The organism is Segniliparus sp. (assembly GCF_051660745.1).
In the GTDB taxonomy this organism is placed as follows: Bacteria; Actinomycetota; Actinomycetes; order Mycobacteriales; family Mycobacteriaceae; genus Segniliparus.
In genome coordinates, this window is the sequence record NZ_JBOFQF010000031.1 from 1 (window position 1) to 55,863 (window position 55,863).

The 55,863-nt window shown below is 67.6% G+C and carries 54 protein-coding genes and 1 pseudogene (1 of these 55 only partly in view); 29 read left to right on the plus strand and 26 right to left on the minus strand.

The window, feature by feature from the left end; translation table 11 throughout:
* Positions 1–32 precede the first annotated feature (32 nt).
* Positions 33–1,352: a tat pathway signal sequence gene (locus tag ACRC20_RS10235; RefSeq protein ID WP_438686273.1), complete on the minus strand. Its 1,320-nt coding sequence runs from the start codon at positions 1,350–1,352 to the stop codon at positions 33–35.
* Between the two features lie 74 nt (positions 1,353–1,426).
* Here ACRC20_RS10235 and ACRC20_RS10240 point away from each other — a divergent pair, with 74 nt between their 5' ends.
* From ACRC20_RS10240 to ACRC20_RS10250, 3 genes are all read left to right on the plus strand, one after another.
* Complete coding sequence (locus ACRC20_RS10240) at positions 1,427–2,692, plus strand: aspartate kinase (RefSeq protein WP_438686274.1); 1,266 nt, start codon at positions 1,427–1,429, stop codon at positions 2,690–2,692.
* A 177-nt stretch (positions 2,693–2,869) separates the two neighbouring features.
* Positions 2,870–3,904: a hypothetical protein gene (locus ACRC20_RS10245; RefSeq protein WP_438686275.1), complete on the plus strand. Its 1,035-nt coding sequence runs from the start codon at positions 2,870–2,872 to the stop codon at positions 3,902–3,904.
* A gap of 60 nt (positions 3,905–3,964) precedes the next feature.
* Positions 3,965–5,314 (plus strand): WXG100 family type VII secretion target, encoded by a 1,350-nt coding sequence (locus ACRC20_RS10250; protein WP_438686276.1) that lies wholly within the window; start codon positions 3,965–3,967, stop codon positions 5,312–5,314.
* A 35-nt stretch (positions 5,315–5,349) separates the two neighbouring features.
* Here the strand turns inward: ACRC20_RS10250 and ACRC20_RS10255 are convergent, their stop codons facing one another.
* Positions 5,350–5,814 (minus strand): limonene-1,2-epoxide hydrolase family protein, encoded by a 465-nt coding sequence (locus tag ACRC20_RS10255; protein WP_438686277.1) that lies wholly within the window; start codon positions 5,812–5,814, stop codon positions 5,350–5,352.
* An 843-nt stretch (positions 5,815–6,657) separates the two neighbouring features.
* Between ACRC20_RS10255 and ACRC20_RS10260 the strand changes: the two genes are divergently transcribed.
* The 4 genes from ACRC20_RS10260 to ACRC20_RS10275 all read left to right on the plus strand — a co-directional run bounded on the left by ACRC20_RS10260 (position 6,658) and on the right by ACRC20_RS10275 (position 10,470).
* Positions 6,658–7,620, plus strand: coding sequence for a LysR family transcriptional regulator (locus ACRC20_RS10260; RefSeq protein ID WP_438686278.1), 963 nt, complete (start codon positions 6,658–6,660; stop codon positions 7,618–7,620).
* 236 nt (positions 7,621–7,856) lie between these two features.
* Positions 7,857–8,228: a hypothetical protein gene (locus ACRC20_RS10265; protein ID WP_438686279.1), complete on the plus strand. Its 372-nt coding sequence runs from the start codon at positions 7,857–7,859 to the stop codon at positions 8,226–8,228.
* Positions 8,176–9,585 carry a hypothetical protein gene (locus tag ACRC20_RS10270; protein ID WP_438686280.1) on the plus strand — a complete coding sequence of 470 codons (1,410 nt, stop codon included), beginning with the start codon at positions 8,176–8,178 and terminating at the stop codon, positions 9,583–9,585. The genes ACRC20_RS10265 and ACRC20_RS10270 overlap by 53 nt, the downstream gene beginning before the upstream one ends.
* Before the next feature lie 213 nt (positions 9,586–9,798).
* Positions 9,799–10,470, plus strand: a complete 672-nt coding sequence (locus ACRC20_RS10275; RefSeq protein WP_438686281.1) for a peptidoglycan recognition protein family protein — start codon at positions 9,799–9,801, stop codon at positions 10,468–10,470.
* Positions 10,471–10,975: 505 nt separating this feature from the next.
* On the opposite strand, the pseudogene ACRC20_RS10280 reads toward ACRC20_RS10275, so the two are convergent.
* A pseudogene (locus ACRC20_RS10280) lies at positions 10,976–11,095 on the minus strand (IS3 family transposase); the annotation flags it as partial.
* A gap of 210 nt (positions 11,096–11,305) precedes the next feature.
* Between ACRC20_RS10280 and ACRC20_RS10285 the strand changes: the two are divergent.
* The 3 genes from ACRC20_RS10285 (at position 11,306) to ACRC20_RS10295 (ending at position 13,345) form a co-directional block, all read left to right on the plus strand.
* Positions 11,306–11,971: a hypothetical protein gene (locus ACRC20_RS10285; RefSeq protein ID WP_438686282.1), complete on the plus strand. Its 666-nt coding sequence runs from the start codon at positions 11,306–11,308 to the stop codon at positions 11,969–11,971.
* The gene (locus tag ACRC20_RS10290; protein WP_438686283.1) at positions 11,968–12,486 is read left to right on the plus strand and encodes a hypothetical protein; all 519 of its coding nucleotides are present in this window, start codon (positions 11,968–11,970) and stop codon (positions 12,484–12,486) included. The genes ACRC20_RS10285 and ACRC20_RS10290 overlap by 4 nt, the downstream gene beginning before the upstream one ends.
* 547 nt (positions 12,487–13,033) lie before the next feature.
* Positions 13,034–13,345 (plus strand): hypothetical protein, encoded by a 312-nt coding sequence (locus tag ACRC20_RS10295; RefSeq protein WP_438686284.1) that lies wholly within the window; start codon positions 13,034–13,036, stop codon positions 13,343–13,345.
* A gap of 233 nt (positions 13,346–13,578) precedes the next feature.
* Here ACRC20_RS10295 and ACRC20_RS10300 read toward each other — a convergent pair whose 3' ends face one another.
* On the minus strand, positions 13,579–13,842 hold the full coding sequence (locus ACRC20_RS10300; protein WP_438686285.1) for a hypothetical protein: 264 nt from the start codon (positions 13,840–13,842) through the stop codon (positions 13,579–13,581).
* Positions 13,843–14,272: 430 nt separating this feature from the next.
* Here ACRC20_RS10300 and ACRC20_RS10305 point away from each other — a divergent pair, with 430 nt between their 5' ends.
* Complete coding sequence (locus ACRC20_RS10305; protein ID WP_438686286.1) at positions 14,273–15,307, plus strand: aspartate-semialdehyde dehydrogenase; 1,035 nt, start codon at positions 14,273–14,275, stop codon at positions 15,305–15,307.
* A gap of 38 nt (positions 15,308–15,345) precedes the next feature.
* A complete protein-coding gene (locus tag ACRC20_RS10310; RefSeq protein WP_438686287.1) occupies positions 15,346–16,242 on the plus strand; it encodes a DUF4349 domain-containing protein in 897 nt (298 codons plus the stop codon).
* Between the two features lie 31 nt (positions 16,243–16,273).
* Here the strand turns inward: ACRC20_RS10310 and ACRC20_RS10315 are convergent, their stop codons facing one another.
* Together ACRC20_RS10315 and ACRC20_RS10320 are read right to left on the minus strand one after the other, a co-directional pair.
* Entirely contained in the window at positions 16,274–16,612 is a 339-nt protein-coding gene (locus ACRC20_RS10315) for a DUF5313 family protein (protein ID WP_438686288.1), read from the minus strand.
* Between the two features lie 24 nt (positions 16,613–16,636).
* Positions 16,637–17,416 carry a DUF2127 domain-containing protein gene (locus ACRC20_RS10320; RefSeq protein WP_438686289.1) on the minus strand — a complete coding sequence of 260 codons (780 nt, stop codon included), beginning with the start codon at positions 17,414–17,416 and terminating at the stop codon, positions 16,637–16,639.
* 110 nt (positions 17,417–17,526) lie between these two features.
* On the opposite strand from ACRC20_RS10320, the gene ACRC20_RS10325 reads away from it, so the two are divergent.
* Together ACRC20_RS10325 and ACRC20_RS10330 are read left to right on the plus strand one after the other, a co-directional pair.
* Positions 17,527–17,976, plus strand: coding sequence for a Fur family transcriptional regulator (locus ACRC20_RS10325; protein WP_438686290.1), 450 nt, complete (start codon positions 17,527–17,529; stop codon positions 17,974–17,976).
* Positions 17,977–18,010: 34 nt separating this feature from the next.
* A complete protein-coding gene (locus ACRC20_RS10330; protein WP_438686291.1) occupies positions 18,011–19,486 on the plus strand; it encodes a catalase in 1,476 nt (491 codons plus the stop codon).
* A gap of 49 nt (positions 19,487–19,535) precedes the next feature.
* Here ACRC20_RS10330 and ACRC20_RS10335 read toward each other — a convergent pair whose 3' ends face one another.
* The 4 genes from ACRC20_RS10335 to ACRC20_RS10350 form a co-directional block, all read right to left on the minus strand.
* Complete coding sequence (locus tag ACRC20_RS10335) at positions 19,536–19,874, minus strand: hypothetical protein (RefSeq protein ID WP_438686292.1); 339 nt, start codon at positions 19,872–19,874, stop codon at positions 19,536–19,538.
* 34 nt (positions 19,875–19,908) lie between these two features.
* Positions 19,909–20,886 (minus strand): hypothetical protein, encoded by a 978-nt coding sequence (locus ACRC20_RS10340; RefSeq protein WP_438686293.1) that lies wholly within the window; start codon positions 20,884–20,886, stop codon positions 19,909–19,911.
* A gap of 40 nt (positions 20,887–20,926) precedes the next feature.
* Positions 20,927–21,769 (minus strand): transglycosylase SLT domain-containing protein, encoded by an 843-nt coding sequence (locus tag ACRC20_RS10345; protein WP_438686294.1) that lies wholly within the window; start codon positions 21,767–21,769, stop codon positions 20,927–20,929.
* A 118-nt stretch (positions 21,770–21,887) separates the two neighbouring features.
* On the minus strand, positions 21,888–22,898 hold the full coding sequence (locus tag ACRC20_RS10350; RefSeq protein ID WP_438686295.1) for a hypothetical protein: 1,011 nt from the start codon (positions 22,896–22,898) through the stop codon (positions 21,888–21,890).
* A 228-nt stretch (positions 22,899–23,126) separates the two neighbouring features.
* On the opposite strand from ACRC20_RS10350, the gene ACRC20_RS10355 reads away from it, so the two are divergent.
* Together ACRC20_RS10355 and ACRC20_RS10360 are read left to right on the plus strand one after the other, a co-directional pair.
* Positions 23,127–23,555: an organic hydroperoxide resistance protein gene (locus ACRC20_RS10355; protein WP_438686384.1), complete on the plus strand. Its 429-nt coding sequence runs from the start codon at positions 23,127–23,129 to the stop codon at positions 23,553–23,555.
* A gap of 20 nt (positions 23,556–23,575) precedes the next feature.
* The gene (locus ACRC20_RS10360) at positions 23,576–24,052 is read left to right on the plus strand and encodes an SRPBCC family protein (RefSeq protein WP_438686296.1); all 477 of its coding nucleotides are present in this window, start codon (positions 23,576–23,578) and stop codon (positions 24,050–24,052) included.
* A gap of 6 nt (positions 24,053–24,058) precedes the next feature.
* On the opposite strand, the gene ACRC20_RS10365 is transcribed toward ACRC20_RS10360, so the two are convergent.
* Positions 24,059–24,919, minus strand: a complete 861-nt coding sequence (locus ACRC20_RS10365; RefSeq protein ID WP_438686297.1) for an SDR family NAD(P)-dependent oxidoreductase — start codon at positions 24,917–24,919, stop codon at positions 24,059–24,061.
* Positions 24,920–25,054: 135 nt separating this feature from the next.
* On the opposite strand from ACRC20_RS10365, the gene ACRC20_RS10370 reads away from it, so the two are divergent.
* Together ACRC20_RS10370 and ACRC20_RS10375 are read left to right on the plus strand one after the other, a co-directional pair.
* Positions 25,055–25,795 (plus strand): SDR family oxidoreductase, encoded by a 741-nt coding sequence (locus ACRC20_RS10370; RefSeq protein ID WP_438686298.1) that lies wholly within the window; start codon positions 25,055–25,057, stop codon positions 25,793–25,795.
* A gap of 150 nt (positions 25,796–25,945) precedes the next feature.
* On the plus strand, positions 25,946–26,455 hold the full coding sequence (locus ACRC20_RS10375; protein ID WP_438686299.1) for an Hsp20/alpha crystallin family protein: 510 nt from the start codon (positions 25,946–25,948) through the stop codon (positions 26,453–26,455).
* A 70-nt stretch (positions 26,456–26,525) separates the two neighbouring features.
* Here the strand turns inward: ACRC20_RS10375 and ACRC20_RS10380 are convergent, their stop codons facing one another.
* From ACRC20_RS10380 to ACRC20_RS10400, 5 genes are all read right to left on the minus strand, one after another.
* Positions 26,526–27,413: an SGNH/GDSL hydrolase family protein gene (locus tag ACRC20_RS10380; protein WP_438686300.1), complete on the minus strand. Its 888-nt coding sequence runs from the start codon at positions 27,411–27,413 to the stop codon at positions 26,526–26,528.
* 204 nt (positions 27,414–27,617) lie between these two features.
* On the minus strand, positions 27,618–29,333 hold the full coding sequence (locus tag ACRC20_RS10385) for a purine-cytosine permease family protein (RefSeq protein WP_438686301.1): 1,716 nt from the start codon (positions 29,331–29,333) through the stop codon (positions 27,618–27,620).
* Between the two features lie 118 nt (positions 29,334–29,451).
* Complete coding sequence (locus ACRC20_RS10390) at positions 29,452–30,207, minus strand: dioxygenase family protein (protein ID WP_438686385.1); 756 nt, start codon at positions 30,205–30,207, stop codon at positions 29,452–29,454.
* 40 nt (positions 30,208–30,247) lie between these two features.
* Positions 30,248–31,738 carry an MFS transporter gene (locus ACRC20_RS10395; RefSeq protein WP_438686302.1) on the minus strand — a complete coding sequence of 497 codons (1,491 nt, stop codon included), beginning with the start codon at positions 31,736–31,738 and terminating at the stop codon, positions 30,248–30,250.
* Positions 31,735–32,688 carry a 2-hydroxyacid dehydrogenase gene (locus ACRC20_RS10400; RefSeq protein ID WP_438686303.1) on the minus strand — a complete coding sequence of 318 codons (954 nt, stop codon included), beginning with the start codon at positions 32,686–32,688 and terminating at the stop codon, positions 31,735–31,737. The genes ACRC20_RS10395 and ACRC20_RS10400 overlap by 4 nt, the downstream gene beginning before the upstream one ends.
* 26 nt (positions 32,689–32,714) lie before the next feature.
* Between ACRC20_RS10400 and ACRC20_RS10405 the strand changes: the two genes are divergently transcribed.
* Positions 32,715–33,485, plus strand: coding sequence for a hypothetical protein (locus ACRC20_RS10405; RefSeq protein WP_438686304.1), 771 nt, complete (start codon positions 32,715–32,717; stop codon positions 33,483–33,485).
* A 12-nt stretch (positions 33,486–33,497) separates the two neighbouring features.
* Here the strand turns inward: ACRC20_RS10405 and ACRC20_RS10410 are convergent, their stop codons facing one another.
* Positions 33,498–35,339, minus strand: a complete 1,842-nt coding sequence (locus tag ACRC20_RS10410) for an ABC transporter ATP-binding protein/permease (protein ID WP_438686305.1) — start codon at positions 35,337–35,339, stop codon at positions 33,498–33,500.
* A gap of 74 nt (positions 35,340–35,413) precedes the next feature.
* On the opposite strand from ACRC20_RS10410, the gene ACRC20_RS10415 reads away from it, so the two are divergent.
* The 3 genes from ACRC20_RS10415 to ACRC20_RS10425 are packed head-to-tail and all read left to right on the plus strand — an operon-like array spanning position 35,414 to position 38,872.
* Positions 35,414–35,695 (plus strand): chorismate mutase, encoded by a 282-nt coding sequence (locus tag ACRC20_RS10415; RefSeq protein ID WP_438686306.1) that lies wholly within the window; start codon positions 35,414–35,416, stop codon positions 35,693–35,695.
* A gap of 16 nt (positions 35,696–35,711) precedes the next feature.
* Positions 35,712–37,364: a glucose-6-phosphate isomerase gene (pgi, locus tag ACRC20_RS10420; protein WP_438686307.1), complete on the plus strand. Its 1,653-nt coding sequence runs from the start codon at positions 35,712–35,714 to the stop codon at positions 37,362–37,364.
* The gene (locus tag ACRC20_RS10425) at positions 37,361–38,872 is read left to right on the plus strand and encodes a carboxylesterase/lipase family protein (protein ID WP_438686308.1); all 1,512 of its coding nucleotides are present in this window, start codon (positions 37,361–37,363) and stop codon (positions 38,870–38,872) included. Before pgi ends, ACRC20_RS10425 begins: the two co-directional genes overlap by 4 nt.
* Before the next feature lie 112 nt (positions 38,873–38,984).
* Here ACRC20_RS10425 and ACRC20_RS10430 read toward each other — a convergent pair whose 3' ends face one another.
* Entirely contained in the window at positions 38,985–39,833 is an 849-nt protein-coding gene (locus ACRC20_RS10430) for an Fpg/Nei family DNA glycosylase (RefSeq protein ID WP_438686309.1), read from the minus strand.
* A gap of 38 nt (positions 39,834–39,871) precedes the next feature.
* Here ACRC20_RS10430 and ACRC20_RS10435 point away from each other — a divergent pair, with 38 nt between their 5' ends.
* Entirely contained in the window at positions 39,872–40,603 is a 732-nt protein-coding gene (locus ACRC20_RS10435) for a 3'(2'),5'-bisphosphate nucleotidase CysQ (RefSeq protein ID WP_438686310.1), read from the plus strand.
* A 52-nt stretch (positions 40,604–40,655) separates the two neighbouring features.
* Positions 40,656–41,624, plus strand: a complete 969-nt coding sequence (locus ACRC20_RS10440; protein WP_438686311.1) for a cytochrome c oxidase assembly protein — start codon at positions 40,656–40,658, stop codon at positions 41,622–41,624.
* A 28-nt stretch (positions 41,625–41,652) separates the two neighbouring features.
* Here ACRC20_RS10440 and ACRC20_RS10445 read toward each other — a convergent pair whose 3' ends face one another.
* The gene (locus ACRC20_RS10445; RefSeq protein WP_438686312.1) at positions 41,653–42,555 is read right to left on the minus strand and encodes a universal stress protein; all 903 of its coding nucleotides are present in this window, start codon (positions 42,553–42,555) and stop codon (positions 41,653–41,655) included.
* A 170-nt stretch (positions 42,556–42,725) separates the two neighbouring features.
* Here ACRC20_RS10445 and ACRC20_RS10450 point away from each other — a divergent pair, with 170 nt between their 5' ends.
* Together ACRC20_RS10450 and ACRC20_RS10455 are read left to right on the plus strand one after the other, a co-directional pair.
* Entirely contained in the window at positions 42,726–43,322 is a 597-nt protein-coding gene (locus tag ACRC20_RS10450) for a DUF937 domain-containing protein (RefSeq protein WP_438686313.1), read from the plus strand.
* Positions 43,323–43,395: 73 nt separating this feature from the next.
* Positions 43,396–44,367 (plus strand): hypothetical protein, encoded by a 972-nt coding sequence (locus tag ACRC20_RS10455; protein ID WP_438686314.1) that lies wholly within the window; start codon positions 43,396–43,398, stop codon positions 44,365–44,367.
* Positions 44,368–44,510: 143 nt separating this feature from the next.
* Here ACRC20_RS10455 and ACRC20_RS10460 read toward each other — a convergent pair whose 3' ends face one another.
* From ACRC20_RS10460 to leuA, 7 genes are all read right to left on the minus strand, one after another.
* Positions 44,511–45,251, minus strand: coding sequence for a type 1 glutamine amidotransferase (locus ACRC20_RS10460; protein WP_438686315.1), 741 nt, complete (start codon positions 45,249–45,251; stop codon positions 44,511–44,513).
* Positions 45,244–46,527 (minus strand): MurT ligase domain-containing protein, encoded by a 1,284-nt coding sequence (locus ACRC20_RS10465; RefSeq protein WP_438686316.1) that lies wholly within the window; start codon positions 46,525–46,527, stop codon positions 45,244–45,246. The genes ACRC20_RS10460 and ACRC20_RS10465 overlap by 8 nt, the downstream gene beginning before the upstream one ends.
* Before the next feature lie 78 nt (positions 46,528–46,605).
* Entirely contained in the window at positions 46,606–46,992 is a 387-nt protein-coding gene (locus tag ACRC20_RS10470) for a PLD nuclease N-terminal domain-containing protein (RefSeq protein ID WP_438686317.1), read from the minus strand.
* Between the two features lie 64 nt (positions 46,993–47,056).
* Entirely contained in the window at positions 47,057–47,986 is a 930-nt protein-coding gene (locus ACRC20_RS10475) for a TauD/TfdA dioxygenase family protein (RefSeq protein WP_438686318.1), read from the minus strand.
* Positions 47,987–48,004: 18 nt separating this feature from the next.
* Positions 48,005–48,625, minus strand: coding sequence for a TetR/AcrR family transcriptional regulator (locus tag ACRC20_RS10480; protein ID WP_438686319.1), 621 nt, complete (start codon positions 48,623–48,625; stop codon positions 48,005–48,007).
* A 45-nt stretch (positions 48,626–48,670) separates the two neighbouring features.
* A complete protein-coding gene (locus tag ACRC20_RS10485; RefSeq protein WP_438686320.1) occupies positions 48,671–51,199 on the minus strand; it encodes a molybdopterin-dependent oxidoreductase in 2,529 nt (842 codons plus the stop codon).
* A 91-nt stretch (positions 51,200–51,290) separates the two neighbouring features.
* Positions 51,291–53,099, minus strand: coding sequence for a 2-isopropylmalate synthase (gene leuA / locus ACRC20_RS10490; protein WP_438686321.1), 1,809 nt, complete (start codon positions 53,097–53,099; stop codon positions 51,291–51,293).
* A 407-nt stretch (positions 53,100–53,506) separates the two neighbouring features.
* On the opposite strand from leuA, the gene ACRC20_RS10495 reads away from it, so the two are divergent.
* The 3 genes in view from ACRC20_RS10495 to ACRC20_RS10505 are tightly spaced (at most 50 nt apart) and all read left to right on the plus strand, a layout consistent with a single transcriptional unit that may run on beyond the window.
* The gene (locus ACRC20_RS10495) at positions 53,507–54,616 is read left to right on the plus strand and encodes an alpha/beta hydrolase fold domain-containing protein (RefSeq protein WP_438686322.1); all 1,110 of its coding nucleotides are present in this window, start codon (positions 53,507–53,509) and stop codon (positions 54,614–54,616) included.
* Positions 54,617–54,666: 50 nt separating this feature from the next.
* Positions 54,667–55,689 carry an alpha/beta hydrolase gene (locus ACRC20_RS10500; RefSeq protein WP_438686323.1) on the plus strand — a complete coding sequence of 341 codons (1,023 nt, stop codon included), beginning with the start codon at positions 54,667–54,669 and terminating at the stop codon, positions 55,687–55,689.
* Positions 55,682–55,863, plus strand: partial view of an alpha/beta hydrolase gene (locus tag ACRC20_RS10505; RefSeq protein ID WP_438686324.1) — the start only. It continues 832 nt past the right edge of the window; 182 of the gene's 1,014 nt are visible here — the first part of the coding sequence; its start codon is at positions 55,682–55,684; the stop codon falls past the right edge of the window. The genes ACRC20_RS10500 and ACRC20_RS10505 overlap by 8 nt, the downstream gene beginning before the upstream one ends.

The following is a 55,863-nucleotide window of genomic DNA, read 5'->3' on the forward strand; positions in this document are numbered from 1 at the left end:
GGGCTGCGCGCACCGCAGCCCGACGAGGCTGGCTAGATCGAATGCGGGAAGATCGCCACCATATAGGAGCCGAACCACGCGGAGAGCAGGACCGCTCCCGCCCCGACGAGCCATTGCGTCCGAGGACGGGCCTGCGCCAGGGCTTTCGCGAGGGGCAGCGCCAGCACGAAGATCGGCAGCAGCAGCCTCGGCCTGCAGTGCATGAGGCCCGCCGAGGTGGCCGCCGAGGCGAACATGAGCGCGCCGTAGAGCTTGAGCTCCCACGGCCAGCGCTGCGCCAAGAGCACGACCAGCAGCACGAGCGCCGCGACGATGATCAATGCCGTCCCCGCGTCCACGATCTCCCTGCCTTCGACGAGCACCGCGTTGAGATAGACCAACGTGGCTTTTCCGAAGTCCGTCGCAGTCCCCCATCCCCGGCGCTGCACATCGAACCACCCGGCCACGTCGTGCGTCCGCACGCTCACCCATGCGATGTAGCCGATCATGCCGGTCGGGGCCGCCGCCGCCGCGAGCCAGGCCCGCGCTCCGTCGCGCCTTCCTTTGACGAGCACGGCGACGATCAGCACGACGATCACGGCCAACGCGGTCGGACGCACGAGCCCTGCCGCGAACGCGCAGAGTCCCGCGAGCAGCCAGCGCCGCTCCATGATCCCCGCCAACGCCCACACGGCCAGCGCGCAGAACAACGCCTCGGAATACGCCATCCAGAGCACGATGCCCATCGGGGCTGCGGCGAAGAGGACGACGAGCAGCAGGCCGAAGCGCCTTCCCCCGGCCGAGCCGGACAGCGACTGGGGCACGGCCAGCTCGCCGAGGCGCGCGACGCCCGCGGCGGCGAACAGGCTCGCGACTACGCTGATCCCGACGGCCGCTTTCGCCGGAGTTGCCATCGGGAGCTCGGAGAGCAGGCTGATCAGCGCGGGGTAGCCGGGGAAGAACGCGTACCCCGTGAACGCGTCCAGGTGGTAGTGCGCGTCGTACAGGCCTGCGGGCAGGCTCTCGTAGCCGTATTGGGCGAGCGAGACGAACCAATGCCCGTCCCATTCAGTCAGCCTGCTCACAAGCGACCATCCCCGGAGCGAGGCGACCCGGGCCATCAGGAGCATCCCCACCGCTCTGGCCACGAAGAACAGCAGCACCGGCGCCGCCCAGCGCGGGAGCCTGCGCCGGGACTTCGCCCCTTCGCCCGACACAGCGACGACCTCGTCCTCGCTCCGGTGAGCTTCCAGTGTTAGTGTCACGCACTGCATGGTAAAGGAGGTACGGACGTGGCCCTCGTGGTCCAGAAGCGCGGCGGCTCCCCCGCTGCCGCCGCCGAGCACATCCGACCCGTCTCCCGACTGCGCCATGCGGCCACCGAACGAGCGGGCAACGCTAGCCTATGCGCAGCGATAGGGCACGCCCGAGCAAGCAGAAACGGAACATGGCACTCATAGTCCAGAAGTACGGCGGTTCCTCCGTGGCGACCGCCGAGCACATCCGCCGCGTCGCCGAGCGCATCGTCGCGACGAAACGAGCGGGCAACGACGTCGTTGTCGTCGTCTCCGCCATGGGCGACACGACCGACGAGCTCCTCGACCTCGCCAAGCAGGTCTGCCCCGTGCCGCCGCCGCGCGAGCTCGACATGCTCCTGACGGCGGGCGAGCGGATCTCCAACGCGCTCGTCGCGATGGCGATCCACTCCCTCGGCGCGGACGCGCGGTCCTTCTCCGGCTCGCAAGCAGGCGTGATCACGACCAGCTCCCACGGCAACGCGAAGATCATCGACGTCACCCCGAGCCGGGTGCAGGCCGCGCTCGCCGAGGGCAGCATCGTCATCGTCGCCGGGTTCCAGGGCGTGAGCCAGGACAGCAAAGACGTCACCACCCTCGGCAGGGGCGGCTCGGACACCACCGCCGTGGCGCTCGCCGCCGCGCTGGACGCCGATGTCTGCGAGATCTACACCGACGTGGAAGGCGTGTTCACCGCCGACCCGCGCATCGTGCGCAACGCGCGCCGCCTCGAGTCGCTCTCGTTCGAGGAAATGCTCGAGCTCGCCGCGTGCGGGGCGAAAGTGCTCATGTTGCGGTGCGTGGAGTACGCCCGCCGATACAACGTGCCCATCCGGGTCCGTTCCTCGTTCTCGCATCACGAGGGCACCATCATTCAAGGATCGATGGAGGACATTCCTGTGGAAGAAGCCCTGCTCAGCGGCGTGGCCCATGACCGAAGCGAAGCGAAGGTGACCGTGGTGGGCTTGCCCGACGAGCCCGGTTACGCCGCTCGGGTCTTCCGGGCCGTCGCGGACGCCGAGATCAATATCGACATGGTGCTGCAAAACGTCTCGAAGGTGGAGACCGGCAAGACCGACATCACCTTCACGCTGCCGCGCGAGCTCGGCCCGACCGCCGTGGAGAAGCTCTCCAGCCTGCAACAGGAAATCGGCTTCAGCCAGCTGCTCTACGACGACCACATCGGCAAGGTCTCGCTCGTCGGCGCGGGTATGCGCAGCCATCCCGGTGTGACCGCGACGTTCTGCGAAGCGCTCGCCCAAGCCGGGGTGAACATCGAGCTGATCTCGACCTCTGAGATCAGGATCTCCGTGCTCTGCCGGGATTGGGAGCTCGACACCGCCGTCGGCGCGCTGCACGAGGCGTTCGGCCTCGGCGGGGACGAAGAGGCGGTCGTCTACGGCGGCACCGGGCGTTAAAGCCTGTCGGGCGTCCGGCGTGCCGAACCACGTCGGATGTGCGGCGCGCGCTGAGCGCAATGGCCCGCTCCGGCGCTGCCCCCAGGTCTGGGGCCTGCCGCCGCGAGCTCGGTAACGAAAAATTTACGTCGTTCGGCGCGCGCGGCGACAAAATTCCGTTTAAGCTCAGTTCCCAACATGATTGGGTTCAGAAAATCGACACTTGCCTGTGTCGTCGCCGCGAGCGCGGCCGCCGCTTGCGTCGTCGCCGCCGACAAACTGCCCGCAGACGCGGCAGCGCGGACCGTGGCAACGCCACTCGCCTCCTCGGCGGAGCCGAACGAACCCGCCACCCCCGGCCAGGACCGGTTCGTCCGCGCCAACCTCTGGGCCGCCGACGGCCCGAACGCCGAGGACGTCCGCCAAAGCAAGATCGGCGACTGCTACTTCGACGCGGCGATGGCCGCGGTCGCGCACACCCAGCCCGCGCGGATCATGCGGGCCATCGAATTCGACCCGAGCACCGGCAACTTCCTCGTGCACATCCATAACTACGCCGAGGGCCGCGATTATATTCCCGGCACGCACGGCGACGGGCGCCCTTGGCCTTCCGGCGTCGCGGTGGTCCCCGCATCCGTCGTCGTCACCCAGCAGGACGTCAAGAACGACATCCTGGCAGGCGGCGCGAGCGGCCTCGACGACGGGGCTCCGGGCTACATCTGGCCCGCCGTCATGGAGGCCGCCTACGCGAAAATGATCTTCGGGGAGTACCCGAGCCATCCCGAGGCGGACGGCGCGGCGAACGCGGTCGAAGCCGGGCTGTGGATCGCCGAGGCGAGAAACCCGGCGAACCCGCTCTGGTCGGGCGGCGACCTCGACCAGGGCATGGCCTCCGTCACCGGGGAGACCGGCACGTACACCCCCGCCGAGGCGGCGAGCTACGACACGATCTCCGCCGCGCTCGCGGAGGGGCGGCCGGTCACCATGGGGACGACCCCGTCGAGCCTGCGGTTCCGAGACCGGCTCGTGCTCAACCACCAGTACACCGTCATCGCCATCGAGAAAGACGCGGGCGGGGCGGCCAAGCTCACCGTGCGCAATCCTTGGGGGTCGAACGACGGAGTGCCCGACGTGCAGGACTCGACGACCGGGGCAGTCGTCATCGACCTGCAGCAGGCGCTCGCCCACAAGGTCATCGGCAGCTTCGACATCGGCCCCGCGCCAAAGCTATAGCCCACACGCCGAGGCGGCGGAGCAGCCGGCCCGGCCACGACTCGTTCAGGAGGAGGAACGATGAGCGCTACCCCCTTGCGGGTGAACCCCGAGCAACTCGCCTCGGCCGCGAAGGCACTGGAGCACGCCCATTCGGAAGCGCAGGCCCTGCTCGCGAGCACGCTCAACGCGGCGGCGGCGGCCTCCCCCGCGATCCGGGGCGTCGCCGCGAGCGCATGGGCGGACTTGCTCCAGGACTGGCAGCACCAAGCGGCGGCGCATCGGGAGCAGGGCGACCACCTCACAGACGGCCTCGGCGAGGCGGCCCAAACCTACACCGCCGCCGACAGCATGCAGGCCCAAGCGCTCGCCGACACGGCGATCCCGCCCGTCTTGCCCCAGCCGAGCCTCCCGAACGCCGACGACATCCTCGCCACCCAGACCTCGCGAAACCCCGACATCAAAGTCGGGACCGCCGCCGCCACCGGCTCGGGCATCGCGGGCGGCGTGCCCGCCACCAAGGGCCAAGGCTCCTTCACCGGCGACAACCTCTGGGCCGCCGCAGGCCCGAACGCCAACGACGTGCACCAGTCCGGCATCGGGGACTGCTACTTCGACGCCTCCATGGCGGCGGTCGCCTACGCGCAGCCCGACCTCATCAAGAAAAACATCAGCTACGACCCGAAGACCGGGAACTTCACCGTCCAGGTCTACGACTACCCCGACGGGCGGAACTGGACCGGCGCCCAGCACGGCGACGCCAACCCGTGGCCGACCACCAACCAGCACATCACCCCGAAAGTCGTCACCGTCACCCAGGACGACATCAGGCAGAACCTCGCGGCCACCGGCGCGAGCGGCCTCGACGACAGCTACACCGGCAACAAGGGGTACATCTGGCCCGCCGTGATGGAAAGCGCGGTCGCCAAGATGACGGAGGACGACTACGGCTCCCGGCCCGACCCGCACCACCCCGGCTCCACCTACGACTCGTGGTACCACACCACGAACCCGGTCGGCGCGGGCATGCACATCATGCAGGACGGGTCCTCCGACCAGGGCATGGCAGTCGTCAGCGGCCACACCGGCACATACGCGGCCCCGTCGCTGGGCAGCTACGACGCGATCGCGGCCGCCCTCGCCAACCACCAGCCGGTCACGATGGGCACCACCGCAGCTCCTGGCGGGGACCGCGAGTTCCAGGACAAGCTGGCGCACGACCACGAGTACACCGTCGAGGGCATCTCGAAGGACGCGAACGGCAACGTCGCGCTCACCGTCCGCAACCCGTGGGGCACGAACTCCGGCATCCCCGGCACGCAAGGCACCACGAACGGCGTCGTCACCGTCGACATGGCGACGGTCGTGGACGACGGGGTGATCGGGAACTTCGACCTCGGCCCCACTGCCTCGGACATGGGCCTGCAGTAGCGCCGCCGCCCTCGCCCGGCCTCAGTGCGCCAGGATCAGCGTGCCAGCTGGTGCGTCTGTTTCGGGCGCACTGCGGGGACGACCGCGCCGACGAGGCCCCGGAGGACGCCGAGGACGACGTTCACGAAGTCGAAGTAGTCGCGCCAGACGGTGATCTTCCCGTCCTTGACCTCGAACCGGCCGAGCACCCAGAACTGGGAGTGCACCGGGCCGATCTTCAAGGTGTCCAGCCGTTCGGTCAGCACCACGCCGCCGTCCTGCGCGATGTTGAGGACGACCACGTCGAACCCGGCAGAGGACAATTGGTAGAACCGCCGGATCGCCGACGAGAACGCCTTCTTGCCCCGAATCCGCGAGGCGGAGACGTTGACGTAGTCGATCCGCTCGTCGACCAGGTCGACGGTGGCCTGAAGGTCGAAGTCGTGGAGGGCTTGGAGGAAGTCGAGCACGACCTCCTTCGATTCGGTGCGCGGGGAAACATGGGAAGTGGAGAGAGCCATGTCACTATGCTATGCCGAAGCCGCCGCCGAGGATAGGGTTCTGCGGTAGGAGATTCGAGAGATACCGTGGTATCGGGTCCGCGCGCTCGCCACGCGGAAAGAGCTGCCCCGTTTTCGCGGAACGACCGAGCAGCCCACCCGAGCTCGTCGAATACGAAAACTACGTCTGAACTGCCCATATCGTGACGACCGGGCCAAACATCTCTTCGCGCCGACCCCTCCGACCGGAGGGGGGAAGAATCCGAACTCGTCGTCGAACGAAATTTCTCCGAAAATATCGCCGTACAGCACGATCACGCGAGACGCAACACCTTTACCTCAAACTTAAGGATCTTGCAGATATCAAATTTTTTCAGCTCGTCCAGGTATTTTGGACTTCCAAAATTTCTTCCAGAAATACTGCTCCAAGCGAATCCGGGCAGAAACAGCGCACGGATCCTTCTTCGCAATCAGACAACCCTTCTCGTACGTGGCGCCCGGGAATTCTCGCGGCAAGGATCCGACGATTCCTGTTCGCTCCATCCAGTTCCAGCTCTCCTCATGCGCAAACGACTAAAACCCATCACCTGGAATCAACTATTCTCCAAAATGCCGTTCGCTATAGTATTAGAAATCAAATAGTACGGCATGCGAGACGCCGCCCCCTTGCGCAGATCCCAAGATGAGGATATATGGCAATACGCGCATCACATAACCGCGTATTGACAAGAAGGGGGATCGGAATCTAACCTTCCCCCAAGGGCCGTTAACGCAACTGAGAGTTGCCGTTAACGCAACTCCGTTCCCTGGCCGAACCCTCTTTCCCCGACACCTCCCCATGTGACTTCACAACAAAGGAGTTCGATGCTCACCGACCGCCAGTACACTATACTAGCCGCCATTTCCGAGGGGTTCTCTATTTCCGAAGCTGCGACACGGCTCGGAGTGACCGCTTCAGCGCTGTCCCAGCAAATCGCAAAGCTCAACACGAAGACGGGCTTCAGCAGCATAGATAAATCTCAGGGGCATATAGCGCTCAGCCCCGAAGGGGAATGCCTGCTCCGCTTAGAGCAAACATTGCGCGCGCAAGGCGAGGCGGGAATCCTCGCGCTGAAGCGAATGGCGAACAATAATGACCGCGCGCTGAAACGCATTTCCCTGGCGACGCATTACTCTATCGCGAACGAGCTGTTGGTCAATTTTGTCATGAAAACTTGCCCCGCGTATCAAATAATAATAAAACACCTCTCCAATTCTGGAGATATTCAAGAAGAACTCTCCCGAGGAGAAGTGGATCTCGTGGTCGGCATCACACCGGCTTTGTTCCAGTCCAACCTTTACACCCGGATCCCGCTCGGGGTCGAACGCTTTCGCTACTACACCCCCGGAGAGCGAGAAGAGCACCTCCCGATCGAGGAGACTCGTTTGATCAGCTACGAGAACGAAGAATGCCACGGGCTTGCGCTCATGGAGCAAGCGCTGCGCAAAGCGTCTGGCCAGAGAGCGGAGGTGGCCGTCCGGGTGCCCCACTACAGTATCGCGATCCGGCTCGTGAGCAGGATGCCCGGCCATAGCGCGTTTTTGCCGACGTACTCGGAGCCGGGCGCTTTCGGGCTCCGCCCCTTGCGAACATCCCCAGTGGTCGTCAGGGAGATCTCGTTGTTCTACCGCAACGAGGCCCTCCGGCAGTCTAGCGAGTTTCTGAAAATAGTCAGTTTCGCCGCGCACACAGTGCGGAACCAACTCAGGGACACTCTCGCCAAGGAGCCCCAAAGGCCGGGAAACACAAAAACCAATCAAGAGCGCGTCTTCCAGTATCGCGTATAGATATCCCGCCCGGAGCGCGCCCGGATGGCAGCCCCTCCCCGTCGGCGGCGAGCCCCGATACAACACAGCTGCCCTTAGCGCGGAAGCGCAGGCTAACGCCCCGCGTAGCTTCGCCTGCAACCGTTGTCGCCCAGCGCGAAGCCTGTTTGACTGCGTGGGCGATGTTTTGAGACCACGCTGGCGATGCTCCCACGATCTCGATCAAACCCTCACCGCGATGAAAGGCAAGGTCCCTCATGGGCAACACTGCTCGCGCATACAACTCTGCGGGGCCCTCGCAGCAGCTCAGCTTGTCCTCAGAAGCGCTCGCAACGGTCCGGCGCGCGCACGAGAGCTATCTCGTCGATCTCGTGACAGCCGCGCAATTCGCACGACGGATGCGAAACCTCGCCCAGCTCCAAGGAGCATTCGGAGGCGGCGAGGATGGCGCGACAGCCCAGCGGAACGTGCAGTGTTCCATCGAATCCCTGGAAAAATTTATTGACTCCCAACAGGAAAAAGTAGAATCGCTTTGGGAAGAATGCCGCTCTTGGAGCATGGCTATTCAACGAACCGATGAAGAATCCGGACAAGACATCCGAAACATCGCGCGAGGTGGAGGCATCTAGAATGGGCCGCAACTACGCGCAAGAAACGGACGCCGAAGTCCTGATAGACATCGCAATCCCCCTCAACGCGCGAGCGGCGCACGAGCTGTCGGAAGGGTACGACAGGGTGAGCAGTCTGCTCATGCAAGCAGACGCTTTCCTCAATGCGTTGTCTTCTGTTGTCTCAGATCAACTGTCCGAGCGCTTCGCGGAGGTTTTTTGTGACAAAGCGCGTGCGACTATCATCGGCCCGGCGATGTCGAACGCGGAGAAATGCTCCTATGACAGCGAGAAGCTCGGCAGGTTCGCAAGCCAAGCGCCGTACGCGCGAGATGCCGCCGAGCACACGAAAAGCGTGTACAGCACTTTCACCGGGGCCTCCCCCCGAACAGGCGCCGCGCAACCAAGTCCCGCTGTGCTGATCGCCGCCCTCCGCCAGCTACAACGAAGTTTGCAAGCCCTCTACGGCGATCCGGCGACGGACCCGCTCAACCTCGCCTCGGACTACCAATCCGAAAGCGGCCACACCACGGTCTCGCCACCGAGAGCATCGACACCCCCCGAGGGAGAGCCTTCGCCAAGCCCAAACAGTCCCTTGGGACCGCAATACGGACAACCCCAATCCAGCTCTCTCCCCTTGACGGACAACACAGATGGGACGCCGTCCGCCTCCACGCAGAGTTCGTGGGACGGCCCGTACTCCGGATACACCGGAGCATCCGACGGCGTGTCCACCGCCCTTGAGGGACTCTCGTCTTTGCTCGAAGGTATCGGATCCATTATCTCGAACGTGGGCGAGAGCATCTCGAGCGTGATCAGCTCCGTCTCCACCGGGGTGGGACAAACCGCTCAATCCGGCACCAGCCAAAGCACCGAAGCGGCTGCCGATCAGGACTGGCCCGAAGACGACGGACAAACCGTTGCGGACCTACCTGATCAATATGCCCAACAGCCCGACGATGAGGCGGCAACAACTTTTGCGACATCGGCAGCTCTTGACTCGTTTCCGGCCGCACAGACCGACGGCGGCCCCGGTGTGGACGCGCGCTTGGCGTCCGAGCCTGCTCCAATGGGCTGGAGCTTGCCCGAGCCCCGCCATGCCGTTTCTGACGACCTATCGTCGCGGAGAGCCGACGGCAACGGAGCGACCACTCCCATGGCGGGCCCGATCCCGATCACAGCCCGAAGCGGAGACGGCGGCACTGCGAGACGGACGCCGAGCTATCTCATCGACAACACGCAGACGGACCACCTGATCGGGAGCCTGCCCGTCGTCCCTTTGAGCGTTCTAGAGGATCCGTCGACAGGCTTGTGGGAAGCATCGTCCCCCGGAATCGCCAACCACGCCCAACCCATGCCGCCAGGAAGCCCGCTCTAGCTCGTCTCGCAATCCGGCCAATCGAAGAGAAGCCGAACATCCGCAGGCCGACGCGCAAGCCGCACCATCGCCGCCTCATCCATCCGCATCCCCGGCCCCTCAGCACACCGGCAGATCTGCATACGAAACACCCGAACCAAGGAGCTAGACAGAATGACTTCTCACAACACTGGCAACACAGATCGAGCGGCGAGCGCACTGCTAGGTTTTCGAGTGGTCACACGCTCGGAGTGGGCCGCAGACGAGTCGATCATGACTTGGGAGCCCCAGTTCGCCCCCGTGCAAGCGATCACCGTCCACCACACCGGCGAGCTGTTCGGCGACAACGCCACCGCCGAAGCCGTGCGCGATATCTACCGCTTCCACGCGCTCCCTCCGGAACAGTACCCCGCCCATGGCCGCATCCCCGCTGGGCGCGGCTGGGGCGATATCGGCTACCAGCTGCTCATCGGGCCCGACGGCGCGGTCTACGCGGGCCGGGCCACCGGCGCCGACGCGTCCCCCGTCTTCCAGCCCGGCACCACGCCCGCCCCCGCGGTCCCAGTCGTCACCGCCGGACACGTCTACAACTACAATCCGGGCAATATCGGCATCTGCCTGCTGGGCAACTTCGAGACCAGCTCACCGACACCAGCCGCTGTCAATGCGCTTACGACCGTGCTCGCCAGCCTCACCAAAAAACTAGCTCTCGACCCCCTCGGAGACATCCACTACTCCTCTCCCATCAGCTCTCGCACCGCCGACCTGCCTGTCATCTCTGGGCATCGCGACTGGCCCCGCGACAGCGACACACCAGCCACCGAGTGCCCCGGCACGTGGCTCGAAGCGAGACTGCCCCTCGTCCGGCAAACAGTCGCCGCAATCAACCGCTGCGAGAACGCATAGCTCGAAGCGCGCCACTCGCCCCGCACGGAGAAAACCATTCGCGCACAAGCCGGGAGCCGAAGCCTCGGCTTCATAGTTTTTTAGTATCGTGCTCAAACGTTCCGATAGCAGGCGCATATAGATATATTCCTTATGGGAAGCGCACCTCGGTCGAGCCGCTACCTCTCATATTGCTCGCTCCAGCTCACAGCGCAGGGCCTGCGATACATTCGACAGATTCATCGAAGAACATAGGAGATCACTATGAAAAACCTTCTATTCGCCCCCTTGGCTCTCATCATTGCAGGCGCGCTCGCGCCAGAAGCTTTCGCAAAAGAGCCAGATGCCAGCCCGTATCCCCCGACCTTCAAGACGAAGCAAGCGTGCGAGCAGTGGCTGAAAAGTACGGCTAACAATCCCCAAAAGAGCCCTATCTTCACAAGGTGCACAAGCTCAGCCCCCGGCACGTGGGTCGTTGGATAACGCCAACGCCCGTCATCTCCGTGTCGGAAACTGGACCGAAACTCCTGTGCGCGGCGGCCTCGTTGACTCTGAAATCTTTCGCGATCTGCGTCAACGGGGCCAATCCCTTGCGGGCGACGGCGACGACATCATGACGGAACTCTGCAGGATACGGCTTGAGCACCAGGTCGTCTTTCCAGCAAGGAACAAATCCTCATAGATCAGATGGAAACCCAACCCTCGGCAACCCCGGTCGCAACGAGTGAGACAGCGCGCATCTGCCTCCATGTGCTTAATAGTTTTTTAGCATCGGATTAAGGCGTTTCCAGGGTGAAGCGACACAGATATTGTTTTTGTGGAAGCATCCCAGCCGGGATGTGGACTTTAATATTTCATGGAAGGCGAGGAAATGCGTGTTTTCAGTAAATACGCGGTAGCGAAGACCGCTGCCGCGATCGCGATTGGGGCCGGAGCCATCGGCGGCGGGCCCATCGCGAACGCCGACGTTCCAGAGGGGAGCAGCGCAAAGATCATCGACGGCGTGGGCAAACTACCCTGCGACAGCGTGATCTACCCGGTGCTGGAGTCGAAGAACCCGTACACCGAACCCGCGGGAACCAAGCAAACCCTTCCGGTCAACATTGAGTCCACGCTGAAAGTCTCGAACGCGAAGACGACAACGAATCAGGTCCAAGTTGTCAAGATGACAGGTGTGCAGTTCACCCTCGAATGGGCGCCCAAGTTCGCCGACTCGGCGGCAGGCAAGGCCGGACTCACCTATACCCACCAGACGACGACCACATACACCGACGGATCCAGCGTGTCGTTCTCGCAGGAGAACACCATCAAGATCAAGCCGAAGGCGAGCGGGCTCACCGCCACGCCCGTGTACCAGAAGATGCAAGGTTGGGGTGCTCAGTACCGATGCAAGACCGGCTCGTCCAACAAGGAGCGCATCGGCGACGCCAAAAACGTGAAGGTCGATCTTGTGCTCTCGTCCGGTTGGCAGATCGAGAAGGACGGCAAGCCTGCCTCCAGCGGAGACTACAGCAGCCGATGAAAACGACCACGCTCCGTCGCGCCGCAACCTTCGGCGCTCTGCTCTGCATCACCGCTCTCGGACCGAACCTTCCCGCGGCTCACGCCGAGGACCAAGGGGTGACACTCGTGGTTTCGAGCAAGGCAGTCATTTCAAAGCGAGACAAGATCGACATGGCCACCTACCAAGAGGTCTACAACGTGCATGACAAGTTCGACTACGAATTGCCTCGGGCCTGCACGGTGAAATACTCGACCCCGCCGAAGCATGCAGAACCTCTGCCTGGCCCCGATGCTAATTGGATTAGCGTCCAGTGTCCTCCGAACTACGGGTTCAAGACGTTCGACGTGGACTACAAGTGGAGCTATGACCCGCAGAACGGGAAAGGGGTCATCTCGAAGGCGGTTACCGCGAACTTCCCGGCAGACGGAATGCCCCACAAAAAGCCGGTCCAGTTTCAGCCTATGCACCCAGGACCCAGTGGGTCCCTCGGCCTGCACGCGAAGCTGATAGTGACGCCGATCATCAACCGCTGACATCCATCTCTCGCCGAAAGCCGAGCAAGGGCCCGATGCAGCCTCATGCCCTTGCTGGCGCCTCCGGTCGACACCGCGCCGCAGAGCGGCTTGGTGCCCCCGGTCTGAAAAAATACCGAACGGCGACTGCAAAAACAGCACCGGGAAAGTGTTCCAGCGGTAGCTTGCCGGGCGCGTCAGGAATTTTGCGTCGTCAGCTCGGCGTGACACTCCAGGCTGTCTCATGAATAAAAAGCGCCCGCATGCCGCGCCAATACAGGATGATAATGAATCTCGCAGGACAGAAGTGTTTCACGCATATCTGGAGCGCCAGCTTCGCCACATGTTAGTTTTAGATAAATATCAGATTGGCTATTGCGTTTTTCGCCGAGATACATTGTAATCTCATATGGAGCAATACTAGCGCTCGATCCATATGGTCAGTGCTCTAATTTTACCCGTATTTGTGATGAATACACTATCCTCATCCAATCATCAGAAGGATCGTCGCGCCTTGCCCAAGGCGAGTCTCCGAATCTGTAACTGCAGTAAGGGAAGCATTTATACCATGGTTAAATTTAACAGCCTCAAAATTGTCAACATGAGCATCGCGGCAGCAGCGCTCTCGCTATCGCTCGCGCCGTACGCGCTGGCGGACCCCGATCCTCGATCTCCGAAACCTCCTGTCGAACATGGCGCGGGCGACCCCGGCGCGGGGGAAGGCGCGGCCGCGCTTGGCGAATACATTTCTTCCCATTGCTACGAGATCATCCACGGCGGAAAGGCAGTCACCGACGCGGTAGCCAAGCAGTTTGGAGTGAAGCCCGATCTCGTCACTTCGATGCAAAAACGCTCCTGCGTGCATCCGAACTCTAAGTAATAAATAACGAGCGCGAACAGTGCCCGGCGGAGCCGTGCCCCCTCGCCCAGCTCCGCCAGGCACTGTTCGCGCCCCGAAAGACGATCGACACTGATGCACAAAGATCCGAAACCACCCGCCTGCCCGCGTCTGCGATAGCTTCGCCCGAAAACCAAAAACGACTGAAGCCTGCCGCAAGGGCAGCCATTGCCGCACGCATCCTCGCCACTGCCCGCTGGCGCCTCGATTCAACCTCAGCGATGGAGGGCTAGATAGTAGGAGTGAACAAAACCATCAACGGCCTCGGCGAGACTGCTCGCGCAATCCTCCCAGGATGAATCTTCTTCTGCATCGCCCCTTGCCATGATGCTGAACCATGCGTCGCCATCCTGACATTTCTCCCTGATCAAGATCTCGCTGATGCCGTTGATCTTCGCAAAGACCGCGAGGAAGGCCCGCAGCTGTTCATCGGTCAGTTCATTGGGGGGTGTAATTCGTTCCACACCGGGATTGCTCACGACAGTTCCCGACATTGGAGCTTTTCGAGCCGGTCTTGTGTCACCCGAACACGCATACGCCCCCCCTAAAACCTTCTCGCAGTTGCGCGCCCGGCTCGAGGAAGACTCCATTGTCATTGCCCATTCCTCGATGCTACCGGGCGCCACCAGCCGCGTCGAGTCCAGCGTTCTCAGAGTCCATACGGTCGGGTCGCGCTTGTCCAGCGCTACGGGCGCCGAAGCAGCGCCGCCTGACCTGGACACGCCAAAGCCGAGCCGGGCGCCTCAAGGGCATGCAACCGCCTGAGGACTGGAAGCGGACACGCCACCGCAGGCCGGTGGAACTATCAGCTGCCTTCCGTCCAGTCCCTCGCTGCGGTTCTGCGGTATGAGAGATCGCCCGCCCGCCGCGCGGAATATATCCGCTTCCGCCATCGCTTAAACTGGAACAATGAGCGTACGAGTCGGAGTTGTCGGAGCGACCGGTCAGGTCGGCGAGCTGATGCGGGCGATCCTCGCCGAGCGCGGTTTCCCGATCAAGGAGCTGCGCTTCTTCGCGTCGGCCCGCTCCGCCGGGAAGAAGCTCGACTTCGAGGGCCAGTCGATCACTGTGGAGGACGTGGCAGAGGCCGATGTGAGCGGCCTCGACATCGCGCTCTTCTCCGCAGGCGCCACCACGTCGCGGACGCAGGCCCCGCGTTTCGCCGAGGCGGGAGCCGTGGTGGTCGACAACTCCTCCGCCTGGCGGTCGCACCCCCAGGTGCCGCTCGTGGTGAGCGAAGTGAACCCCGGAGACATCGCGAACCGCCCGCTCGGCATCATCGCGAACCCGAACTGCACCACCATGGCCGCGATGCCCGCGCTCAAGCCGCTGCACGACGCGGCGGGGCTGGCCCGGCTCACCATCTCCACGTATCAAGCGGTCTCCGGGGCCGGGGTCGCCGGAGTCGCGGAGCTCGCCGCGCAGCTCCGCGCGGCGGCGGACGGGCTTGAGGCGCTGGTCCGCGACGGGAGCGCGATCGCATTCCCGCCGCATTCGGTCTTCCCCGCCACCATCGCGCTCAACGTCGTCCCCGAGGCGGGCTCGTACGTGGACGACGGCTCCGGGGACACGGTCGAGGACCGCAAGCTGCGGGACGAGAGCCGCAAGATCCTGGGCATCCCCGCGCTCAAGGTCTCGGGCACCTGTGTCCGCGTGCCGGTCTTCACCGGGCACTCCTTGTCGATCAACGCGGAGTTCGAGCGGCCCATCACCCCCGACCAGGCCCGCGAGGTCCTCGCCGCAGCGCCTGGCGTCGCGCTGTCGGACCTGCCGACCCCGCTCGCGGCCGCAGGCACGGACCCCTCGCTTGTCGGCCGGATCCGCCAGGACCCGACCGTGGACGGCGGGCGGGGCCTGTCGCTCTTCGTCGTCGGCGACAACCTGCGCAAGGGCGCGGCCCTGAACACCGTGCAGATCGCGGAGCTGCTCGCGGCGCAGGCCTGAGCCTTCCGCCGCCGCGTTCGGCGTGCTAGATTCCTCGAATGAGCATTCCTCGGGGGAAATTTTCCGCTTTCGCGAGAAGCAGTCGTCCCCGCAGAAAACCTGCTGTGCCCGCGCTGCTCGGCGCGGTGCTCGTCGCACTCCTCGCAGGCTGCAACAGCGCGGGCGTGCAACACGACTCGGTGGCGTTCAGCATGAAAGACTCTCCCGCGCCCGCAGGCGCAGGGGAGATCGCCAAACGAGACATCGTCACGACGGGCTCCATCGAGATCGTCGCGTCCGACCCGGCGCAGGCCGCGAACGCCGCGAGCCTGATCACGACCGGCACGGGCGGGCACGTCGACTCCCGCTCCGAGCACATCGAAGGCAGGACGGGCAAACCTTTCGACGAGCTTGTGCTGCGCATCCCGTCCGACAAGCTCGACCCCGCGCTCGGCGAGATCAAGAAACTGGGCTCGGTCGTCAGGTTCTCGATCAAGAACGACGACGTCACCGCCAAACGCGTCGACCTTGACGCGCGGATCGCCGCGTTGCAGACCTCGGTCGACCGGCTTCTGGGCATCATGCGCGAGTCGAAGACCGCGGCGGACCTCCTCAGCGCCGAGACGACGCTGTCGCAACGGCAGTCCGAGCTGGACGGCCTGCGCGCCCAGCGCGCGCAGCTCGGCGACCAGATCAGTCTCGCCACCATCGATGTGAGCATCTCCGCCACCCCGCCGCCGTCCGCGCCGAGGGAGTACCAAGGATTCTTCGGCTCGGTCCGGCACGGCTGGGACGCGCTGAAGTCCTTCGGCTCCGTCCTCGGCCTCACGATCGGCTTCCTGCTGCCGTGGCTGTCTGGGCCTGTCTTGATCGGCGCCGCCGTCTATCTGCTCCGTCGCCGGAGCCGGGCGGGGGCGCAGGAGCCCGAGGAATCTGCCCCGCCGACGGCGCCGTAGCCGCCCGAGCTCGCGCGCCGAGGCCGATCCATCACCAGAAGCCCTGGTCCATGGCCTCGTCGTACGGCAGGCCGTGCTGCTCTAGTTTGCCCCGCCGGTTCATCGGCATCAGGTAGAACGCGAATTGCAACGCCAAACCGAAGATGAGCGCGCTCACCGCGCCGCCGATCCACCACTCCCCAGGCACGAACCAGGCCCCGACGATGAACGGCAGCCACGGCACCAGCGACCGGACGACATGCCGGGGCACCGCGTATTTGCCGGTCAGGTCGTTGAGCACCCACGGCCGCATGGAGTCCGGGAGCCTTCGCCCGAAGCAATAGCCGAGCCATTGCCACGGGGTGGGCCGCCGCCGCTCAGATTTCGCCATCGACACACGCTCCTCGGGGGGCGGTCATACCGCGCCCTTATTCAGGGTACCCCCGCCCAGGCTCGCGCGCTCCACGGTCAACAGGCTCTCCGCGCTGTGCTCGGCATGGTAGGCGACCCCGCCGCCGCGCACGCCGAACAGGCGCTTGCTCCAGATCAGCCACACCACGGCGACGATGTTGACGAGCAATGCGCCGACCTTCAACGGCGTGACCCGCTCGACGAGCTCGTAGATCTCCAGCGGCAGGAACATGCTGGTGGCGACCACCGCGAAATACTCGCCCCAGCGTTTGACCAGCCACAGTCCCACGGCCTCGACGATTTGCAGCAGCGCGTAGACGACCACGGCGGCCCCGATCCAGCGCATCGTCCCGCTCGACAGGTCGAGGACTTTGGAGATGCCGTGCAGGATTTTCGACTTGTCCATGTTCCAGCCGAGCTGGTCGGCGATGGGGCGGAGCAACGGGAGCTCGTCCTCGAACGCCTGCTGCGCTTTCTCCCTGGCGAAGCTCAGGCGGAAGATGGCGTAGGCGACGCCGAGGATCACCACGGCGCGCAGCCCTCGTTCGATCGCGAGGGCGCGCATGATCCACCGGTCCCGCAGCAGTCTGCCCTGCGGCACCTCGGGGGCGTGGTCGGCGGGGCCCGACCGGCGCGGCGCGCCGGGAACGAAGTCGCCGCACCGCAAACAGCGCCACGCCTCGCCGACCGCAGTGGTCGTCACGAGCCGTTCGCGCAGCGCCGTCTCGTCGGGAGCATATGTCTCGTGGCCGTGCAAACCGCAATGCCGTAACGCCCAATCCATGCCGGAAGGATACGCGATCATTGATACATAGGGCTCGAACCTCCCGTGCCGCGTTAAATTGAGAGAACCATTTTCTTGACTTATTCCAGAAACCGATGCATACTCTTCTCATGAGCACGACCCACCCGCCAGCCCGGCAGTCCCTCGTGGACGCGGGGCTGCGGGTGACCGCGCCGAGGGTCGCCGTGCTCGAAACCCTCGCCTCGGCCCCCCACGCCACCGCCGACCAGATCGCCTCGGAAGTCCGCGCCCGCCTCGGGACGGTCTCCACACAGGCGATCTACGACGCGCTGCGCACGTTCGAGGAGAACGGCCTGGTCCGGCGGATCGAGCCCGCGGGCTCCCCCGCGCGCTACGAGACCCGGGCGGGCGACAACCACCATCACCTCGTGTGCCGCAAATGCGGCAAGGTCGCCGATGTCGACTGCGTCGTCGGCCACGCGCCCTGCCTCGAGCCTGCCCACGACGCGGGCTACGTCCTCGACGAGGCCGAGGTGGTCTTCTGGGGCGTGTGCCCCGAGTGCCAGCATGCTGCGGCGCAACAGACCTCTCTCACCTGACACCCACCCCCCACCGAGAGTTAAGGAACAGATCATGGCAGAACAGACCCCGGCCACGACGAACAACTTCGGCATCCCCGTCGCGAGCGACAACGAGTCGCTCAGCGCGGGCACACAAGGCCCGCTGCTGCTGCACGACCACTACCTCCTCGAAAAGCTCGCGCACTTCAACCGCGAGCGCGTCCCCGAGCGCGTGGTGCACGCCAAAGGCGGCGGCGCGTTCGGCGAGCTGGTGGTCACCAACCCCGAGATCGCGAACTACACCAAGGCGGCGCTGTTCCAGCCGGGCAAGCGCACCGAGTCGCTGGTCCGCTTCTCCACCGTCGCGGGCGAGCAGGGCAGCCCCGACACCTGGCGCGACCCGCGCGGGTTCGCGGTGAAGTTCTACACCGAAGAGGGCAACTACGACCTCGTCGGCAACAACACCCCGGTGTTCTTCATCCGAGACGGCATCAAGTTCCCCGACTTCATCCACTCCCAAAAGCGCCTGCCCGGCTCGGGCCTTCGCGACCACAACATGCAGTGGGACTTCTGGACGCTGCGCCCCGAGACCGCCCACCAGGTCGCCTGGCTCATGGGCGACCGGGGCATCCCGAAGAGCTGGCGGCACATGGACGGCTTCGGCTCGCACACCTTCCAGTGGATCAACAAGTCGGGCGAGCGGTTCTGGGTGAAGTACCACTTCAAGACCAACCAGGGCGTCGAGTTCCTCACCCAGGCCGAGGCCGACCACCTCGCGGGCGCGGCCCCCGACTTCCACCGCGCGGACCTGTACGCGGCGATCGAGCGCGGCGAGCACCCGAGCTGGACGCTCAAGGCGCAGATCATGCCGTACGACGACGCGGAGAACTACCGGTTCAACCCGTTCGACCTCACCAAGGTCTGGTCCCAGAAGGACTACCCGCTCGTCGAGATCGGCACGTGGACCCTCAACCGCAACCCGGAGAACTTCTTCGCGCAGATCGAGCAGGCCTCCTTCGACGTGTCCAACGTCGTCCCCGGCATCGGGTTCTCCCCTGACAAGATGCTGCTCAGCCGCGTCTTCGCCTACGCGGACGCGCACCGCTACCGGATCGGCGTGAACTACCACCAGCTCCCGGTGAACGCGCCGAAGTGCCCGGCGCACAGCTACTCCCAGGACGGCGCGGCGGCCTACACGTTCCGAGGCGCCGACCAGCCGGTGTACGCGCCGAACTCGTTCGGCGGCCCGCACGCGGACACCGAGAAATACGGCCAAGAAGGCGGCCTGTGGGAAGGCTTCGAAGACCGCTTCGTCCGGGCGGGCTACGTCCACCACGCCGAGGACGACGACTTCGGCCAGGCCGGGACGTTGGTCCGCGAAGTCCTCGACGACGCCGCGCGCGAGCGGTTGGCGGGCAACATCGTCGGCCACGTCCTCGCGGGTGTCAAGGAGCCGGTGCTCTCCCGAGTCTTCGAGTACTGGCGCAATGTGGACGCCGACCTCGGCAAGAAGGTCGAAGAAGGCGTGCGGGCAGGCCTCGCGGGCTGAGCCCAGCCGCCGTCGCCGAGCACGATGATCTCGGCGGCGGCGGGGCGGCTCACATCTGGAAGATCTCGGCGGGAGCCCCGTACCGGTCGCCCCAGTCCTGCCACGCGACGCCGGTCGGGCCGATGGCGCTGTCCACCAGCGCCCATCGGCCCTCGGCTTTCTGCAGCAGCACCGCGTATTTCCGGGACTTGCCGCCGTTCGCGGCCGCTTCCGCGAAGCGAGTCCCCGCGTAGTCGACAGGCTGGCCGTTCGGCTCCTGGATGTCGCCGTAGACGAACGCCCAGTCGTCGGAGACGTGCAAGCCCTTGAGCGCGAGCTTCGCCAATTTGCCGAGCCCCTCGACGAGCAGGCTCGTGCTGACCGCCAGCGGGTTCAGTGGTCCAGACATCAGTTCCCTCCTTGAGAAATACGCGCGGAAGACATCAGGCGGGCGGCTGCAGGTAGACGATGCTGCCGTACGGGTTCCCGTAGCTGACCTGCTGCGTGCCGTCCGAGTTGATGTTGTTCGAGCCGATCAGCCCGATCTTGCCGCCGGAGTTGCTGGCCACGAGCTCGGTGTGCTCGCTCCCGTTGATGATCGCCACCGCGCCGGGCGAGGGGTTGGTCGTCGTCGTCCACCCCTTCGCCTGCAGCTTCGAGGACAAGTCGGCGACCGAGTTCGTGTGGAAGTCGATCAGGCCCGCTTTCTGCAGCGAGGCGGAGACGAAGTTCGCGCAGCAGATGTCGCTGGAGATGCTCGGGTCCATCGCCAGCTTGCCGCTCTTTTTGAGGTCCTCCGCGTTCTGCCCGAGGTACCCCTTGGCCACGTCGGCGCCGTTGCCCTTGCCGTCGGCGCCGGTCTTGCCGTCTGCCTCGGCCGCCGCCTCGGTCTTGCCGTCTGCGCCCTTGGCCTTGTCCGTGTCCTTGCTCTTCGGCGCGTCGGCGCCGTTCACCTGCTTGAGCTTGTTCGCCGCGTCGTCGTCTTTTTCGCCGTAGTCGACGACCGCTTTGTTGAGCTGTTCCTGGATCTGCTGCTGCGAGGAGGCGCTCGACATCGTCGGGCGCCCGGTGCTTTGCAGCTGCCAGTTGTCGCTCACGGTGTAACCGCTCTGCGCCGCCCGCTGCAGCTGCGTGTTCACCGCGTTCTTCGCCTGGCCCATCGTCTCGGCCACCGAGACGAGCGTCTTCTGCAGGCTTGTGGCGGCTTCGAACGACTTGTCGAACTGGGCGAGCCCGGTCTTCATCGACTCGAGCTCCGCCTCGGCCGCCTTGCCGTGGAACTGGTTCGTCACGGTGTTCTGCGCGGAGACGATGCTGTCGCGGTCTTTCTGCATCGTGCCCACGATGCCGGAGAACGCCTCGGCCTGTTGGAGGAGCGCATTCGTGTTCTGCGCCTCGAATTGGGATTTCGTCGGTTTCATCGCTGTGCTGTCGCCCTTCCGTCTCGTGGTTCCGTCGTGCTCAGTAGCCCTGCGGCCCGTTGTTGGGGTTGGCCTGCGGGATCGAGGACGCGAGGTTGCTGCCGTCCGCCGAGACCCCGTACCTGCTCTGGGCGTAGTTCATCGAAGCCGCGATGTTCGCGACCGGGTCGTAGATGTTGCTGGAGGTGCCCGCCTGGTGGTACGCGGCGAAGGTCGACGGGATGCACTGGGCGAGGCCGCGCGAGCAGTTCGCCGGGTTGCCGTCGCCGACCGCCGCGCCGTTGGCGTTGCTGTCGGAGGTGTTGACCGCGTTGGCGTTGTACGAGGACTCGCGCTGCATCAAGGTCAAATAGCCGTCCGTCCAGCGTTTGCGGGCGGCGGGATCGGTGATGCCCTTCTTGTCGAGCGCCTGGTTGATGTAGTTGCGCATGTCCGCTTCCGAAGTTCCGGCGCTGACCTTGTCGTAGCCGACCTTGCCGACGTCGATCTTGCCTTCTGCGGTCTCCCCCGCGCCGGTCTTTTTCCCGGACTCGGCCCCGGCGCCTTGGTCCCCCTGGCCGTCGGCCTGCTTGATCCCGGCGGCGGCCCGCTCGTCTTGGCCCGTGACAGCGGAGACCGCGTCGAGCAGCTTGCCGCCGACATCGGTCGGCCATTTCGAAGTCGCGTCGAGGGTCGCCTTGAACGCGTCCGCCGCAGTGGGCGCCGCCGCCGCGATCGCGGAGTTCGGCATGCCTTGTGCCACTTCCTCGCCCAATTTCACCTGCTGCTGGATGCTTGCGACATCCGTCCCTATCGAGACGAGCTGCTTCCCGGCGGAGCGCAGCCCCTCGATGTCGTTGATCCCGATGGCCGCATTGCCCTGCGAGGTCGTCGTGCCTCCCACAGTGTTCCCTTCCTCGATGTGCGTTGGTCCGATGTGCGCTCGCGTCGCCCGCTCCCGCCACGGATGAATACAGTCGTATTTGAAATATTCGGCCCTGGAATGCCCGACGGTCAGACGCTCATACGACGCCTCCGGGGCCGACGGCCCGCCCCAGCGCCTCGGCCGTGGCCCGGGGCTCTTCGACGACGCAGTAATGCTCGTAGGCGATCTCCGCCACCTGCTCCTTCGACAAGAACGCGTCGTCGGCGCGGGCCTTGAGCAAGGCCGCGAGCATGGCCGCGACCCGCGCGCGCCAGAACGGGCCCGCGTACGCGAAGGGGTCGCCGATGGTGGCGACCTCGGACCACGTGCCGAGCTCGGCGGCGGGGTCGACCGGCTCGAGCCGCTGGTCCGGGACGCGTTTCGCCTGCGCGCGCTCGGCGAACTCGCGACCGGCCGACTCGACACGGGCTAACGCATCGACAACCCCTCGGCCCGTGCGCAGCGCCTCGAAGCCCGCTTCGAGCTCCGGCTCGGACCGGGCGGCCTCGACGTCGTGGCGGTAGGCGGCCTGCAGCGCGTCCTCGGCGAGCGCGACCGCGACCGCCCAGCGCTGCTGCAGCGGCAGCTGCGCGATCTCCTGGTAGAGCGTTCTGTCCACCGCCTCGATCCGAGCCAGCGAGTAGTCGGAGAGCCCCGCCGCGATGTCGTTGGCCCCGGGCAGCCCCACCACGCCGAGGCGGGCGACCGCCCCGTCCACCTCCTCGCCACGGGGAGCCGTGCTGACCAGCGAGACCAGCCGCATCTCGGGCAGGCTCTTGCGCAGGAGCAAGAAGTGGTCGAGGACGATCCGAGCCGGATTCGCCAGACCGCGCCACGGGAGCCATCCCGCCTGCGGCGCCGCCGGGTCGAAGACAAGCAAGACCCTCGGGTCCCACCGCACCCCCGGCGGCAGATAGCTCATGCCCTCGTTGCTCGTCGCGTAGAACCACTTCTGGCCGCCCGACTCGTACACGCCGACGGCCCAGGCGACCCCGGGGTACGAGCGGCTCTGCCCGACCAGGTCGCGCAGGACCGCGACCGCCCGGGCGGCGGCCTCCACGTCCGTCAGCAGCTCCCCGTCCGTCGAGCCCTCGCTCATCGCGCGCACACGCCCATCGCAGCCGTCCGCACAGGGGCCTCCTCAACCGTCAATTGTCCGCCTCTTCGTCAAAGATAACACACATTGGATTACTCGCAGGTATCTAAAAATGAATGGCCGGTCGAACATGCCCTGTCGAACGGGCGGCGGCCAGGGGCGGGGAGCCGCGCGGAGACCGCCGCCGAGGCGTAATGTGGGCCCCGTCTCTTCGACAGGGGCCCCGCGACGACAGGAAGGCTGCCCATGAGCACGCTGTACACCACAAGCTCCACCGCATCCGGCGGCGGCCGGGACGGCCATGTGAAATCTTCGGACGGCAGGCTCGATCTCGACACCAAGCCCCCGAAGGAGCTCGGCGGGAGCGGCGAGGGGACCAATCCCGAGCAACTGTTCTCCGCAGGCTACGCCGCCTGCTTCCTCGGCGCGCTGCGCCTCGTCGCGAGCCAGAGCCACGTCCAGATCCCGGCCGAGACCGCCGTGACGGCGACCGTCGGCATCGGGAAGGACCAAGACGGCGGCTTCCTCCTCTCCGCCGCGATCGAGGGGCGCCTGCCCGGCCTCGACCAGGCTGTCGCCGACGATCTGGTGGACCAGGCCCACGACGTGTGCCCGTACTCGAACGCGACACGGGGCAATATCGAGGTCGCGCTTTCCGCGCGCGTGTGACCGCCGTCTATAGTCGCGTCATGGCACAAGGCAAAGAGGTCGGCGAGGATTTCCTTCGCAGCGGGACCAAACTCCTCCATCTGATCGTGCGCCTCGGCGCCTCGGCCGACGAGGTCTGGGCAGACCTCTCCTCGCCGACCGGCTTCGACTACGTGCCCGGGCTGCAGGTGCGGTGGACCTCGCCCGAGCCCTTCGGCGTCGGCTCCACCCGCAGCGTCTCCATCGGCGGCGTGGCCAAAGTCGACGAGCGTTATTTCCTCTGGGACAACGCGGCTCGGCGCAAGGCCTTCTACGTCGAGCGCTTCAACCTCCCCGGACTGCGCGCGCTCGCCGAGGACTACCACGTCACGGCGGACGGATCCGGATCCGTGTTCACATGGAAGATCGTGGTCGAGCCGAAGCCCCACTTCAAATTGCTCGGGGTGCTCGCGAGGCCGGTGCTCGGCGCCGCGTTCAAACGGGTCTTCGTCAAGCGCTTCGGAGCGCCCGCGCGCTAGCCCCGCTCACCTCGCCTCCGCGCCGAGATTGGCGACGCGCTCGTCGTACGACTTCCGCGCGGCGGAGTGCGCGGCCGAAGTCATCAGCGTGTCGAGCCTGATGAGCCGGAGCACGGCGTCGACGAATCGCGAGGGCATGGCCCGCATGACGAGCAGGGCGTATCCGAAATATCCGGGGACAGAGACGCGCGGGAGCCGCTCGGCCACGGCCTTCACCACCGCGTCCGCCACCTGGTCGGGGCTGACCGAGCGCAAATACCAATAGTCGCCCACCCCGGAAGTGAGCTCGGTCCGGACGAAACCGGGATGCACCGAGGCGACATGCACGCCCGATCCGCGAAGCTCGCGGCGCAAGGACTCCGTGAACCCGAGCACGAAATGCTTGCCGCCGCAGTAGGTCGCGAGCCGGGACAGCCCCGCCAAGCCCGCGACAGAGGAAATGTTGACCACGGAGCCGGAGCCCTTCGGCAGCATCTTCTTCAGCGCGAGCTGTGTTCCATGGACGACGCCGTTCACATTGACGTCGAGCTGGCGTTTGATGGAGTCGCCCGTCTCGTCCACGAAATCGACGATGGGCATGATCCCGGCATTGTTGACCAGCACATCGAGCCCCCCGTGGGCCTCCTCGACCGAATTGAGGAATTTCTCGAAACCCGAAGGGTCCCGCACGTCGAGCTCCCACGCCGAGCCGCCCGTCCTCGCGGCGACTTGCTCCGCGAGCGCGAGGTCGACATCGCACACCGCAACCTTCGCCCCGGCTCGCGCGAACGCCTCCGCCGTCGCCGCCCCTATGCCCCGGCCACCACCGGTGATCGCCACAACCCTGCCTTCGAGCGTCTGCGCCATTTCCACTCCTTCATCAGCCATATCATGGGTATAACATTGTTACAATAGCACGATCGCCGCTCTTTCTGTGACGCACATCGCACCCGCGCGCGGGCGACAGCCCGAGGACGCTCGCGACAGCCCGGGGCTGGTCGCCCGCCAAGGTAGCCTGGAGCCATGACCGCCCCGAAAGTCGCCGTCGCCGGAGCCACCGGCCTGATCGGAAAACTGCTGATCGCCGAACTCGAAGCGCAAGGAGCCGCCGCCGTCCCCATCGCGCGCTCGCTCGGGGTCGACCTCCTGACCGGAAAAGGGCTGCCCGAGGCGCTTGACGGCACGAGCGCCGTGATCGACGCGAGCAACATCCTCACCCAGAGCAAAGCCGAAGCCGAGTCGTTCTTCTCGACCACCACCGCGAACCTCCTGGCCGCCGAGCAGAACGCGGGCGTCGGGCACCACGTCCTGTTGTCCATCGGCGGCATCCACGACTCCAAGCTCGGCTGGCTCGGCTACTACGCGGGCAAACGGGCACAAGAAGAACTGATCTGCGCGAACGACGTGCCCTACTCGATCCTGCCCTCCGCGCAGTGGTTCGAGTTCGCCGACAACGTGCTGGACGGGTTCGCCAAGGGCCCCTTCGTCCTCGTCCCGACCTGGCAGGTCCGTCCCGTGGCCGCGAAGACGGTGGCGCAGCGGCTCGTGGCCCTCGCACTCGGCGAGCCGCGCGGCCTCGTCCCGCACCTGGTGGGGCCCGAGCCGATGAAGCTGAAGGACCTGGTCCGCGCCACCCTCGACCATCGCGGGCAGAAGAAGACCCTGCTGCCGCTGCCCGTCCCGAAGACCGACGCGCTCCTCGGCGGGGACAACCCCCACATCGCGGGCCCGGCGCTCGCGGAATGGCTCAAGGAGCAGCACTAGCGCCCCTTTTCGCCGAGACTCCTCGCCCCCTCCTCGTTCGCCCCTGGCGAAACCGGGAACATGAGCGCCATCTGCTCAAGTTCTATCTTATTGAGTCAGAAACGCTCAAGAAGAGCGTGGCTCGGGACAGAACGAAGAGGAGAAACCACTATGAGCAACCTGAACGCTTGGACTCGCCGCAACCCCTTTGCGGACTTCGACGCACTGGTCAAGAGCGCTTTCGGCCCGGTCGAGAACTGGCCGGAGGCCACTGCGTTCTCACCTGCCGCCGAGATCGCCCGGGACGGGGACGACGCGCTGGTCCGACTCGATCTGCCTGGGGTGGATGTCGCGAAGGACGTGACGGTGGAGGTCCAGAACGGCCAGCTCGTCGTGCGCGGCGAGCGCAAGCCGGAGACCAACGAGGGGGATGGCGGCCACGTCGTGCGCGAAGTGCGCTACGGAGCCTTCCGACGGACGTTCAAACTGCCCGCCCGCGTGGCGACGGAAGCGATCAGCGCCGACTACGACGCGGGCGTGCTCACGGTCCGGGTGTCCGGCGTGCACAAGGCCGTCGAGCCGCAGCGCATCTCGGTGACCCGAGGCGGAGCCGCCCCCTCGGCGGAAGGGGCGAGCACGGAGCAGGCGAGCACGGAGCAGGCCGCGCCAACGGCGGAGTGAGCCCTCGAAACGATGGGAGCCGCAGGCCTCTGGCCTGCGGCTCCCATCGTTGTCAGGAAGTTGTGCGTTGTCAGGAAGTCTTGCCCACCGACTCGAGGACGATCCGGCCCACTCCCTCGGACCCAGCGGGCAGCGGGTGGTACGGAAGCGCTTGCCCCGGAGCGGGCAGAATCCCCGCGATCCACGCCTGCGAGCCCGCGCAGATGCCGTTGCCGAGGGATTGGGAGTACACGTCCACCAGTTGGGCGCCGCCCTGGGCGGCCGCCGAGGCGAGCTGCGCGTTGAGCCTGCGCTCGATGGTGTCGAGCCACGCGGAGTCCCCGCCGGTGACTGCGCCGAGCTCCCCGCATTTCACGCCGGAGGTGAAGATCCTCGGGTAGTTGACCATCAGTATTTTCGCCTTCGGGGCGCGCTGGTGGATCGCCTGGAAGATTTGGACGAGGCTGGCCCGCACCGCGTCGAGGTCGTCCTGCATGCCCTGGGCCGAGAGCACCGGGCGCTGCTCGCCGCCATGGTCCGCGCAGGGCGTGCCGATGCCGAGCGCGTCGGTGAGGCCGAGCGCGTTGCAGACCAGCACCGCGTCGAGGAACAGGCCCCCGTCGTCCCCGCCCGCCGTGAGCGTGACCAGATCCGTGTCCGAGGTGACCGCGTCGAGCTGCGTGTTCAGCACGTCCGTCGTGCTCGCTCCCGAGCAGGAGACGTCGACGTACGAGTCGTCGTCCCGGCTGGCCCCGAGGCCGTCCGCCACGACCGCCGGGTAGTTGTGCGCGGACCGGTTGCACGGCCCGACGTCCACGAACGGGCCTTGGCCCGCCGCAGAGGCGTAGGAGTCGCCGAGCGCCACGTATTTATGGACGCGCGGGGCCGCCGACGCGGGGCTGAGCGACAACGACGAGACAACCAGCGCCGCGCACGTGGCGACCGGCATGGCGCGTCGGATCTTCGACAGGAAACGCATGAGGACTGAGCCTAGTCAATGAACCTGTCAACATGCTGCTCCGCGACAGTGTGATTGATCTCTCGCGGAGGCGGCCGCCCTAGGCCGACGGAGGGTCGACGGGCTAGGCGGATGAGATGCAAGGCGGCAGGCGACGACGCGTACGGACACGGCGAGGAACGAGCGATAGTACGCGAGGAGCCGACAACGCAGCAGATCGCCGTCCTAGGCCGACGGAGGGTCGGCGGGGAGGACGTGGTGGCCCTTCTTGTCGCACGAGAGGGCCAGCGAGCTGATGTAGCGCACTTCCCCGTCGGGCCCGGGCAACGCCGACGCGATCATGTCGGGGCGCTCGAACTCCATTTCCGTGACGTGGCAGTAGAGCAAGTCCCCGGAGGGGTTGCCGTGCTCGTCGAACATGGGCAGGTCGATGCCGTCGTGCTCGCGGCGCAGGTAGTGGCGCCCGCCCGTGGCGAGGGCGATAACCGGCGGCAGCACCAGCGCGAGGGCCGCGGCGACCAGCGGCGAGTACGGCTGGACGGCAGAGCCGAGCAGGCCGAAGTACGCGAGGATCGAGACGCCCGCGGCGATGATCATGGACCCGAAGCCCACCGGGCAGAAGTCGTAGAGCATCCCCCGGCGGAACTCCGGGACTTTCGGGGAGATCTTGAGCAGGTATTTGTTGATCGCGATGTCCGAGGCCACGGTCACGATCCAGGCGATGCCGCAGTTGGCGTAGAAGCTCAGGATGTTGTTCAGGAACTCGAACATGTTCGCCTCCATGAACACCAAGGCGATGCCGACGTTGAGCATCACGAAGAGCAGGCGGCCAGGGTAGTGCTTGGTGACCCTGGTGAACGAGTTCGTCCAGGCCAACGAGCCCGAGTAGGCGTTGGTCACGTTGATCTTGATCTGGCTGATCACCACGAGCACGACGGCGAGCGGCAGCGCGAGCCAGGCCAGCCAGGAGGGCATCATGTTCTGGTAGATCGCCAGGAACTGCTGGATCGGCTGCCCCGCGTCCTTGACGCTCCTGCCGAGCGAGACGATCAGGTAGACCGCGAGGAAGAGGCCGACGACCTGCTTGATCGCGCCGAAGACGACCCAGCCCGGCCCGGCCAACAGCACCGCAGACCACCACTTGCGGCTGTTCTCCGGGGTTTTCGGGGGCATGAACCGCAGATAGTCGACCTGCTCGGCGATCTGGGCGATGAGCGAGAGGCACACGCCCGCCGCGAGCATCGACCCGGCGAAGCTCACCCCGACGTGCGCCGGGTGCCCGTCCTTGTCGGTGCCCCCGTACGCGAAGAACGCGGACACCGACTCCGGGTGGCGCCACAGCAGGTAGCCGAACGGGGCCACCATGAGCACGAGCCACAGCGGCGTCGTCCAGACCTGCAGCGTCGAGAGCACTTTCATCCCGTAGACCACCAGCGGGATGATCAGCAGCGACGAGAGCAGGTAGCCGATCCACAGCGGGATGTGCAGGCCCAGTTCGAGCCCCTGGGCCATGATCGAGCCTTCGAGCGCGAAGAAGATGAAGGTGAACGTCGCGAAGATGATGTTGGTGACGACGCTGCCGTAGTAGCCGAAGCCGCTGCCCCTGGTCACCAGGTCGAGGTCGATGTTGTAGCGGGCGCTGTAGTAGGCGATCGGCAGGCCGGTGAGCATGATGACCGCCGCGAAGATCGCGATGCCGATCAGGGCGTTGCCGGTGCCGTGGCTGATCCCGATGCTCGCGCCGATGGCGAAGTCCGCGAGATAGGCGATGCCGCCGAGCGCGGAGATCGCGACCGTCCACACCCCCCAGCGCCGGTAGCTGCGCGGCGCGAACCGCAGCGTGTAGTCCTCAAGCGTCTCATGCGCTTTTGACTTCGCCCCGGAGCCCGCGGGCTCGGTCAGGGCTTCATTCGGACCGGTCGTGGGCAGCGTTGCCGTCACTGTCGGCTCCTCTCGGCTCGTCCCCCATCGCCCCAAGTAACGCATTTTCGCGTTTCGGCAATGTTTCCGAGGCGTTTGGCAAGTGAAAATCTCGGCCGGCGGCGAAAAAGACTGCGCGCTAGTCGAACAACGCCGACCGCTTCGCGAGCCCGTGCCAGAAGCCGTCGACGACGGTGCGGCCCCGAGCGTCCGAGGCGGAGCCCAACGCGACGAACAGCGGCGCGAAGTGCTCGGTGCGCGGATGCGCGAGCCGGGCGGCGGGCGCCTTGCGCTGGAAGTCCAAGAGCGCGTCCACCTCGCCCGCCGCGAGCTGCTGCGCCGTCCAGTCGTCGAACTCGCGGGACCACGACGGCGGCGCGGAGTCCGGCTCGGAGGCCAGGCTCGTCAGGCTCAAGTTGTGCGTGGTGAACCCGCTGCCGACGATGAGCACGCCCTGCTCGCGCAGCGGCGCGAGCGCGCGGCCGACCTCGAACAGCCGCCACGGGTCGAGCGCGGGCATCGACAGCTGCAGCACTGGCACGTCCGCCGCCGGGTACATCTCCTTCAGCGGCACGTACGCGCCGTGGTCGAGCCCCCGCTCGGGCTCCTCGCGGACCTCGCCGCCGAGCAGCTTGCGCACCGACTCGGCGAGCGCGGGCGCGCCGGGCGCCTCGTAGACGACCTCGTAATAGCGCTGCGGGAAGCCCCAGAAGTCGTAGACCAAAGGCTTGGTCTCAACAGCCCCGAGTGTGATCGGCGCGGCCTCCCAGTGCGCCGAGACCATGAGCACCGCCTCCGGGCGGGGCAAGGACGCGGACAGGCGGGCGAGCTCATCGGTCCACGTCGCGTCGTCGGCGAGCGGAGGAGCGCCGTGGCTCAAGAACAGTGCGGGGATCACTCTCCCGAACGTACCAAAAAAGAGCGGTCCGCGCCGCTCAATGCCCTGCCGGGACGAGGGGCTGCCCACGCTCCGCCGCAGGCGCCCCCGAGCGCCGGTAGCAGACCGACGCGAGCACGCCGAAGGCGAGCACCACGGCGCAGAGCAACATCGACTGGCCCATCGCCGAGGAGAACCCCGGGCGCAAGGACGCGGGCAGCGCGCCCACGAGCTCCCCTGCCCCGCCCGTCCCCCGCTTGGGCAGTTTGTCTGCGACCAGCGCCTGCATGAGCGCGCCGACGGAGGCGGAGCCGAGCACGGCCCCGACCATTCGGGCGGTGTTGTACACCCCGGCCCCGGAGCCCGCGTCGCGATGGGGCAGGTTCCGCGTCGCGGCGGCGCTGATCGGCGAGTACGTCGCCGCGACCCCGACCCCGACCAAAGCCATCGGCGCCATGAGCGCCCATTGGCCCGCGTCCGCCTTCGCGACGGCGGCGAACCAGCAGACCCCCGCGCCGAGCGCGGCGCAGCCGAAGCCGATCACGTCCCTCGGGTGGAGCCGGTCCGAGAGCCTGCCCGCCACCGGGGCCAGCAGGCCCGAGACCAATGCCATGGGCGTCGTCGTCACTGCGGCGTGGACAGCCGAGAACCCGAGCGCTATCTGCAGATACAACATGACGGGCAGCATGAATCCGCTCATCATGAAGGAGACGGTCGCGATCACGACGGTGGAGACCGAGAAATTCCGGTCGTGGAACAGCCCCAACGGCATGAGCGGGGCCCGGCGGCTCTTGCCCTCCCAGACCGCGAAGCCCGCCAGCAGCGCGGCCCCGGCGAGAACCAGCCCCCACGGCCGCTGGTCCCACGACCAGCGCTCGCCCTCCTGCAGTCCCAAGACCAGGCAGAAGAGCCCGAGCCCGGACAGCGCCACCCCGACGAAGTCAAACGGGAGGCGGCGCGTCGGCAGTGGCGGGAGCAGCCACAACGCCAGCCCGAGCGCCACCGCGCCGACGGGGACGTTGACGAAGAAAATCCACTGCCAGCCCAGCGTGTCCACGATCAGGCCGCCCGCCAACGGGCCGAACAATGTCGCGACGCCCGCTGTCGCGCCCCATGCGCCGAGCGCGGCCCCTAGCTTCGCGCTCGGGAAGACCCTGGTGATGACCGCCATGGTCTGCGGGGTCATGAGCGCGCTGCCGAGGCCTTGGACCGCGCGGGCCGCGATGAGCATGCCCGCCGTGCCGGAGAGGCCGCACCACGCCGAAGCCGCCGTGAAGACCACCAGCCCCGCGATGTAGACCCGTCCGGGCCCGAACCGGTCGCCGAGCCTGCCCGAGACCAGCAGCGGCACCGCGCCCGCCAGCAGGTACGCGCTCGTGACCCAGACAATGGAGCCCAGGTCCGCCCGCAGATCGGCCATGATCGACCGCTGCGCCACCGACACGATGGTGACGTCCACGAGGATCATGAAGAAGCCGATGCAGAGCGCGACCAGCGCGAGCCACGGGCTCGGCTCGCGCCCGCCGGAGCCCGCGCGCACCGGTGTCACACGACCTGGTTCGCGAACGGCTCGCCGCGCTGCAGCCGCCTGCAGTTCTCGACCGCCGTCGCGAGCATCCGTGAGTTGGTCTGCTCGGTCAGCCACGTCAAATGCGACGTCACCACCACGTTGCGCAAGCCGAGCAGCGGATTCTGCGGATCGACCGGCTCTTGCTCGAAGACGTCGAGGCCCGCGGCTGCGAGGTGGCCGGACTCCAACGCCGCCAGGAGCGCCGCCTCGTCGACGATCGAGCCCCGCGCCGTGTTGACGAACACCGCCCCCGGCCGCATCCGCGCGAACGCCGCCTCGTCGAACAACTTGCGGGTGTTGGGGGTCCCCGGCAGGTGCAGGGAGATCACGTCGGACTCGGCGAGCAGGTCGTCGAAGCCGCGCCAATCCTCGGAGCCGTCCGGCTTCGTCGAGGTGTGCACCACCTTGGCCCGCATCGCGAGCAGCACCTGCTCGATCCGCTTGGCGATGTCGCCGTAGCCGACCAGGCCGACGGTCAGCCCCGCGATCTCCCGCGAGCGCTCCAAATAGGCGATGTCTTTCATCCACAGCCCGGCGCGCGTGCGCCGGTCCTGCTCGGGAAGCGCCCGGATCGCGGCGAGCATGAGCATCACTGCGCCCTCCGCGACCGCAGGCGCGTTCACCCCGGGCATGTTCGCCACGCGGATGCCCCGCTCGCGCGCGGCGGCCAGGTCGATCGTGTCGACCCCGACGCCGAATTTCTGCACCAGCTTGAGGTTGGGGGCTTGGTCGAAATCGGCCGCGCCGAGCGGGCGAAGCCCGTGCCAGATCACGTTGGCCTGCGACAACGCCTCCGTGCGACGCTCCTCGTCCCGCTTCGGGAAGACCACCTCGAGCCAGTGCCGCTCGTCCTGCGCCGAAGCGACCAGCCCCGCTGAAGCCGCGAAATCTCCGAGCACCGTGACACTTGCGCCTGTTGTTCCTGCCATGGCGGCAAGCGTAGACTCCGCGAGCGATGATGGTTGCGGAAGACTCGTCCGTCCCGTGGGCGCGGCGTTGGCAGGTGTGGGCCCTCGCCCTCGCGCTCGCCGCCGTCGCCACGGTGGGCGGCCTCGCGTTGGCGGGCAGGGACCAGCCCGCCCCTGCGAAGCCGACGGCGCACATCGGGAGCTTGGCGAAACTCCCCGACGAGGAGTTCATGAACCTCCTGCCCGCCCGCGCCGACTTCTCGAAAAACTTGAAGGGTTTTCTGGCGCTGACCGCCGAGCAGCTGCGCGAGCATCCCGAGCCCGCGCTGCCCGTCGACCCGCCCCACTGCGATCCGACCGCCCCGCTGCGCGGACCAAGCATTCTCGGCGAAGTGCGGACCGACTCCGTCGCGGCCGCCGTGAACGCCGCGACGGCGTACACCGTCGGCGTGGCCCGCGAGCGGCCGGACGAGAACCTCGTCACGGCGCTCGACACCTGGTTGCAGGGCTGCCCGGAGGCGGCATTGCCGTCCGCGTCCAACGACCGGGAGACCCGGCTGCGAAAAGTCATCATGGAACGGCTGCCCGCCCCGAGCATCGGCGCGGACCGCGCCATCTCGTACGTCATCACGGTCGTCGACGCGCCGGGCGGCGGCGCGGACGACGTGCTCTATCCGCCGCAGACGCACGTCATGACGTTGGCGATGGTCCGGGGGGTCGCCCTGTACTGCCTGGCGAGGAACACCAGCCCCGAGGCCGACGCGGACGACAACGAGCGGCTGCTCTCGAAGTGGGTCCAGCGCATTCGGACGTACTGACCGGCGCGCCCGTCACGCCAGCCTGCCGACGCGCCAGCCGCCGTCGCCCAGCAGCTCAAGCACGCTCGTGTGCCATTGGTCGAGCGTGCCGCGATGCCCGACGCTGACCAGCGCCGCATCCGGCAGCTCGGCCCGCAACAACGCGTACAGCCTGCGCTCCCACTCCTCGTCGAGCGCGGAAGTCGCCTCGTCGAGGAAGACCACGCTCGGCCGGAGCAGCAGCGCCCGCGCGAACGAGAGCCGCTGCTGCTCGCCCGGGGACAACACCGCCGACCAGTGCGCGGCCTCGTCCAGCCTGCCCGCGAGCCGCTCCAAGCCGACCAGCGCCAGCACGTGCGCGAGCCGGGAGTCGGGGGCCGCCGCCTCGCTCGGGTAGGACAGGACGTCCCGCAAATCGCCGAGCGGGAGATACGGGGCCTGCGGCAGGAACAACGCCCCCTCGGGCTTCGCGTTCGTCCCCGACGCGTAGGGCCACAAGCCTGCGACCGCCCGCAAGAGGGTCGTCTTGCCGCAGCCCGACCTGCCTTTCACCAACAGCGAGTCGCCCGGCTCCAACCGCACGTCCAGATCCGAGACCAACGCGCCGCCCGAGGGGTCGCGCACCGTCATGCCGTCGACCACGAGGCCGGACCGGGCCTCCCGCGCCTCGGCCCTCGGCAACGCGCGCGAGCGCTCGTCGCTCGAAAAGAGCTCGTCCACGCGCAGCAGGGCGGCGGACATCTGCGTGAACTCCTCGTAGTTCACCCGGAAGTACTCCAGCGCGCCGCACAGCTGCCCGAACGCGGTGTGGCTCTGGAACAGCTCGCCCGTGCCCAGCTGCCCGGCGAACACCCGAGGCCCCTGCACGAGGAAGGTCAGCATCCCGCTCGTCACGTTCCCGAGCGAGCTGTTCCATCCGGTCAGCCGCAGCTCCCTGCCGATGATCTGCCACTGGTTCGCCACGATCCCGGAGAACTCCGACCCCAGCCTGGCCCGCTCCGCCCGCTCGCCCCGGAAGAACGCCACCTGCTCCGCCGCGTCCCGCAGCCGCACCAACGCGTACCGGTACCGCGCGCCGAGGCCCTCGCCCACGAAGTTCAGCCGCACCAGCGGATAGCCGATCCAGAACGCGCCGAGCGACACCACCAGCGCGAACGCGTACGCGATGACGACCATGTACGGCACGGAGAACACGAACACCCGGACCCTCGGCGAGAGGTCCCAGAGCACCTGGGAGAACGAGACCGCGAGCAGCAGCGACTTCACCGCCCCGACCGTCAGCTTGGTCGTCTTCGTGGTGATGGTCTCGACGTCCATCTGGATCCGCTGGTCCGGATTGTCGACCGCGTCCGCCAAGAAACGGTTCCGGTAGAACGCCTCGCCCCGGAACCAGTCCTCGACCAGCCGGTCGTTGAGCCAGATCCGCCAGCGCAGCGCGAACACCCGCTGCACATACAGGTCCAGGACGGCGGTCAGCGCGGTGAGCACCACCAAGACCGCGCTGACCGCGAACGAGAACCAGAACTCGCGTCGCGCCTCGTCGAGCTTCCCCGCGTCGTGCAGCGCCAGAGCCTCCGCCGCCGCCTGCACCGCGTTCAGCAGATCGCGGAATTGGTACGAGAACACCACCGCGACCCTGGTCCCGGCGACGGCCACGAGCAGCATCAGCCCCAAGAGCCCCAACGCCTTGGCGCGCGTGCGCTCGGCGAAGAAAAAGCCGCCGCAGGTCCGGGCCAGCCGCCCGCCCCACGGCGTCGCGACCGCCAACAACCAGAAGAACAACGCGAACAGCAGCGCGACGAGCACCCACGTCTCGCAGACCCAGACGACGGACCGTCCCGTCTCATGCGACCAATCGGTGGCGGGTTGGGACATTGCACGGCTCCTCTCGTTCTTGGCGCACATCACCGTCCCACATATCACCGTCCCATGGCACAATAGGAGACATTGTGACCACTCCCCCAACGTTCTCCCCGACCGAGGAAATCTCGGCCCTCCGTGTCGAGATCGACGAGCTCGACGACACGATCCTCGAAGCCATCAAGCGCCGCACCGCGCTTTCCCGGCGGATCGGCCAAGTCCGCATGTCCCAGGGCCAGCCGAGGACGGTGCACTCGCGGGAGATCGAGGTGCTCTCCCGGTTCAACGAGCTCGGCGTCGAGGAAGGCCAGCAGCTCGGCATGCTGCTGCTCCAGCTCGGCCGTGGAAAACCAGGAGTTCCCGTCCAATGAGGAGAGAAACGCAGCGATGACGATCACGCAGAGCGCCGAATGGTCCCGCCTCGCCGAACACGCGAAACTGTTCGGCGAGACGCACTTGCGGGAGATCTTCGCCGAAGACCCCGAGCGAGGCTCGGAGCTCGTCGTTGCCGTCGGCGATCTGCGGATCGACTACAGCAAGCACCGCGCCACCCGTGAGACGCTCGCGCTGCTCCAGGACCTCGCCTCGGCGGCGGGAGTGGCCGAGCGGCGCGACGCGATGTTCTCCGGGGACAAGATCAACACCACCGAGGGCCGCTCCGTGCTGCACACCGCGCTGCGCGCCCCGAAGGGGGCCTCGATCACCGTCGACGGCGAAAACGTGGTCGCGCAGGTCCACGAGGTGCTCGACAGGATGGGCGCGTTCACCGACTCGCTGCGCGACGGGACCTGGCGCGGGGCGACCGGAGAGCGCATCTCCACCGTCGTCAACATCGGCATCGGCGGCTCCGACCTCGGGCCCGCGATGGTCGACCTGGCATTGCGCCACTACGCGGACAGCGGGATCTCCGCCCGTTTCGTCTCCAATGTGGACCCCACCGACCTCATCGCGAACCTCGAAGGCCTCGACCCCGCCCGAACGCTCTTCATCGTCGCGTCGAAGACCTTCACCACGCTGGAGACCCTGACCAACGCCCAAGCCGCGAGGGGCTGGCTCCTGTCCGAGCTCGGGGCGGGCCCGGAGGCGGTGGCGAAGCACTTCGTCGCGCTCTCCACGAACACCAAGGGCGTCGTCGAGTTCGGGATCGACCCGAAGAACATGTTCGAGTTCTGGGACTGGGTCGGCGGGCGCTACTCGGTGTGGTCCGCCATCGGGCTGTCCGTCATGGCGGTCATCGGCAAAGAGCGTTTCGCCGAGTTCCTCGCGGGCGCGCGGGCGGTGGACGAGCACTTCCTGAACACCCCGCCGGAGCAGAACGCGCCGTTCATCCTCGGCCTGCTCGGCGTGTGGTACTCGAACTTCCACGACGCGCAGTCCCGCGCCGTCCTCCCCTACTCGCAGGACCTGCGCCGGTTCCCCGCGTACTTGCAGCAGCTCACCATGGAGTCCAACGGCAAATCCACCACGCTCGCGGGCGGGCAGGTCGGCTACAACACCGGCGAGATCTTCTGGGGCGAGCCAGGCACGAACGGCCAGCACGCCTTCTACCAGCTGCTGCACCAGGGCACCCGGCTGATCCCGTCCGATTTCATCGCGTTCGCCAACCCGACCGAGAACCTGCCGAGCACGCTGACCGCCTCAGACGGCACCCCGGCGACCGTGCACGACCTGCTCATCTCCAACTTCCTCGCCCAGTCGAAGGTGCTCGCGTTCGGCAAAACCCTTGACGAGATCCTCGCCGAGGGCGTCGCGCCGGAGATCGCGCCGCACAAGGTCATGCCCGGCAACCGGCCGAGCACCTCGATCTTCGCGCCGAAGCTCACCCCGAGCGTCCTCGGCCAGCTCATCGCCCTCTACGAGCACCAGGTGTTCGTCGAAGGCGCGGTCTGGGGGATCAACTCCTTCGACCAGTGGGGCGTGGAGCTCGGCAAAACCCAGGCGAAAGCACTGGTCGAGCCCCTCGTCGCGAAAGCGCCGAAGCCGGTGGACGACTCGTCGACGCAAGCGCTGCTCGACTGGTACCGGGCGAACCGAGGGTGAAAGCCGAGATCGGGCAGGGAGCACTCCGAGGCTTCCAAGACGGCGAGCTGGTGCGCTTCTACGGTGTGCCGTACGCGCAACCCCCGGTCGGCGACCTGCGCTTCCGCGACCCCCTGCCCCCCGAGCCTTGGGCGGGCGAGTTCGACGCGTCCGCGTTCGGGCCGCCCTGCCCGCAGCCGAAGAACCCGCTCCCGCCGAAAGGCCCGGCCCCCTCCGAGGACTGCCTGCGCCTGAACATCGTCGCCCGAGCCGAGCCCGGCGCGGGCAGGCCCGTCCTCGTGTTCTTCCACGGCGGCCTCAACCTCTTCGGCGACGGCTCCTACATCTCGGGCGGCGGCTCCCTGCCCCGGCGGCACGACGTGGTCCTTGTGTCCGCCAACTTCCGGCTCGGCCCCTTCGGCTACACCCACTTCGGCGAGTTCGGCTCCTCGAAACGGCCGTTCGACACGAACCTGGGGCTGAAAGACCAGATCGCCGTCCTCTCCTGGGTCAAGGAGAACATCGCGGCCTTCGGCGGGGACCCCGGCAACGTCACCATCTGGGGGCAGTCCGCAGGCGCGAACGCGGTCCTGTCGCTCATGTCGGCCCCCAATGCCGGAGGGCTGTTCCACCGGGCCATCGCCCAGAGCCCGCCAGCGGGCACGATCCTCGACCCCGAGGACGGCGAGCTGTACGCGCGATGGTTCCTCGAAGCGCTCGGCGCCCGGCCGAGCGAGGCGCAGCTCGCCCTCACCAGGGCGACCGCCGACGAGCTCGTCGCGGCGATGGCCAAGCTGGGCAAACTGGTCGGCGAGCGCAGGCCGGGAGCCCGCCATCTCGCCCCGGTCGTGGACGGCGAGGCATTGCCCCGGCGGGTCGTCGACGCGTTCGCGGGCGGCCACGCGCACCGGGTCCCGCTGATCATCGGCACCAACAAGGACGACGTGATCGTGCAGCCGAAATGGGGCGGACTGGCCCACGAGGCGCGCGACCTCGTCGCGGCGGTCACCGCGCAGGACCCGGCAAGGGCGGCGCGGATCCAGGACTTCTTCCCGAACCTGCCTGCGCGCAAAGCCGCGATCCCGTTCAACGGGGATCTGCGCTACTGGGTCCCCGCCCTCGCCGTGGCCGAGGGCCACAGCGCGTTCGCGCCCACCTACATGTACCGCTACGACTGGTCGAGCAGGCTCTCCCGGCTGCTCGGCTTCGGGGCCACCCACACGATCGAGCTCCTGTCCTGCTTCGACGAGCTCGCGTCCTTCCGGTCGGTCTTCCTCGCCCTCAGCGGGGCCAAAGAGCGCGCGAGCCTGTCACAGGCGACCGAGCACCTGCAACGGCATTGGCTCGCGTTCGCCAAAGACGGCGAGCCCGGCGGGAGCTGGCCGCAGTACCGGCCCGAGGACCGGCAGACGCTGGTCTTGCACGCGGAGGAGCGGGTGGAGTCCGACCCGTGGCCCGGGCGGCGGAGGTTCTGGACGGGCTTCGACATCTCCGGCTTCAACCACAAGGCCTCACTTCAAGAGGCGTGACATCCGCCGATCCGCCAACACTTGTCCCCCGGTCTGGCATGTCGGGCACTGCGCTGGTCTGGACACTCCGGGCCTCGTCCCTCGTCCCTGCGCGTCCTGGGCATTGCCCTCTTCACTTCAACAAACGTGACATTCTTCGATCCGCCAGCACTTGTCCCCCGGTCTGGCATGTCGGGCAATACTGCCAACTGCGGTCGGCGAAGGACACCTCGCGGATAGCGTCCCCGCACACCGGACACGGCTCGCCGGTCCTGCCGTGCACCCGCAAGCCCTCGCGTTTCTCCGCCTTCAACAGCGCGGCCTCCTGGCCAACGGCGCGCTCGGTCGCCTCGACGAGCACCTGGCGCAGCGCTCGGTGCAACCGAGGGACGTCGGTCTTGTTCGCGGGCGAGAACGGGGAGAGCTTCGCGGTGTGCAGGATCTCGTCGGAGTACGCGTTCCCGATCCCCGCGATCAGATGCTGGTCGATCAGCACGTTCTTGATCCTCGCCGTGGTGCCCGCCAACACCTCGGCGAGCCCGGCCTCGTCGAGCGCCAGCGCGTCCGGGCCGAGCTTGGCCACACTCGGCACTTCGGCCTCGTCGCGCACCACCCACACGGCCAGCCGCTTCTGCGTCCCCGCCTCGGTGAGCTCGAAGCCTTCCCCTTCCCCGCCGCACCCGACTCGCAGCGCGAGCGGCCCCTTTCCAGGCTTCGGCGGGCGGTCCGGCATGCCGTGCGTCCAGCGCAGCCAGCCCGCGCGGGACAGATGGATCACCAACCGCAGCCCGCCGCACCGTATGATGAGATGTTTACCGGCTCGACTGACATCTTCGACCTGCTGGCCGACGAGTTCACTGATCGGCGGCACTGCTGTTTTGAGCACCGAGAAGGCGCAGACGTCCACTCTTCGGACTGCTGTCCCGACTGCTCGGTCGGCGAGGAAATTCGCGAGGGCTTGCACCTCGGGAAGCTCAGGCACAACATCAGTATGCCGAATGGACGAGAGAGAGGCTCCAGGTGACCGACGAAGAGTTCGCGGCACGGCTCGCGCATGACACGGGCCAGCTGCTGCTCGCGGTCAACGGCACGAGCCTGCTCTCCGGCCACGACCTCGGGGACGCGGGCGACTCCCTCGCCCAGGAGTTCATCGCCCAGGCCCTCGCGATCCACCGCCCGCACGACGCGGTGCTCTCGGAGGAGGCCAGAGACGAAGCGTCGCGGCTGACCGCGAAGCGCGTGTGGATCGTGGACCCGTTGGACGGGACGAGCGAATTCCGCCGCCGGGGCGACGACTGGGCGGTGCACATCGCGCTGGTCGAGAACGGGGTCCCGACGGCCTCCGCCGTGGCGCTGCCCCCGCGCGGATCCGTGTTCCGGTCCGACCAGGTGGGCAAGGCGGACGGCCCGCTCACCGGGTCCATAGTCGTCAGCCGGGGCCGCACCCCGTGGGAGGCGCTGCTCGTCGCCAAAAAACTCGGGATGGCGCTCGACCCGGTGAACTCGGCGGGCGTGAAAGCGATGGCCGTGGTCGAAGGCCGCGCCGACGCGTACGTGCACTCCGGCGGCCAGCACCAGTGGGACTCGGCCGCCCCGGTGGGAGTCGCGCTGGCCGCAGGACTGTGGTGCTCCCGGCTGTCTGGCGCGCCGCTCGTCTACAACACTCGCAGCACATACCTGCCGGACCTGGTGATCTGCCGCATGGAGGTCAAGGACGACATCCTCGCGGCGCTGCAGGCGCTGCGTCGCTGACACGAGGCGACACGTCTCCGGACCCGCTTCCTCGTGCTCGTAGAGTGAGGCTGTGCTCGGCACCGATATCGCCACCACACCGCTCACCGCCGCTTCCGCGCTCGCCGCGTGGCGTCTCGACGTGCCTGTGCTCGTCGTGGCCATCGCGCTCGGCCTCGGCTATTGGCGCTCCGCGCGGGGCGGCGGCACGGCCAGGCTGCGGGTCGCGAGTTTCTTCTGCGGCCTCGCCGTCTGGGTCGGGACAGCGGCCAGCTTCCTCGGCGTCTACGCGGACTCCCTGTTCTGGGTTCGCTCGCTGCAGTTCACGCTGTTGCTCTTCCTCGTGCCGTTCCTCCTCGCGCTCGGCACACCGCTCGCCGTGCTGCGCGGCGGTCTCGGCGAAGCCGGAAGGGCGCGTTTCGACGCGGCGTTGTCCTCCGCGCCTGCCCGATTCCTCACGTACCCCCTCACCACCGCGATCGCAATCCTGGCCCTCCCCTGGCTCGTCTTCACGACGCCGTGGTACTCCGCGCTCCTTGAGCGCCGGACGGTGGACGAGGCGACCGGGCTCCTGGTCGTCCTGATCGGGTTCGGCTATTTCTACTCGCGGCTGCAGGCGGATCCCACCCCGAAGAAATACCCCCAACTCGTCACGTTGCTGCTCACCGTCACCGAGGTCGTCGGCGACGGGGCACTCGGCCTCGTGCTCGCGATGGGGGACATCGTCGCCTCGGAGCACTACGCCGCGCGCGCGTGGGGCCCGTCGCTGCGGATGGACCAGGTGGTCGGGGCCGGTGTCCTGTGGATTCTCGGCGATGTGCTCGGCATTCCGTTCATCCTCGCGGTGATGCGCTCTTTCCGCGTGGAAGAGCGCGTGATCGAGGAGCAGACAGACGCCGCATTGGACCGGATCGAGGCGGCCCAGGTCGAAGGCGCCGCGTTGCCCGAAGCGACGGGACAGCTCGAAGCCACGGGCCCGCAAGCGGCCTCTGGCCTCTGGTGGGAAAACGACCCGCAGCTGCGAGACAGGTTCCGCCGCTAAGGGACTCTGTTACTACGGGACTCTGTTACTACGGGACTCTGTGGTCTTCCCTCGCGATGAGCACGGGGCACGGGGAGTGGTACACCATCGCTTGGCTGGTGGAGCCGAGGAAGGTCGACGCGAGCTCGCTGCGGCCCCTGGTCCCGACGACCACGAGCTGGGCGCCCTTCGCCAGTTCGAGCAGCCACCGCGTCGGCCGGGCGCACGAGACGACCTTGCGCACCCGCACCTCGGGGTACTTCTCGTGCCAGAAACCGATCTTCTCGGAGAGCATCTTCTCCTCCGCCTCGCCCATTTTCTCCCAGTCCATCGGGAGCGGGTACGCGTAGACGCTCGCCGAGACCGCCAGGTGGTCCGTCCACGCATGCGCGGCGACCAGCTCCGCGCCGCGCCACGCCGCCTCGTCGAACGCCAACTCGACCGCGAGGTCGCTCGACGGCGAGGAGTCCACGCCGACGAGCACCGGGGCCTCGGCGGCCAGGGCGGGCACCTCCCCCCGGATCACCGCGACCGGGCAATGCGCCCGATGCAGCACGCCGACCGCGTTCGAGCCGATCAGCGCTCCCCGCAGCGCGCCTTTCCCGCTCGACCCCAGCACGATCATCCGCGCGTCCCGAGAGGCCTCCGAGAGCCCGGCGACCGGGCTCAGGCTCTCGACGCGCAGCTCGACGGGCAGATCCGGGTACTGCTCTCGGACCTTGTCCCTGGCGTCTTCGAGGAGCCGCTCGCCGTCTGCCTCGATGCTCCACACCAAAGACCCGTCGAAATCCACGCCCGCGCTCGAGGCGAACGCGGGGAAATCGACCGAATGGACGAGCAGCAGCGGCAACCGCAGCCGCCAAGCCTGGTCCGCCCCCCACATGAGCGCCCGGTCCGCGGCCCGAGAGCCGTCCACACCGACCACGACAGGGGTTCTCATGGGGTCGTTCATGGTGCACACTCCTTAGCGCCGACCAGGAAGCCGAAGAAACGTGATCATGTCCGACACGCGAAGCAAAACATGATTCACATCACAAACAAGTGTAGCCCTCGGCCCCGCCGCCCGCAAGGACGAATCCGACCCCGGTCACCGCGCCAGGTTTCGTGTGCGAGGATATGCGCATGGCCAGCCTTGAAGACCTGTACGCAAACATCCCCACCGCGCAGATCGCGCAGCAGCTCGGAGTCGATGAGACCACCGCGCAGAACGCCATCCAGTCCGTCCTTCCGCAGCTGCTCGGCGGCCTGCACGAGACCGCTCAGGACCCGGAGAAAGAGGCGACGCTCAACGCCGCCGTCGAAGAGCCGGGCGCCGACGCAGCCGACGGCCACGCCCTGGTGAACAGCCTCTTCGGCAGCGACCACGAACAGGTCGCATCGGCCCTTTCCTCGGGGAACGGCGGCGTGGACAGCGGCTTGGTCCAGAAGCTCCTGCCGCTGCTGGTGCCGGTCGTTATCGCCTACCTCAGCAAGAACGCCGGGGGCGGCTCCGCACAGTCCAACACGGGCGGCGGCCTTGTCGGCGAGCTGCTCGGCGGCATCTTGGGCGGCGCGGGCGGACAGTCCGGCGCGGGCGGCGCGCTCGGCAGCATCCTTGGCAGCGTCCTCGGCGGAGGGAGCGCCCCCGCTCCCCAGCAGCAGCCGCAGCAACCGCAGCAGGAAAGCGGCGGCGGCCTCCTCGGGCAGGTTTTGGGCGGGTTGTTCAACCGGAAGAAGTGATTCGGCGCAGGATGGCCCGAACCGGGCCATCCTGCCCTGGACCACGCCCGGAGAGGCCACCCGAAGGAGACCCATGACGAACCCTTACCCAGGCGGCGAGCCGCCGAGGTGGCAGGAACCTCAGCGGTCGCACCCCCGGTCCGGGCAGTATCCGCAGGGCGCGCCTTACCAGCAGCCTTTCCCGCACGAACAGCCCCCGTTCCGCCCCGCCCCGAAGAAGCGCTCCCGCGCCTGGGTCTATGTCTCCATCGCGGTGTCGCTCCTCGTCGTGATCAGCGTGGGCACGTTCTTGCTGATCCGCGTCGGCCTGGACAGGCCCGCGAACGCCGTCGCGACGAACTCTGCGGGCAAGCAGGGCTCGGCCCCCTCGAAGTCCACGCCACCGCCGCCACCGCCCGAGCCGGGCCGCAGCAGGCCGGGGCCGAACACTCCGCCGGGCTGGCAATCGGTCGGGTCTCCCAGCGGCCTCGACTACGACGTGCCCGGGGACTGGACCGTGCAGAAGCCGAAAATGGTCCTTTCCTGGCAAAAGCCCTGCTCGAACGGACCCGCGCCCTCCTGCGCCATCCGGTCGCTGCTCAACACCTCCACCCGTCCCCATCCCCCGCAGGACGGCTGCACGGACGGCAATGTGTCCGCCGCCGCCGGATTCCTCTCGCCGAGCCCCACCGAGATCGCGGAGGCCGAGCGCCAGACCATCGCCGACGCGTTGGAGGCGGAGGCCAAGCGCGTCCCGGACCTCTACACCGACTGGGGCCACGACGCGGCCGTCCCGCCGCCCCCGCCGCCGCCGATCACCAGGTCGGAGGTGCGCCAGTTCAAAATCGACGGCGCGGACGCGCTGCAAGCGAGCTTCACGGCGACCGGGATGAACACCAGCGTGAACTGCAACCCGCCGAGCGGCGTCTACACCGTCGTCGCCACGACGAACACGGCGGGCAAGGTCGTCACGTTCGCGGTCCAGCTCGACCAGGGCTACCCACAGGCCCCCGACCCGGCGGTCGCGCAAAAAATCATCGACACGCTCCGCGTCGAGAAGCACTAGCCCGCAACGCCGAGCGATGGGCCGGAGGATCCAGGTCGATGAGATCCAAGGCGGCAGGCGACGACGCGTACGTGCAAGAGCGAGGAACGAGCGCTGGTACGCGAGGAGCCGACAACGCAGGAGATCGCGACCTGGGCCTTCGGCTAGCCCCGGCGGGGGGCGGCGAACCTTTCAGCCCGCAAAAGCTGGACGCTCGGCAAATCCAGCGGTCCGAGTTCTTCCTTCGGCACGCCGAGCGCGCGGGCCAGCAGCAAATCGGCGAGCTCCGGGTTGCGCGCGAGGACCGGGCCGTGCATATACGTGGCGAGCACCGAGCCCTGCGCCGCGCCATCCACCGGTTCGCCCGCCGCGTTGCCGTCGCCCGCCTTCACCTTGCCCAAGGGCTGGGCCCCAGGTCCGAGCACGGTCGCCCCGCCGTGGTTCTCGAATCCGGTTATCTGCTCCGTGAGCCCGTCGACCAGCGGCTTCACCACCACTTCGCCGATGCTGCGCACCCCGGGGCGGCCATACGTCGTGACATCGAGCAAGCCGACGCCTGCGGCCTTCGTCCCGTCCGACAATTCGTACCACTCCCCGAGGATCTGCAGCGCCGCGCAGATGGCGAGCACCGGCGCGCCCTTCGCGACCGCGCGCTGCAGCCCCTGATGCGCCAAGAGGTGCTCCGTCGCGAGCCGCTGCGCCGCGTCTTCGGCTCCGCCGAGCGTGTACACGTCGAGGCTGTCGGGCACCGGGTCGTCCAGCGTGATGGTCACGATCTCGGCGGGGATCCCGCGCATCTGCGCGCGCTGGGCCAGCACGGTCGCGTTGCCGCTGTCTCCGTACGTGCCCATCACGTCGGGCAGGACCAGCCCGACGCGCAAGACCCCCCGGCGGGGCTCAGGCATGCGCGAGCTCCCGGCCTTCGGCCTCTGCCGCCCATTTCTCGTAGCAGCGTTTGAGGTCCATGAACGCCGTGTAGTTGGCGAGCAGGTCCACCCGTCCCGCGGGAAGCGCGGCGAGCGCGTCGAACGGGTTGCGGCAGAGCTCGTGCGCCACTCCGGCGTAGTCCAATCGCACCGAGAGGTCGGCCGCCCGCTCGCCGGAGACCACGACCCGCTTGCCCCGCAGCTGCTCGAACGGGACGTCCCACAGCCAGGACAAGTCGCCGCCGTCCGCCACCCTGCCGTTGACCGAGATCACGACCGAGCCCGCCTCGACCATGTTCAGCGACTCCTGCCAGCCCGCGGGGTTCTTCGCGAGCAGTTTGCGCACCGCGCGCCCGGCGACGTCGTGCACCCCGTAGCGGCCCCCGACCTCGCGGACTTCCTCGATCGCCGCGAGCGCGCTCGCCGGGTCCGCGCCCAGCGCCACAGCCGCCGCGACCGCCTCGGCGGCGTTGCCCCGGTTCACCGCGCCCGGCAGGCCGAGGCGCATCGGCGCCCGGAAACCGCCGGGCCCGCGCAGCTCGTCCTCGCCCAGGAGCCACTGGGGATCTGGCTTCACGAAGTCGCCCGTGGCGCTCGACCACCGCTCCCCGACCCTGCCGATCCGCGTCCCCGTCCGGGGGCAGCTCACCGAGTCGCCCTGCCAGCTGCCGCCCGCAGCCACCCACACCACGTGCGGGGAGTCGTAGGCGACCGAGGTCACGAGCACGTCGTCGCAGTTCGCGACGACGACGGTCTCCGGCAGCTCGGCGAGCCCGCTGCGCAGGCTCCGCTCGACATTGCCGATCTCGCCGACACGGTCGAGCTGGTCCCGGCTCAAGTTCAACAGCACAACGACGGCGGGCCGGACGGCTTTGGCCACCGCGGCGAAGTGCAGCTCGTCGACTTCGAGCACCGCGTAGGGGGCCTTGCGGCCGCAGGCGAGCGCGGAGACGAGCCCGGCGTCCATGTTGGAGCCCTGGGAGTTCGTCGCGACTTCCCCGAGCCCGGCGAAGGCGGAGACGATCATCCGCGTGGTGGTTGATTTCCCGTTCGTCCCGGTCACCAGCACCGTGCGCTTGCCTGCGGCGAGCTGGGCGAGGATGGACGGGGCGACGCGCTTGGTGATGCGCCCGCCGATCACGGAGCCTTCGCCTCGTCCGGCCTTCCGCGAAGCCCATGCGGCAGCGGAGCCGAGGGCGAGAGCGGCGCGGCCTCGGACGGTAAGGCCTTTGCAGGGCTGCTGACCTACAGTCACGGCAGTGACTGTACCAGGAACTGGCCGACGCTCCGGCCAGTTGCGCGCAATCTCGATCTCACTTTTCGTTCAACGCGGTCAGGAGCCGTCTTGTTCCTGTTTTCCGCGTTCTTCCTCCGCGCGCTGCGCGCGGAGGATTTCTTTCCCGATCCGGCGCTGCTCCTCGGCGCGCTCCCGGCATTTGCGCAGGAACTCCTCGTCCGCGGCGGGATCTTGGGGCACGAGCCTGCCGGGCCGGTCGTACTCGGAGTAGCGGGCCCGAGGGCGCTGCGCCGCGTTCCACCGCAGCGGCGGGCGGCCGATCACGAGCCACAGGGCCGAGCCGACCAGCGGCATGATCAGGATGATGAAAATCCAGAGCAGCTTCGGCAGATGGCGCACTTCCGCGTCGTCCCTGGTGATCGCGTCCGCCAGGCAGAACACCAAAAGCGCAAGCGTCACCAGGCTCAGCAACCCGTACGGCATACCGCCCCCTCGCTCTCCAGCCCCAGAAGGAAACTTTCTGGGACTGGAGAGCGATCTTAGCCGCTCAGCCCTGGACTCCGACGGGGCGGTCGCCGATGACCGAGATCCGCTCCATCACGCGCCGGTTGGGGAAATAGTCGCTCACCGCGTAATGCTGGCAGGCGCGGTTGTCCCACATGGCGATCGTGTTCTTGGCCCAGCGCAGCCGCACCTGGAACTCCGGGCGGTTCATATGCCGGTAGAGCGTCTCGAGCAGCTCGGCGGACTCGGACTCGTCCATCCCGAGGATCCGCTCGGTGAAGACGCGGTTGACGAAGAGCACCCGGCGACCGGTCTCCGGGATCACTCGGACCACGGGGTGGTTCGCGACCGGGAACTGCGGCCGCAGCGCGGCGATCTGCTCCTGCGACATGGAGAGGCCGAAGCTGCTGGCCCAGTCGTGCTCGGCGACGAGGCCGTCGATTTTCTCCTTCATCTCGTCGGAGAGCACGTCGTAGGCCGCCCCGGTGTCGGCCCACAGGGTGTCGCCGCCCAGCGCGGGGACCTCGACCGCGCGCAAGATCGCCGCGAATGAGGGCGCGACCCGCCAGGTGACGTCGTTGTGCCAGAGGTTCTCCACGCCTGCTTTCGTGGCGTCTTTCGCCAACGCGACGACGTCGACGTCCCCGCTGTCGCCGATGATGTTCGCGAAGGGATGCTGCTCCAAGCCGCCCCAGAGCGCGGCGAAGTCGCGGTGCTCTTCCCGGCGGATGTCCTGGTCCCGGAAGAAGAGCACTTTCCACTCCAACAGGGCCCGGCGCAGCTCGGCGAGGACTTCCGGGGACAACTCCCCGCTCAGTCGGACGCCCGAGATTTCCGCGCCGATGATCGGGGACACGGGGGCGAGCTCGAAGAGCGTGTACGGCTGGCGTTGCGCGTCGGCCAGGACGCGGTCCCCCAACAGGGGGCCGGGGGGCATATTGCGGAAACGGGCCGGAACGGTGGGAGCGGACATAGTTTTCTCCTTCTTGTCTTACTTGGCGGCCGTGTCGATGGACAGGGCCGATGGCGCGGCGAACGCCGCGGATGCGGCTTCGACCAGGTCTGCGATGAAGTCGTCGGTGTGGTCGAACCCCTCGCGGCGGGCTTCCCAGCCCGCGAGGGAGACCACGACCATGGAGAGCACGAAAAACGCCCGTCGGGACGCGAGCGGCTGCGGGAGCCCGCCCGCCGCGACGAGCCCGTCCTGCGCCGCGCGGTAGCTGCCGGTGCGGATGTGGCCCGCGACCATCGAGCCCAGCTGCGGGTCGAGGAAGGCTTGCGCCAGGAAACGCGCGTACCGGCTGCCCTTGTCGTCCCGGACCGCCTGAGCCAGGGGCAGGACGAGGGCCTCGATCCACTGCCGGGGCGCGGCCTCGGCGGGGTCGAGCGCCTCGACCATCCGCCAACGGCGCTCGTTGATCGGGCCCATCCGGGCCTCGACGACTGCGGCGATGAGGCCGTCCCGGCTGCCGAAGTGGTATTGGGCGGCGTTCTTGTTGAGCTGGCCCGCGGCGGTCTGCACTTCGCGGAGGGACATCGCGCCGAGCCCGCGCTCGGCCACGATGGCCTCCGCCGCGTCGATCATCGCCATCCGGGAGTCTGCTTTTGCCATGCCCCCAATCTAAGGCATGTTCCTTAAAAAATCAAGGCGTGCGCCTTAAATCTCGCTGAGAATCCCCACCGGCCCTCCGGCCTCGGCCTTCTCGATCCTGATCGGGACGTTCTTGTGCCACGGCGTGCCCGCGAACGCGTCACGACGACCGACCGAAGTCAGCTCGTTGAGCGCGACGCCGCGACGCACCGCGTTCCCGCCCTCGTCGACGGTGTCAAGGCCGAGGCCGTTCGGCAGGGACATATGCCCCGCCTGCATCATGTCGCTCACCTCCACCATGGCTTCGGCGCTGCCCCGCTCGGCGACCACCCGCACCAGGCTCCCGCTCGCCACGCCGAGCCGCTCGGCGTCCTGCGGGCTCATCCGCAACGCGCCGTCCCCGTCCCGCCGCCGCCAATCCGGGTTCCGGATGATCGTGTTGGCGGTGAAGGAGCGCCGCTCCCCCGCGGAGAGGGTGAACGGGAACTCCTCGCTCGTGAAGACGGCCTTCTGCCCGCGCAGCCCGTCGAGCTCCGCCAAAAGCTCCGGGATGTGCACGGTGAACCGCCGGTCGCGCCTGCGCACATAGCGCCAGACGTCCTCCCATCGGTCGTCGGTGAACACGACGCCCGAAGGCCGCGACAGGAGCGCCGCGAAAAGCTTCTCCCCCGGTTCGAGGCCCGTGCCCGCGAACCCGGCACGGCGCACGCCGTCGGGATTCGCGAACGCGCAGAGGTGCGCCGCGCCCCACAGGAACGCGACATGGGCGGCGCCGTCGGGCATGCCCGGGCCGAGCGCCTCGTAGAGGAGGTACGGGACCAAAGCCGCCAATGCGGGCTTCGCCGCCAGTGTGGCGAAGAAGGCCATCCGGAACACGTCGTGGTCGTCTTGCTCGGCCCGTTTCAGCCGCTCGACCAGCGCGCGGTCCACGAGGCCCGTCGCCCGGATGACCTCGGCGTAGATCTGCGACTCCGGCCTCGTCCCCGGCAGCGGGCTCAGCACCGGCGGACGGACCTGTGCCGCGTTGCGCGGGAACTCCACGTTGAAGAAAGAGACGTCCCACTTCTCGAACTGGCTGTTCGCCGGGAGGACGTAGTCCGCGTGGCGCGCCGTCTCGGTGAACGCGACGTCGACGACCACCGACAGGTCGAGCTCGCGCATCGCCTCGCGGAAGCCTGCCGAGTCCACGAGCGAGTGCGCGGGATTGGAGCTGTCCACCCACATCGCCCGGAACCGGTCGGGGTGGTCGGTGCGGATCTCCTCCACGATGGAGTTGCAGGGCACGAGCCCCGCGATGATCCGCGCGCCGGTCACCGGGGTCCGGCGCGCCCCGCCGCCCCCGCTCGGGCCGATCCCCGCCTTCGGGCCGAAGGCGGGGACCACTGTGGCCAGCCCGAGCCTCGACAGCCGCGCCGCGAGGGGCCGGGCGAGCCGGGATCGCGCCGCGAACGGCACGGCCCGAGCCACGGCCTCGGCGGCGAGTGCCGCCGACCGGACGACGAGCTTCTGCGCGGCCCGCTTGGCCGGAGACGGCTTTTTTCGCGACGAAGCGTTCGACCCGCCGCCCGCGATCGGCGCGAGGCTCGAATGCAGGTACATCGCGCCAGGCTTGCCGAAGTTGCCCGTGAGGACCCAGAGCAGCTTGTTGAGGTACGAGCACAACGTGCTGTTCGGCGACTGCTGGACCCCGAGGTCTTCGTAGGTGGCAGCCGTCTTCGCGGCGGCGAACCTGCGCGTGGCCGCCCGGATCAGCTGCTCGTCCACCCCGCATTCCTCGGCGAAGCCCGCGACCGGAATATCGGCAAGCGCGGCGAGGACCGGCTCGACCTCGACGGCGTGCTGGTCGAGGAAAACCCGGTCGACCAGGTCTTCTTGCACGAGCACGCCGAGCATGGCGGCGAGGCACCACGCGTCCGAGCCCGGGCGCACCTGCAGATGGAAATCGGCGAGCTCGGCGGTCTCCGTGCGCCTCGGGTCGATGACGATGATGCTGCGCCCCGGATCGGCGGCGATGGCTTTGAGCGTCGGGCGCGTCCTCGGGAAGCTGTGCGACTGCCACGGGTTCTTGCCGACGAAGACGATCACTTCGCTGTGCTCGAAGTCCCCCTTCGTGTGCCCGCCGGAGATCTTGCCGTCCACCCACATCTCGCCGCTCTTCTCCTGCCCGAGCGCGTTCGAGTAATACCTCGCCCCGAGGACGGACATGAGCGATTTGAGGTAGGCGCCGTTCGAGTGGGCGCCCTGCCCGCCGCCGCCGTAGAAGAAGATCTTGTCCCCGCCGTGCTCCTCGCGGACCTTGAGCAGCTTGGCCGCGATCTCGGCGACCGCCACGTCCCAGCCGATCTCCTCGTAACCGCCGTCCGGCGTGCGGCGCAGCGGGGTTTCGAGCCGCCTGCCGTTCTGATAGAAGTCCAGCCGCAGCGGCTTCTCGCAGGTGTATCCCGCCGAGCTGGGGTGGGCCTTGTCGCCCCGGATCTTCGCGAACCGCCTGCCGTCGGTCTGGATCTCCAGGCCGCAGTTGCATTCGCACAAGATGCACGCGGATTTCTTCCAATCGCCGACCGACGGCCCGGCCTGATCGCTGTCCTGCGCCATGGTTCTGCCCTTCCTCGGGAATATGTCCTACAGCATAGGGCATATTCCCGAGGAGTCTATGGCGCAGCCCACATTCGGGGCAGGCGGAAGATCAGCGGACGGCGCGGTTGACGGCGGAGACCACCGCTCGCAGCGAGGCGGTGGTGATCGACGTGGCGACCCCGACCCCCCACACCGTCGCGCCGTCCACCCGGCATTCGACATATGCGACGGCCTGGGCGTCCGTGCCCGAGGTCAGCGCGTGCTCGGAGTAGTCCAGCACCGAGACCTCGACCCCGAGCCCGGACAAAGCGTTCGCGAACGCGTCGAGCGGGCCGTTGCCCGAGCCCTTGATCTCCCGCTCGGCCCCGTGGAACTTCACGACGGCGGTGAGCTGGTCCACGCCGTCGTCGGTCGAGGCCGCCTGGATGTCCTGGCTCATCCGCTCCAGCGGGCGCTCGAACCGGAAGTACTCCTCGACGAACAGGTCCCACAGCTCCTTCGAGGTCAGCTCGCCGCCCTCGGAGTCCGCGACCGCCTGCACCGCGCGGGAGAACTCGACCTGCAGCCGCCTCGGCAACGCCATGCCGTGGTCGTGCTTGAGGATGTACGCCACCCCGCCCTTGCCGGACTGGGAGTTCACCCGGATCACCGCCTCGTAGTTGCGGCCGACGTCCTTCGGGTCGATCGGGAGGTAGGGCACCTCCCACAGCGCGTCCGCGACCGCGATCCCCTGCGCGGCGGCCGAGGCGGCCAGCGCGTCCATGCCCTTGTTGATGGCGTCCTGGTGGCTGCCGGAGAACGCGGTGTACACCAGGTCGCCGCCGTAGGGGTGGCGCTCCGGCACGGGCATCTGGTTGCAGTACTCCACCGTGCGGCGGATCGAGTCGATGTCCGAGAAATCGATCTGCGGGTCGACGCCCTGGGTGAGCAGGTTCAGCCCCAACGTCACCAGGCACACGTTGCCGGTGCGCTCGCCGTTGCCGAACAGGCATCCCTCGATCCGGTCCGCTCCGGCCAGGTACCCGAACTCGGCGGCCGCGACGCCCTCGCCCCGGTCGTTGTGCGGATGCACGGACAGAATGATCGAGTCGCGCCGCGCGAGGTTGCGGTGCATCCATTCGATGGAGTCCGCGTAGACGTTCGGGGCGGCCATCTCCACGGTCGCGGGCAGGTTCAAGATGATCGGGCTCTGCGGGGTCGGGTCGATCACCTCGACCACCGCGTCGCAGATCTCCTTGGCGAAGGACAGCTCGGTGCCGGTGTAGGACTCGGGCGAGTACTGGAAGCGCCAGTTGGTGTCCGGGTACTTCTTCGCCTCTTCGAGCACCAGCCGCGCCGCGTCGGTCGCGATCTTCACGATCGCGGGCTTGTCCGCCTTGAACACGACCCGGCGCTGCAGGACCGAAGTCGAGTTGTAGAAGTGCACGATCACGTTCTTCGCGCCCGCGCACGCCTCGAACGTCCGCGGCATCAGGTCGGCGCGGCACTGCACGAGCACCTGGATCGTCACGTCGTCCGGGATCGCGCCGTCCTCGACGATCTCGCGAAGGAAGTCGTAGTCCGTCTGGCTCGCGGCGGGGAAGCCGACCTCGATCTCCTTGTACCCCATCGCCACCAGCAGGTCGAACATGCGGCGCTTTCGGGCGGGGCTCATCGGGTCGACCAGCGCCTGGTTCCCGTCGCGCAGGTCGACCGCGCACCACAGCGGAGCCCGCTCGAAGTCCTTGTCCGGCCACGTGCGGTCGGGCAGGCTGATCCGCTCGACCTCGGCGGCGAAGCCGCGGTACCGGTGCACCGGCATCGCCGATCCGCGCTGCGGGTTGAAAGCGGGCTGGCCCGCCGAGCGGGGCCCGTCGGGAGTGGTCGCGGGCCGGGGCGAATACTGCGCGTCTGCCGAGCGCGCGGGGGTGGTCGTCATAATGTGCTCTCCAAATAGCGGTTTCGAAGCTGAATCTTCAACGGTGCTCGATCTGCACGCATGCGGCGCGATCGTTCGCAGCTGTGCTCATACGCAGAAATAATAGGTTCGGCGACCAGCGCGGAATCCCCGTGCCAGGCAGCTGGTCAGCTAGGGAGTGTTTCCCGAAAACCTGGCACGGCGGAGAAGGAGGAGCGCGCGCGACATCTTCTCCACTATATCCGAACCGGCTTCGAGCCCCTAATCCAGGCCGGGCGGAGCGGCAGCAGGCCAGACGGCAACGATGTGACGTCTCTCTCATAACAAGGCCCGCACCCCGGAAGAAAACCTGCGTAAACCACGTTTACACTCATGTAACCTCCAGGTAAACAACCACGGGAGGGGTATCGGGTTATGGAGGTAGAGGCATGACAATAGCGGTTCCAGAAAGGCCTCGTGGGCAGCACAAAGCCCAACCGGGCGGGCACAGCGCCCAACCGAACGGACACCCCGTCTCGATACTCGGGCAAGGCGCCAGGAGCAGCGTCCCCGGCGCGCCAGGCGCGGCGGCGCTGGACAGGTTCGGCCCGCCGACCCTTCCGGCCTCGGCCGTCGCCGGGGCCACGCGAGTCGCGGTCAAGCCGGTGCTCAGCCTCGCGGCGGGCATCGCCGAGCTGACCTGGGGCCGCTCGCGCAAGCTCGCCAAGCTCGGCTGGCCGCTGTGGATGATCGACCAGGCCGCAGACATGCTGTTGCCGCCCGCGAGGGGCGTGCGCCGGACCAGCCTGCGGCTGCGCGGGGTGCCGGTGGAGCTCGAAACCGCCGAACGGCGCAAGAAGGGGCATGCCGGGCCCGACATCTTGTTCTTCCACGGCGGCGGGTTCATCCTCGGCGGCTTCGGCACGCACCGCAGGCTGGGCGGCGCGCTCGCCAAAACCATCGGCGGCGACTGTTACCTGGTCAAATACCGCAAGCTCCCACAAGTCTCCTTCTCCGAGCTGCGCGCCGACGGGCTCGCCGCGTACCAAGGCCTCCTGGACCGGGGCGCGGACCCTTCGCGGGTGATCGTCATGGGCGACTCGGCGGGCGGGTACCTCGCCCTCGCGACCGTGCAGGCCGCGCGTGACGCGGGCCTGCCCGCGCCCGCGGGCCTGGTGCTGCTCTCGCCGTGGCTGGACTTCGACGAGCGCAGGCTGGTGCGCGACGGCGCCCGCGATCCCTTCATCCCGAGCCAATGGCCCGTGCTCATCGCGCGGACGCTGGTCCTCGCGGGCGAGCCGGACCAGGCGCACAGCCCGATCGACCGCCAGCTCGACGATCTCCCCCCGACGCTGATCCAGGTCGGCTCCTCCGAGTTCCTCTACCCCGACTCCGCCCGGCTGGCGGACGCACTCGCGAAAGCGGGGGTCGACGTCCGGATGCAGGTCTGGGAGGGGCAGATCCACGATTTCCAGATGACCGCCGACGTGAACCCCGACGCCCGCGCCGCCATCAAGCAGATCTCGGCCTTCGCCCACGAGGTCGCGGCGGCGACATAGGGGGACGCCTGCGCGCGCCGGACTGTGAGCTATCGCATAATATCGACGTCGTGAGCAGCGAGCAACCCTTCGCCGAACGACTCGGCACCGAGCGATTCACCTCGCCGAGCTGGGCCGCGAGGGTCGAGAACGCCATCGGCCTCCTGGTCGTCAAGCCGTTCATCTGGGCCTCGGCCTTTGCCGCCGACCTCTTGCGCGAATGGGCCCCCGCGCCGCTGAGCACGATCTCCCCGCACCCGATCTGGCGGCGCGCGGGCAACGGCCTGACCCGCCTGACGCTTTCCGCGCCCGAGGGCGTCGCCGTCAGCCGGGCGAAGATCCGGGGCGTCGACGTGGAACGGCTCGCCCCGAAGGCGCGCGCCGAAGCCGTCGTCCTCTATTTCCACGGCGGCGGCTTCGTCATCGGCGGCCCGTCCTCGCACCGGCTGCTGACCGGGCGCCTCGCCCTCGAATCGGGCGCGACCGTCCTCGTCCCCGACTACCGCAAACCTCCCCAGACCCCGTTCACCAGGATCGTCGACGACTGCCTCGCCGTCTACCGCCAGCTCCTCGCGGACGGGACCGACCCGAGGAGGATCGTCTTCGCGGGCGACTCGGCGGGCGGATACCTGACCGTCGCCGTCGCGCAGGCGGCGCGGGCCGCCGGGCTGCCGCTCCCCGCCGGGCTCGTCCCGCTCGCCCCCTGGCTCGACCTGCGCAAGGCGATCAATCCCGTCGGGACACGCACGGAGTACCTCATTCCCTTGCGCTGGACGAAGAGCGTCGTGGCCCAGCTCGTCGCGCCGCACGGACCGGAGGCGCTCGCCAGCCCGACCGACCGCGACCTCGCCGGGCTGCCGCCGACGCTGGTCCAAGTCAGCTCGGCGGAAGTCCTGTACCCGGAGGCCGTCCGGCTCGCGGAAGCCCTCGCGGCGGCGGCGGTCCCGGTGCGGCTGCAGGTGTGGGACGGCGTGATGCACGTCTTCCAGCTCGCGGGCGGCCTCGTGCCGGAGTCGCGGCAGGCGATCGCCAGCATCGCCGAGTTCGTCCGGACCACGACCGCCCCTGCCCAGAAAGCGAGCGCCCATGCCTGAGGCCAACCCCCGCGTCGAACGATTCGGGCCGCCGAGCGGACCGGCGAAGCTCATCGGCCTCGTGCTGCGCCGTGGCCTGAAACCCCTCTCCTCACTGGGCCTTGCGTTCCTAGTCTTTCTCGAAGAATGGACCCCCCTCGGGAAACGGGCGCAGCTGTGGCACGCACCCGTGCG

What these genes read in the sequence shown, in the direction of transcription:
- ACRC20_RS10235 (WP_438686273.1), bottom strand. Translation starts at nt 1,352, where the DNA reads ATGGCGCAGTCGGGAGACGGGTCGGATGTGCTCGGCGGCGGCAGCGGG.
- ACRC20_RS10240 (WP_438686274.1), top strand. Translation starts at nt 1,427, where the DNA reads ATGGCACTCATAGTCCAGAAGTACGGCGGTTCCTCCGTGGCGACCGCC.
- ACRC20_RS10245 (WP_438686275.1), top strand. Translation starts at nt 2,870, where the DNA reads ATGATTGGGTTCAGAAAATCGACACTTGCCTGTGTCGTCGCCGCGAGC.
- ACRC20_RS10250 (WP_438686276.1), top strand. Translation starts at nt 3,965, where the DNA reads ATGAGCGCTACCCCCTTGCGGGTGAACCCCGAGCAACTCGCCTCGGCC.
- ACRC20_RS10255 (WP_438686277.1), bottom strand. Translation starts at nt 5,814, where the DNA reads ATGGCTCTCTCCACTTCCCATGTTTCCCCGCGCACCGAATCGAAGGAG.
- ACRC20_RS10260 (WP_438686278.1), top strand. Translation starts at nt 6,658, where the DNA reads ATGCTCACCGACCGCCAGTACACTATACTAGCCGCCATTTCCGAGGGG.
- ACRC20_RS10265 (WP_438686279.1), top strand. Translation starts at nt 7,857, where the DNA reads ATGGGCAACACTGCTCGCGCATACAACTCTGCGGGGCCCTCGCAGCAG.
- ACRC20_RS10270 (WP_438686280.1), top strand. Translation starts at nt 8,176, where the DNA reads ATGAAGAATCCGGACAAGACATCCGAAACATCGCGCGAGGTGGAGGCA.
- ACRC20_RS10285 (WP_438686282.1), top strand. Translation starts at nt 11,306, where the DNA reads ATGGAAGGCGAGGAAATGCGTGTTTTCAGTAAATACGCGGTAGCGAAG.
- ACRC20_RS10290 (WP_438686283.1), top strand. Translation starts at nt 11,968, where the DNA reads ATGAAAACGACCACGCTCCGTCGCGCCGCAACCTTCGGCGCTCTGCTC.
- ACRC20_RS10295 (WP_438686284.1), top strand. Translation starts at nt 13,034, where the DNA reads ATGGTTAAATTTAACAGCCTCAAAATTGTCAACATGAGCATCGCGGCA.
- ACRC20_RS10305 (WP_438686286.1), top strand. Translation starts at nt 14,273, where the DNA reads ATGAGCGTACGAGTCGGAGTTGTCGGAGCGACCGGTCAGGTCGGCGAG.
- ACRC20_RS10310 (WP_438686287.1), top strand. Translation starts at nt 15,346, where the DNA reads ATGAGCATTCCTCGGGGGAAATTTTCCGCTTTCGCGAGAAGCAGTCGT.
- ACRC20_RS10315 (WP_438686288.1), bottom strand. Translation starts at nt 16,612, where the DNA reads ATGGCGAAATCTGAGCGGCGGCGGCCCACCCCGTGGCAATGGCTCGGC.
- ACRC20_RS10320 (WP_438686289.1), bottom strand. Translation starts at nt 17,416, where the DNA reads ATGGATTGGGCGTTACGGCATTGCGGTTTGCACGGCCACGAGACATAT.
- ACRC20_RS10325 (WP_438686290.1), top strand. Translation starts at nt 17,527, where the DNA reads ATGAGCACGACCCACCCGCCAGCCCGGCAGTCCCTCGTGGACGCGGGG.
- ACRC20_RS10330 (WP_438686291.1), top strand. Translation starts at nt 18,011, where the DNA reads ATGGCAGAACAGACCCCGGCCACGACGAACAACTTCGGCATCCCCGTC.
- ACRC20_RS10335 (WP_438686292.1), bottom strand. Translation starts at nt 19,874, where the DNA reads ATGTCTGGACCACTGAACCCGCTGGCGGTCAGCACGAGCCTGCTCGTC.
- ACRC20_RS10340 (WP_438686293.1), bottom strand. Translation starts at nt 20,886, where the DNA reads ATGAAACCGACGAAATCCCAATTCGAGGCGCAGAACACGAATGCGCTC.
- ACRC20_RS10360 (WP_438686296.1), top strand. Translation starts at nt 23,576, where the DNA reads ATGGCACAAGGCAAAGAGGTCGGCGAGGATTTCCTTCGCAGCGGGACC.
- ACRC20_RS10365 (WP_438686297.1), bottom strand. Translation starts at nt 24,919, where the DNA reads ATGGCTGATGAAGGAGTGGAAATGGCGCAGACGCTCGAAGGCAGGGTT.
- ACRC20_RS10370 (WP_438686298.1), top strand. Translation starts at nt 25,055, where the DNA reads ATGACCGCCCCGAAAGTCGCCGTCGCCGGAGCCACCGGCCTGATCGGA.
- ACRC20_RS10375 (WP_438686299.1), top strand. Translation starts at nt 25,946, where the DNA reads ATGAGCAACCTGAACGCTTGGACTCGCCGCAACCCCTTTGCGGACTTC.
- ACRC20_RS10380 (WP_438686300.1), bottom strand. Translation starts at nt 27,413, where the DNA reads ATGCGTTTCCTGTCGAAGATCCGACGCGCCATGCCGGTCGCCACGTGC.
- ACRC20_RS10400 (WP_438686303.1), bottom strand. Translation starts at nt 32,688, where the DNA reads ATGGCAGGAACAACAGGCGCAAGTGTCACGGTGCTCGGAGATTTCGCG.
- ACRC20_RS10405 (WP_438686304.1), top strand. Translation starts at nt 32,715, where the DNA reads ATGATGGTTGCGGAAGACTCGTCCGTCCCGTGGGCGCGGCGTTGGCAG.
- ACRC20_RS10410 (WP_438686305.1), bottom strand. Translation starts at nt 35,339, where the DNA reads ATGTCCCAACCCGCCACCGATTGGTCGCATGAGACGGGACGGTCCGTC.
- pgi (WP_438686307.1), top strand. Translation starts at nt 35,712, where the DNA reads ATGACGATCACGCAGAGCGCCGAATGGTCCCGCCTCGCCGAACACGCG.
- ACRC20_RS10445 (WP_438686312.1), bottom strand. Translation starts at nt 42,555, where the DNA reads ATGAACGACCCCATGAGAACCCCTGTCGTGGTCGGTGTGGACGGCTCT.
- ACRC20_RS10450 (WP_438686313.1), top strand. Translation starts at nt 42,726, where the DNA reads ATGGCCAGCCTTGAAGACCTGTACGCAAACATCCCCACCGCGCAGATC.
- ACRC20_RS10455 (WP_438686314.1), top strand. Translation starts at nt 43,396, where the DNA reads ATGACGAACCCTTACCCAGGCGGCGAGCCGCCGAGGTGGCAGGAACCT.
- ACRC20_RS10460 (WP_438686315.1), bottom strand. Translation starts at nt 45,251, where the DNA reads ATGCCTGAGCCCCGCCGGGGGGTCTTGCGCGTCGGGCTGGTCCTGCCC.
- ACRC20_RS10470 (WP_438686317.1), bottom strand. Translation starts at nt 46,992, where the DNA reads ATGCCGTACGGGTTGCTGAGCCTGGTGACGCTTGCGCTTTTGGTGTTC.
- ACRC20_RS10475 (WP_438686318.1), bottom strand. Translation starts at nt 47,986, where the DNA reads ATGTCCGCTCCCACCGTTCCGGCCCGTTTCCGCAATATGCCCCCCGGC.
- ACRC20_RS10480 (WP_438686319.1), bottom strand. Translation starts at nt 48,625, where the DNA reads ATGGCAAAAGCAGACTCCCGGATGGCGATGATCGACGCGGCGGAGGCC.
- ACRC20_RS10485 (WP_438686320.1), bottom strand. Translation starts at nt 51,199, where the DNA reads ATGGCGCAGGACAGCGATCAGGCCGGGCCGTCGGTCGGCGATTGGAAG.
- leuA (WP_438686321.1), bottom strand. Translation starts at nt 53,099, where the DNA reads ATGACGACCACCCCCGCGCGCTCGGCAGACGCGCAGTATTCGCCCCGG.
- ACRC20_RS10495 (WP_438686322.1), top strand. Translation starts at nt 53,507, where the DNA reads ATGACAATAGCGGTTCCAGAAAGGCCTCGTGGGCAGCACAAAGCCCAA.